At 60.1% G+C, this 57,671-nt stretch carries 43 protein-coding genes, 2 tRNA genes, 1 rRNA gene and 2 pseudogenes (1 of these 48 running past the window's edge); 35 read left to right on the forward strand and 13 right to left on the reverse strand.

The genetic code is table 11. From position 1 onward, the window contains the following. Positions 1-170: 170 nt before the first annotated feature. A 5S ribosomal RNA gene (gene rrf, locus FYJ28_RS14860) occupies positions 171-287 on the forward strand. Between the two features lie 98 nt (positions 288-385). Here the strand turns inward: rrf and rfbA are convergent. Beyond that, positions 386-1,258, reverse strand: coding sequence for a glucose-1-phosphate thymidylyltransferase RfbA (rfbA, locus tag FYJ28_RS14865; protein ID WP_154579854.1), 873 nt, complete (start codon positions 1,256-1,258; stop codon positions 386-388). A gap of 74 nt (positions 1,259-1,332) precedes the next feature. On the opposite strand from rfbA, the gene rfbB reads away from it, so the two are divergent. From rfbB to FYJ28_RS14925, 12 genes are all read left to right on the forward strand, one after another. Then, complete coding sequence (rfbB, locus tag FYJ28_RS14870; protein ID WP_154579855.1) at positions 1,333-2,331, forward strand: dTDP-glucose 4,6-dehydratase; 999 nt, start codon at positions 1,333-1,335, stop codon at positions 2,329-2,331. Positions 2,332-2,336: 5 nt separating this feature from the next. Beyond that, entirely contained in the window at positions 2,337-3,797 is a 1,461-nt protein-coding gene (locus FYJ28_RS14875) for a sugar nucleotide-binding protein (RefSeq protein WP_154579856.1), read from the forward strand. A 20-nt stretch (positions 3,798-3,817) separates the two neighbouring features. Beyond that, positions 3,818-4,591: a fumarylacetoacetate hydrolase family protein gene (locus FYJ28_RS14880; protein ID WP_154579857.1), complete on the forward strand. Its 774-nt coding sequence runs from the start codon at positions 3,818-3,820 to the stop codon at positions 4,589-4,591. Between the two features lie 13 nt (positions 4,592-4,604). Beyond that, positions 4,605-5,198 carry a hypothetical protein gene (locus FYJ28_RS14885; RefSeq protein WP_154579858.1) on the forward strand — a complete coding sequence of 198 codons (594 nt, stop codon included), beginning with the start codon at positions 4,605-4,607 and terminating at the stop codon, positions 5,196-5,198. Between the two features lie 34 nt (positions 5,199-5,232). After that, a complete protein-coding gene (gene gltX / locus FYJ28_RS14890) occupies positions 5,233-6,753 on the forward strand; it encodes a glutamate--tRNA ligase (RefSeq protein WP_154579859.1) in 1,521 nt (506 codons plus the stop codon). Between the two features lie 7 nt (positions 6,754-6,760). Further along, positions 6,761-7,507 (forward strand): HAD family hydrolase, encoded by a 747-nt coding sequence (locus FYJ28_RS14895; RefSeq protein ID WP_154579860.1) that lies wholly within the window; start codon positions 6,761-6,763, stop codon positions 7,505-7,507. A gap of 117 nt (positions 7,508-7,624) precedes the next feature. Next, positions 7,625-7,696, forward strand: a tRNA-Gln gene (locus tag FYJ28_RS14900). A 124-nt stretch (positions 7,697-7,820) separates the two neighbouring features. Beyond that, positions 7,821-7,893, forward strand: a tRNA-Glu gene (locus FYJ28_RS14905). A gap of 139 nt (positions 7,894-8,032) precedes the next feature. Beyond that, positions 8,033-9,886, forward strand: coding sequence for a hypothetical protein (locus FYJ28_RS14910; RefSeq protein WP_154579861.1), 1,854 nt, complete (start codon positions 8,033-8,035; stop codon positions 9,884-9,886). 100 nt (positions 9,887-9,986) lie between these two features. Beyond that, positions 9,987-11,423, forward strand: a complete 1,437-nt coding sequence (locus tag FYJ28_RS14915) for an FkbM family methyltransferase (protein WP_160317926.1) — start codon at positions 9,987-9,989, stop codon at positions 11,421-11,423. 22 nt (positions 11,424-11,445) lie between these two features. After that, the gene (locus tag FYJ28_RS14920) at positions 11,446-14,928 is read left to right on the forward strand and encodes a glycosyltransferase (RefSeq protein ID WP_154579862.1); all 3,483 of its coding nucleotides are present in this window, start codon (positions 11,446-11,448) and stop codon (positions 14,926-14,928) included. Positions 14,929-15,098: 170 nt separating this feature from the next. Further along, complete coding sequence (locus tag FYJ28_RS14925; RefSeq protein ID WP_154579863.1) at positions 15,099-16,892, forward strand: DUF6270 domain-containing protein; 1,794 nt, start codon at positions 15,099-15,101, stop codon at positions 16,890-16,892. Positions 16,893-17,302: 410 nt separating this feature from the next. Here FYJ28_RS14925 and FYJ28_RS14930 read toward each other — a convergent pair whose 3' ends face one another. Continuing rightward, positions 17,303-17,839 (reverse strand): DUF1697 domain-containing protein, encoded by a 537-nt coding sequence (locus FYJ28_RS14930; protein ID WP_154579864.1) that lies wholly within the window; start codon positions 17,837-17,839, stop codon positions 17,303-17,305. Between the two features lie 80 nt (positions 17,840-17,919). Here FYJ28_RS14930 and FYJ28_RS14935 point away from each other — a divergent pair, with 80 nt between their 5' ends. Next, complete coding sequence (locus FYJ28_RS14935; RefSeq protein WP_326831754.1) at positions 17,920-18,927, forward strand: thiamine-phosphate kinase; 1,008 nt, start codon at positions 17,920-17,922, stop codon at positions 18,925-18,927. Positions 18,928-18,930: 3 nt separating this feature from the next. On the opposite strand, the gene FYJ28_RS14940 is transcribed toward FYJ28_RS14935, so the two are convergent. Then, positions 18,931-19,353 (reverse strand): potassium channel family protein, encoded by a 423-nt coding sequence (locus tag FYJ28_RS14940; protein WP_154579865.1) that lies wholly within the window; start codon positions 19,351-19,353, stop codon positions 18,931-18,933. Between the two features lie 46 nt (positions 19,354-19,399). After that, on the reverse strand, positions 19,400-20,119 hold the full coding sequence (locus FYJ28_RS14945) for an IclR family transcriptional regulator (RefSeq protein ID WP_055240772.1): 720 nt from the start codon (positions 20,117-20,119) through the stop codon (positions 19,400-19,402). A gap of 145 nt (positions 20,120-20,264) precedes the next feature. Between FYJ28_RS14945 and leuC the strand changes: the two genes are divergently transcribed. The 6 genes from leuC to FYJ28_RS14975 all read left to right on the forward strand — a co-directional run bounded on the left by leuC (position 20,265) and on the right by FYJ28_RS14975 (position 26,826). Beyond that, positions 20,265-21,728 (forward strand): 3-isopropylmalate dehydratase large subunit, encoded by a 1,464-nt coding sequence (gene leuC / locus FYJ28_RS14950; protein ID WP_154579866.1) that lies wholly within the window; start codon positions 20,265-20,267, stop codon positions 21,726-21,728. A 9-nt stretch (positions 21,729-21,737) separates the two neighbouring features. Beyond that, a complete protein-coding gene (gene leuD, locus FYJ28_RS14955) occupies positions 21,738-22,337 on the forward strand; it encodes a 3-isopropylmalate dehydratase small subunit (protein ID WP_154579867.1) in 600 nt (199 codons plus the stop codon). 221 nt (positions 22,338-22,558) lie between these two features. Beyond that, positions 22,559-23,884, forward strand: coding sequence for a UDP-N-acetylglucosamine 1-carboxyvinyltransferase (gene murA / locus FYJ28_RS14960; protein WP_055242116.1), 1,326 nt, complete (start codon positions 22,559-22,561; stop codon positions 23,882-23,884). 10 nt (positions 23,885-23,894) lie between these two features. After that, positions 23,895-24,653, forward strand: coding sequence for a lysophospholipid acyltransferase family protein (locus tag FYJ28_RS14965; RefSeq protein WP_055240775.1), 759 nt, complete (start codon positions 23,895-23,897; stop codon positions 24,651-24,653). Next, the gene (locus FYJ28_RS14970; RefSeq protein WP_055240776.1) at positions 24,650-25,690 is read left to right on the forward strand and encodes an NAD(P)H-dependent glycerol-3-phosphate dehydrogenase; all 1,041 of its coding nucleotides are present in this window, start codon (positions 24,650-24,652) and stop codon (positions 25,688-25,690) included. Before FYJ28_RS14965 ends, FYJ28_RS14970 begins: the two co-directional genes overlap by 4 nt. Next, entirely contained in the window at positions 25,687-26,826 is a 1,140-nt protein-coding gene (locus FYJ28_RS14975) for a D-alanine--D-alanine ligase family protein (RefSeq protein WP_154579868.1), read from the forward strand. The genes FYJ28_RS14970 and FYJ28_RS14975 overlap by 4 nt, the downstream gene beginning before the upstream one ends. An 18-nt stretch (positions 26,827-26,844) precedes the next feature. On the opposite strand, the gene FYJ28_RS14980 is transcribed toward FYJ28_RS14975, so the two are convergent. Then, entirely contained in the window at positions 26,845-27,318 is a 474-nt protein-coding gene (locus FYJ28_RS14980) for a DUF3515 domain-containing protein (protein ID WP_154579869.1), read from the reverse strand. Between the two features lie 130 nt (positions 27,319-27,448). Here FYJ28_RS14980 and FYJ28_RS14985 point away from each other — a divergent pair, with 130 nt between their 5' ends. The 10 genes from FYJ28_RS14985 (at position 27,449) to FYJ28_RS15030 (ending at position 42,978) form a co-directional block, all read left to right on the forward strand. Further along, complete coding sequence (locus tag FYJ28_RS14985; protein WP_229780496.1) at positions 27,449-28,447, forward strand: LCP family protein; 999 nt, start codon at positions 27,449-27,451, stop codon at positions 28,445-28,447. Between the two features lie 320 nt (positions 28,448-28,767). Then, on the forward strand, positions 28,768-29,160 hold the full coding sequence (locus FYJ28_RS14990) for a hypothetical protein (protein ID WP_154579870.1): 393 nt from the start codon (positions 28,768-28,770) through the stop codon (positions 29,158-29,160). 78 nt (positions 29,161-29,238) lie between these two features. After that, positions 29,239-30,444: a glycosyltransferase family 4 protein gene (locus FYJ28_RS14995; protein WP_154579871.1), complete on the forward strand. Its 1,206-nt coding sequence runs from the start codon at positions 29,239-29,241 to the stop codon at positions 30,442-30,444. Positions 30,445-30,467: 23 nt separating this feature from the next. Next, on the forward strand, positions 30,468-32,186 hold the full coding sequence (locus tag FYJ28_RS15000; RefSeq protein ID WP_229780497.1) for a glycosyltransferase family 4 protein: 1,719 nt from the start codon (positions 30,468-30,470) through the stop codon (positions 32,184-32,186). Further along, the gene (locus tag FYJ28_RS15005) at positions 32,183-33,070 is read left to right on the forward strand and encodes an ABC transporter permease (protein WP_229780498.1); all 888 of its coding nucleotides are present in this window, start codon (positions 32,183-32,185) and stop codon (positions 33,068-33,070) included. Before FYJ28_RS15000 ends, FYJ28_RS15005 begins: the two co-directional genes overlap by 4 nt. After that, positions 33,054-33,944: an ABC transporter ATP-binding protein gene (locus tag FYJ28_RS15010; RefSeq protein WP_154579873.1), complete on the forward strand. Its 891-nt coding sequence runs from the start codon at positions 33,054-33,056 to the stop codon at positions 33,942-33,944. The genes FYJ28_RS15005 and FYJ28_RS15010 overlap by 17 nt, the downstream gene beginning before the upstream one ends. Beyond that, positions 33,941-35,839, forward strand: a complete 1,899-nt coding sequence (locus tag FYJ28_RS15015) for a glycosyltransferase family protein (protein WP_154579874.1) — start codon at positions 33,941-33,943, stop codon at positions 35,837-35,839. The genes FYJ28_RS15010 and FYJ28_RS15015 overlap by 4 nt, the downstream gene beginning before the upstream one ends. 7 nt (positions 35,840-35,846) lie before the next feature. Further along, positions 35,847-37,094, forward strand: a complete 1,248-nt coding sequence (gene wecC, locus FYJ28_RS15020) for a UDP-N-acetyl-D-mannosamine dehydrogenase (RefSeq protein ID WP_154579875.1) — start codon at positions 35,847-35,849, stop codon at positions 37,092-37,094. Between the two features lie 113 nt (positions 37,095-37,207). Beyond that, positions 37,208-41,545: a glycosyltransferase gene (locus FYJ28_RS15025; RefSeq protein ID WP_195840693.1), complete on the forward strand. Its 4,338-nt coding sequence runs from the start codon at positions 37,208-37,210 to the stop codon at positions 41,543-41,545. A gap of 353 nt (positions 41,546-41,898) precedes the next feature. Further along, positions 41,899-42,978, forward strand: coding sequence for a hypothetical protein (locus tag FYJ28_RS15030; RefSeq protein ID WP_195840694.1), 1,080 nt, complete (start codon positions 41,899-41,901; stop codon positions 42,976-42,978). 30 nt (positions 42,979-43,008) lie between these two features. Here the strand turns inward: FYJ28_RS15030 and FYJ28_RS15035 are convergent, their stop codons facing one another. From FYJ28_RS15035 to wecB (FYJ28_RS15045), 3 genes are all read right to left on the reverse strand, one after another. After that, the gene (locus FYJ28_RS15035; RefSeq protein ID WP_195840695.1) at positions 43,009-44,028 is read right to left on the reverse strand and encodes a hypothetical protein; all 1,020 of its coding nucleotides are present in this window, start codon (positions 44,026-44,028) and stop codon (positions 43,009-43,011) included. Positions 44,029-44,198: 170 nt separating this feature from the next. Continuing rightward, entirely contained in the window at positions 44,199-45,845 is a 1,647-nt protein-coding gene (locus FYJ28_RS15040) for a DUF6270 domain-containing protein (protein WP_268235035.1), read from the reverse strand. Further along, positions 45,838-46,971, reverse strand: coding sequence for a non-hydrolyzing UDP-N-acetylglucosamine 2-epimerase (wecB, locus tag FYJ28_RS15045; RefSeq protein ID WP_326831755.1), 1,134 nt, complete (start codon positions 46,969-46,971; stop codon positions 45,838-45,840). The genes FYJ28_RS15040 and wecB (FYJ28_RS15045) overlap by 8 nt, the downstream gene beginning before the upstream one ends. 439 nt (positions 46,972-47,410) lie before the next feature. On the opposite strand from wecB (FYJ28_RS15045), the pseudogene FYJ28_RS17725 reads away from it, so the two are divergent. After that, positions 47,411-47,851 (forward strand): annotated as a pseudogene (locus FYJ28_RS17725) (glycosyltransferase family 2 protein); the annotation flags it as partial. 241 nt (positions 47,852-48,092) lie between these two features. On the opposite strand, the gene FYJ28_RS17730 reads toward FYJ28_RS17725, so the two are convergent. The 3 genes and pseudogenes from FYJ28_RS17730 to FYJ28_RS15070 form a co-directional block, all read right to left on the reverse strand. Further along, positions 48,093-49,091 (reverse strand): tetratricopeptide repeat protein, encoded by a 999-nt coding sequence (locus FYJ28_RS17730; RefSeq protein WP_154579882.1) that lies wholly within the window; start codon positions 49,089-49,091, stop codon positions 48,093-48,095. A gap of 54 nt (positions 49,092-49,145) precedes the next feature. Beyond that, positions 49,146-50,281, reverse strand: a pseudogene (gene wecB / locus FYJ28_RS15065) (non-hydrolyzing UDP-N-acetylglucosamine 2-epimerase). Positions 50,282-50,372: 91 nt separating this feature from the next. Next, positions 50,373-50,609, reverse strand: a complete 237-nt coding sequence (locus FYJ28_RS15070) for a hypothetical protein (protein WP_154579883.1) — start codon at positions 50,607-50,609, stop codon at positions 50,373-50,375. 151 nt (positions 50,610-50,760) lie between these two features. Here FYJ28_RS15070 and FYJ28_RS15075 point away from each other — a divergent pair, with 151 nt between their 5' ends. Genes FYJ28_RS15075 through rsmD form a run of 3 tightly spaced genes read left to right on the forward strand, consistent with a single transcriptional unit; the run spans position 50,761 to position 54,661 of the window. Continuing rightward, positions 50,761-51,789, forward strand: a complete 1,029-nt coding sequence (locus tag FYJ28_RS15075; protein WP_442778593.1) for a DAK2 domain-containing protein — start codon at positions 50,761-50,763, stop codon at positions 51,787-51,789. A 6-nt stretch (positions 51,790-51,795) separates the two neighbouring features. Continuing rightward, complete coding sequence (locus tag FYJ28_RS15080; protein WP_154579884.1) at positions 51,796-54,021, forward strand: ATP-dependent DNA helicase RecG; 2,226 nt, start codon at positions 51,796-51,798, stop codon at positions 54,019-54,021. Positions 54,022-54,079: 58 nt separating this feature from the next. After that, the gene (gene rsmD / locus FYJ28_RS15085; protein ID WP_154579885.1) at positions 54,080-54,661 is read left to right on the forward strand and encodes a 16S rRNA (guanine(966)-N(2))-methyltransferase RsmD; all 582 of its coding nucleotides are present in this window, start codon (positions 54,080-54,082) and stop codon (positions 54,659-54,661) included. On the opposite strand, the gene FYJ28_RS15090 is transcribed toward rsmD, so the two are convergent. Together FYJ28_RS15090 and FYJ28_RS15095 are read right to left on the reverse strand one after the other, a co-directional pair. Then, positions 54,658-55,452 carry a spermidine synthase gene (locus FYJ28_RS15090; RefSeq protein ID WP_055240799.1) on the reverse strand — a complete coding sequence of 265 codons (795 nt, stop codon included), beginning with the start codon at positions 55,450-55,452 and terminating at the stop codon, positions 54,658-54,660. The two genes, rsmD and FYJ28_RS15090, sit on opposite strands and share 4 nt — an antisense overlap. A 1-nt stretch (position 55,453) precedes the next feature. After that, a complete protein-coding gene (locus FYJ28_RS15095; RefSeq protein ID WP_154579886.1) occupies positions 55,454-56,698 on the reverse strand; it encodes an aminotransferase class I/II-fold pyridoxal phosphate-dependent enzyme in 1,245 nt (414 codons plus the stop codon). 108 nt (positions 56,699-56,806) lie between these two features. Here FYJ28_RS15095 and FYJ28_RS15100 point away from each other — a divergent pair, with 108 nt between their 5' ends. Beyond that, positions 56,807-57,671 carry the 5' portion of a polysaccharide pyruvyl transferase family protein gene (locus tag FYJ28_RS15100; protein WP_195840697.1) on the forward strand. It continues 386 nt past the right edge of the window, so 865 of the gene's 1,251 nt are visible here — the first part of the coding sequence; its start codon is at positions 56,807-56,809; its stop codon lies beyond the right edge, outside the window.

Here is a 57,671-nt window from a genome sequence, read left to right on the forward strand (position 1 = left end):
TGGTTCCCAACCAACAACCCGCGTCGTTGTTGAGTCAGGGAACACCACAATTGAATACACGCCACCACCCTCATACCAGGGGACCGGTGGCGTCCGGTACCACGTACCCCACAATTTTACCCACCCCTACACGGTCACGGCCGGCAGACGGGGGTTCGGGTTGGAAGGGTTACGGCGGTCATTGCGCGGGGGAAACGCCCGGTCCCATTCCGAACCCGGAAGCTAAGACCCGCAGCGCCGATGGTACTGCACCCGGGAGGGTGTGGGAGAGTAGGTCACCGCCGGACAACCATTAATGTTTCAGGCCCCGCAACGCTGCGAGGGCCTGAAACACTTTAACAAGCCATAAGTAAATCTATCTGGAGACATCTGGCAGTTCTTCGGACTAGCCCTTCTCAGCTTCGAGGAGGCCGAGTAGGTAGCTGCCGTATCCGCCTTTCACGAGGGGAAGGGCAAGAGCTTCGAGCTCGCCGTCAGTGATGTTGCCCAGCCGCCAGGAGATCTCCTCCGGGCAACCAATCGAAAGCCCCTGGCGTTTCTGCACAGTTCGGATGAACTCCGAGGCCTCGTTGAGTGAGTCGAACGTTCCGGTATCCAGCCAAGCTGTGCCGCGCGGCAGAATCGATACCTGGAGTTTGCCCTTGTCCATATAGGCCTTATTGACGTCTGTGATCTCCAATTCGCCACGCGGCGAGGGGTGGAGGTTCCGGGCTATGTCGACGACGTCGTTGTCGTAAAAATAGAGACCCGGTACTGCATAGTGGCTCTTGGGCTGCTCCGGCTTTTCCTCAAGGGAGATGGCAGTGCCCTCGGCGTCAAACTCCACAACACCGTACGCACTGGGATCGGCCACCCAGTAGCCAAAGATGGCCCCGCCATCGATGTCCGTGAACCGGCGTAGCTGGCTGCCCATCCCCGCGCCGTAAAAGATATTGTCGCCAAGCACCAGTGCAACGGCTTCGTTTCCTATGTGGTCGGCCCCCAAAATAAACGCCTGAGCAAGGCCGTCCGGAGATGGTTGCTGTTTATAGCTAATGCTTACGCCAAATCGGGAACCGTCGCCCAGCAACCGTTGGAATTGTTCCGCATCGTGGGGCGTGGTAATGATCAGGATATCCCTGATCCCGGCCAGGATTAGTGTCGACAGCGGGTAATAGATCATAGGCTTGTCGTAAACAGGTACCAGCTGTTTACTAACTCCCAGCGTGATGGGGTGGAGCCGGGAGCCGGTTCCCCCGGCCAGAATAATTCCACGCATGTGCACATCCTTTCCGCCGAGAACTCGACACTAACCCGTGAACTTACGGGAGTATTCCGGTACTGTACACGCTCATGCGCAGATTCCTCGTTACCGGCGGTGCCGGCTTTATTGGCTCAAATTTCGTGCACTATGCTGCGGCTTATTCCGACGCCACGATCACGGTACTGGACAAGCTCACGTATGCAGGCAACAAAGCTTCCCTGAATGGCCTCCCCGCGGAACGGTTCCAGTTGGTCCAAGGAGATATCTGCGACGCTGAGCTGGTGGATACTTTGGTGGCGGACGCCGACGTCGTCGTCCACTACGCGGCAGAGTCCCACAACGACAACTCGCTCCATGATCCGCGCCCGTTCCTGGACACCAACATCATCGGCACGTACACGCTGATTGAAGCGGCCCGCCGGCACGGCACGCGCTTCCACCACATCTCCACGGACGAGGTCTACGGAGACCTGGAACTCGATGACCCGCAGCGGTTCACCGAGTCCACCCCGTACAACCCATCCAGCCCGTACTCCTCCACCAAGGCAGGCTCGGACCTGCTGGTGCGCGCCTGGGTCCGTTCCTTCGGGCTTCAGGCGACCATTAGCAACTGCTCGAACAACTACGGGCCGTACCAGCACGTGGAGAAGTTCATCCCGCGGCAGATCACCAACGTGATCGACGGCATTCGGCCCAAGCTCTACGGTGCCGGGGAAAACGTCCGTGACTGGATCCACGCCAACGACCATTCCTCGGCCGTCCTGACCATCATCGAGAAGGGCGAAATTGGGCAGACCTACCTGATCGGCGCCGACGGGGAAAAGAACAACAAGGAAGTCATCGAACTGATCCTGAAGCACATGGGTCAGTCAGCCGACGCCTATGACCAGGTCATTGACCGGCCGGGCCACGACCTGCGCTACGCCATCGATTCCACCCGGCTGCGTACCGAACTGGGCTGGGAACCGCAGTTCTCAAACTTCGAGCAGGGCCTCGAGGCCACGATCGCCTGGTACCGGGAGAACGAAGCCTGGTGGCGGCCGCAGAAGGCCGAGACCGAAGCCAAATACAAGGTCCAGGGCCAGTAACGACGATGGTTGAATTCTCCAAGGCGCTCACCGCCCGCGAAACCCCCATTCCCGGCGTCGTGCTTTACGACCTTCCCGTCCACGGCGACAACCGCGGCTGGTTCAAGGAAAACTGGCAGCGGGAAAAGATGCTGGCCCTGGGTCTCCCGGACTTCGGCCCGGCCCAGAACAACATCTCCTTCAACGAAAAAGCCGGAACAACCCGCGGCATCCACGCCGAGCCATGGGACAAATACATCTCGGTGGCCACCGGACGCATTTTCGGTGCATGGGTGGACCTGCGTGAAGGTCCCAGCTTCGGAGCAGTCTTTACCGCTGAGCTGGATCCGAGCCAGGCCATCTTCATTCCGCGTGGAGTGGGCAACGCCTTCCAGACGCTGGAAGACAACACCGCCTACACCTACCTGGTGAATGACCACTGGAGTGCCGGCGCGCAGGACCAGTACACGTTCCTGAACCTCGCCGACGAGACGGTTGCCATTCCCTGGCCCATCCCCCTGGAACAGGCCGAACTCTCGGCCAAGGACAAGGCCCACCCCCGCCTGGCGGACGTTGCACCAATGGCACCGAAGAAGACACTGGTCATCGGCGCAGACGGACAGTTGGGCAAAGCCCTGCGGGCAGAATACGACGGCGATCCGTCAGCCGAGTTCGCGGGCCGCAGCGGGTTCGACCTCGGCAACCCGGACTCCTGGAACCGGAGCTGGAAGAACTACCGGACCATTATCAACGCCGCTGCCTACACGGCCGTGGACACAGCTGAGACCGCGGAGGGACGGCGGGCCGCCTGGAACGTCAATGCCGCCGCAGTTGCCCGGCTGGCCCGCATCGCCGCACAGAACCGGATCACGCTGGTGCATATCTCCAGCGACTATGTGTTCGACGGAATCGAAACCGTCCACACGGAGGATGAGCCGTTCTCCCCGCTCGGCGTCTACGGACAGTCGAAGGCCGCCGGCGACACCGCTGTCTCCACCGTCCCGCAGCACTACATCCTGCGCACTTCCTGGGTGATCGGCGAGGGCAGCAACTTTGTCTGCACGATGGCATCCCTTGCCGGCCGCGGCGTGAAGCCCAGCGTGGTAAACGACCAGATCGGCCGTCTGACCTTCACCCAGGAAATCGCAGCAGCAATCCGCCACCTGACAGAGTCCGCAGCTCCCTACGGAACGTACAACATCACCAACGATGGTGATCCCGTCTCCTGGGCGGACATCGCCGCACAGGTCTTTGCCCTCACCGGCTCTGACCCGCTGGCCGTGACCGGGGTGAGCACTGAGGAATACTTCGCCTCGAATCCTGATGCCGCACCCCGCCCGCTAAACAGTGTGCTGGACCTGCAGAAAATCAAGGACACGGGCTTCACTCCGCGGCAGATGAAAGCGGCACTGGCCGCCTATCTCAATCCCGGATCCGTGGAGGACATCCGGGAAGGGTCCGCTGAAGGAGTGCATACGAACGGATAACCTCGACTAGGCTTGAGTCCATGCGTATTGCTCGGTTTATCCAGGACAGTGACCCTGCCTTCGGCGTCGTCGACGGTGAAGAAGGCCATGAAGAAATCGCCGTGATCAAGGGCGACCCGTTCTTTTCCGGCGTCCAGCTCACGGGGGAGCGGCACAAGCTGGAGGACGTGCGTGTCCTGGCTCCGATCATCCCGCGCAGCAAGGTCGTGGGCATCGGCAAGAACTACGCCGACCATGCCGCTGAAATGGGAGGGGAAGTTCCTCCTGCCCCGCTGATGTTCTTCAAGCCGAACACGTCTGTGATCGGTCCGAATGACCCAATTGTGCTGCCGTCCTTCTCCGAGGAAGTCTCCTATGAAGCCGAGCTCGCCGTGGTTATCGGACGGATCTGCAAGGACGTTCCGCTGGAGCGCGTGGACGAAGTTGTCTTCGGGTATACCTGCGCCAACGACCTCACGGCACGGGACGCGCAGCGCACGGATAACCAGTGGGCCCGCGCCAAGGGTTTCGACACGTCCTGCCCCGTCGGCCCCTGGATCGAAACCGATCTGGACACGGACAGCCTCGCGATCCGTGCGTATCTGGACGGCGACCTGGTCCAGGACGGCAACACCTCAGAGATGATCTGGGGAGTGAAGGAACTTGTCTCCTACGTTTCGCAGGCGTTTACCCTCCTTCCCGGTGACATCATCCTCACCGGGACCCCGGCCGGCGTCGGACAGATCACCGACGGGCAGCGGATCGAAGTCCAGGTTGAGGGCATCGGTACGCTGGCTAACATCGCCCGCGGCTAGGAAGCAGAAGGCATTGGCGGGGGGAACGCAAAAACTGCGCGTCGCGGATTTCCTGCCGGGTGTGCTGTGGGGCGGTACCTTTGTCCTGGCCGCCTTCAGCAGCGGAATTACGACGCCGGCGGCCTGGGCCTGGGGCGCCGGGACTGTTTTGCTGCTGCTCGTCTTTCCCTGGGTGCTCGTCCGTACCCTCGACAGCAGGGGAGACCTGCGTTCCTCCATTGCACGGGCGCCTGTGACACCGGTGATTCTGGGTGCAGGAGCTCTGTGCTTCATCCTGCTGCGGCTGATTCTTTGGCTGGACGGTCCGCGGGTCCTGGCGGCGGCGGTCTTCGCGATGCTTGCGTCGTATGCGGTCGTGCTGGTTCTGGCCCGGGCGGTGAAGCTGGACTGGCCGTCCGTGAGCACGGGAGCCGCCGTCGTCGTTATTCCGGTTTTACTGTCTGCCCTGACTGGTGGGTTCGCCCTGCCGGTGGCTGCCGCGCTCCTGCTGTGTCTTTTGCTGGTTCCGCAGCTGCGCACCGGCTGGCAGCTGGTACTGGGGTCAGCCGCGGCGGGCGCCGTGGTGGGCGGCGGACTGTTTACGCTGCTGCAGGGCCTGCCAGCGTAAGGGGTTTGGCGGCAGCGACTAAACTGGGTTAATCATGACTACTGAGCCCACTTCCTTCGCTGATCTGCCCACCGTCGACGACAACACTCCGGTGCGGGTCCGTTTCTGCCCGTCTCCCACCGGCACGCCCCATGTCGGCCTGATCCGTACGGCCCTTTTCAACTGGGCCTACGCCAAGCACACCGGCGGCAAGATGATCTTCCGCATCGAAGACACCGACTCGGCACGGGACAGCGAAGAGAGCTTCCTGCAGCTTCTTGACGCGCTCGACTGGCTTGGAATCACCTGGGATGAAGGTGTCAACGTGGGCGGCCCGCACGAGCCGTACCGCCAGTCCCAGCGCGGCGAGATCTACCAGGACGTCATTTCCAAGCTCAAGGACGCCGGGCACCTGTACGAGTCCTACTCCACGCCGGAGGAAATCGAAGCCCGTCACCGTGCTGCCGGCCGCGACATCAAGCTTGGCTACGACAATTACGACCGGAACCTGACCGAAGAGCAGATCGCGGCGTTCAAGGCAGAAGGCCGTGAGCCGGTGCTGCGCGTGCGCATGCCGGATGAAGACATCACGTTCAACGACCTGGTCCGCGGCGAAATCACGTTCAAGGCCGGTACTGTTCCGGACTTCGTTGTGGTGCGCGCAAACGGCGCCCCGCTTTACACCCTGGTAAACCCGGTGGACGACGCCCTCATGGGCATCACCCACGTGCTCCGCGGCGAAGACCTCCTCTCCTCCACACCGCGCCAGATCGCGCTCTACCGCGCGCTGATCGACGTCGGAGTGGCCCAGTACATGCCGCTCTTTGGCCACCTCCCGTACGTTATGGGCGCGGGGAACAAGAAGCTCTCCAAGCGCGATCCGGAATCGAGCCTGTTCCTGCACCGCGAACGCGGGTTCATCCCCGAGGGCCTGCTGAACTACCTGTCCCTGCTCGGCTGGTCGCTCTCCGCCGATGAGGACATTTTCACGGTGGACCAGCTCGTGGAGAACTTCGACATCCACGATGTGCTCTCCAACCCGGCACGATTCGATATCAAGAAGGCTGAGGCCATCAACGGCACCCACGTCCGGATGCTGGAGCCTGCCGACTTCCGTAACCGCCTGGTTCCGTACCTGCAGCATGCCGGCCTGGTAGGGGAGGAGCTGACTGAACGCGAAGAAGAGATTCTCACCGAGGCAGCGCCCCTGGTTCAGGAGCGCATCACCCTGCTGGGCGAAGCTCCGGATATGCTGGGCTTCCTGTTCAAGGCCGACGACGCCATTGACGTTGCCGACGACGCCCGCAAGGGTCTGCCCGCCAACCTCACCGAGGTGCTGGACGCCACTTTGACCGCCCTCGAGCCGGTTCAGGAGTGGACAGCTGAGAACATCCAGGACGCCCTGCGCCAGGCCCTGGTCGAGGACATGGGCATCAAGCCGCGCCATGCCTTCGGCCCGGTCCGTACCGCTGTCTCCGGGCGCCGGATCTCGCCGCCGCTCTTCGAATCCATGGTGATCCTGGGCCGCGAGTCCTCCCTGGCACGTATCCGCTCCTTCCGCGCCGCGGAGGCGTAAGCAATCCATGAGTGAACTGCGGAGCGGCAGGCCCACGGGGGTGCTCTTTGATATCGACGAGACCCTCGTGGACCTCCGCACCGCCATGGGCAACACGCTGCGCGAAATCAGCGCACGGGATCTGGCGCACTTCACCGAAGAGGACTGGGCTGCCTACCAGCGCCTCTACACAGCGGACCCGCAGGGCTACTACGACCGCTATCTTGCCGGTGAACTCAGCTTCACCCGCCAGCGGCTGCTCCGGGTAGCCCACGCCCAGCAGGCCCACGGTCTGCCGGCGTTCGACGGCGACGCCGAGGAAGCGTGGAACGCAGCCTACGACGACGTGCTCCCGTGGCACTTCAAACCGTTCGACGACGTTGTGCCCGTCCTGGACCAGCTGGACGCCCTCGGGATTCCCTACGGCGCTGTCAGCAACAACGTCCATGACTACCAGCGCGCCAAGCTCGACGCTGCCGGGCTGGAACGCATTCAGATCCTGGTGGGCATTGACGCAGTTGGCGCTGCCAAGCCGGATCCTGCGATCTTCCTGGAAGGCGTGCGGCTGCTCGGTACCGATCCGGCGCGGACGCTCTATGTGGGCGATAACCCCGTAGTGGACGGACGTGGGGCCTTGGCTGCCGGTCTGCAGGCGTTGTGGGTGGAGCGCAGCGGGTGTGCGGAGCTTCGCGCCGCGCACCCGGACCTACCGGTATCCGGGAGCCTTGCTGCTGTGCCGGCAATGGTGGGTCAGTCCTCGCCTGCGCCTGGCTAGGCGGAGAAGGGACCGCGGCCGTTTTGCACGCTGGCCGGAACCCGTGTATAGTAATAACTCGTGCTGGGGGGTTGAAGCCGGAAGTTGAACCTTCTGGAACGGCCCGGATGAGCACATTGGGATATGGTGTAATTGGCAACACAACGGTTTCTGGTACCGTCATTCTAGGTTCGAGTCCTGGTATCCCAGCGCTAATCAGCCTACGCGGAATGCGAAGTTGATATGAAGCAGAAGAGTATGAAATACTTTTCGAGTTGATTCATTGAATCGACAAGGAAGTACCGGAGGCAATACATATCCGAGTACTGTACACGGCCCCATCGTATAGCGGCCTAGTACGTCGCCCTCTCACGGCGATAACGCGGGTTCGAATCCCGCTGGGGTCACAGGGAAGGGTCCTAGACGGAAACGTTTAGGACCCTTTTGCATGTCTTAAATACAACGAATATGTTTACGACTCGGTACTCTGTATCATGACACTCTGTACGGTGAATGTATTACATGCTTTGAACCAGGAGTTGTCTCTTGACCGATTTTTTCAAATTGCCCGCTCCGTATGTTGATTTTGCGGTCATATCCTTAGGCAATGAAGAGCCAGATCCCCACCGGTCGCTTAGCAGTCTAGAGAGATACGGATTTCATTGTCAGGTTGTAGGTGACAAGACCACCGGCCGTACGGTCTTTGTGGCGGCGTCCGGTCAGGGTGTGAACCGTGACAACATCGGAATCTTTGGTATGTCTGGAATCGGCATGCAAGAGGGCCGAATCGTAGTTCCTTGGGACGGAATCTCAAGAGAGTCGCTGGAGGAACTTGATCCCGAAACTGGTTCCTATACGACATTCGATGTCAGGCCGGGCCTGTCCCTAGTCAAAACTGATCTGTTCGGTTATGGACACAGCTTCGCCTCACAACACCCGGGCCTAGCTATCGCGAGCAACAGGCTGCATCTACACAAAATCGTGATGGCGGCATTCTCCATAGATATCCGGCCAAACGCCGCCGCTGTGGTGGGAAGTTTCTTCAGCGAGCATGGCTTCTTTACGCAACAATCTGCACTTAGTTGTACGCTGATAGACGGTGTCCGACTGGTGCCCGTATCCGTCGACGTGGAAATAAGAGATGCCACAATCTCTTACCCCGAGAAACCGCTTTTTTCATGGGCTATGAACCCAATGGGAAAGTCCTATAAGGATCTTATAGAGGCAGGCGTTAGGAAAATAGTTTACAATGCCAAGGGCATTGCAGAGACTACATTGTTTCAGACAGCCGTTGTTGACTTATCGGGTGGCAAGGATAGCCGACTTGCCTTTGGCGCTATAACCCGCGTTCCTGGATGGGACCAAAAAGCCCGCGTGAACACTGCTCGTGTTCCCAATTCCGAAGACGTTGAAATTGCAGCCGGGATAGTGAGCGCTTATGGGGCGTCATACTTTGATGGCGATACAGTGGAACAGTATCCACTAACCCTGGAGGATAATCTACGATTCTGGCGAAGTTATTTTTTTGGCGAGTACCATCGCATGGCGGCAGGGGCCTGGAGCAACCAGGGGAAGAATCGGAGCAGCATTCAGGTTGGCGGGGCGAATGGGGAAATTTATCGCTCGTTCTGGACCACTGTAGTGGACAGGTACCTTGAGAAGGGACAAAGCTCTGAGGAATTCGTCAAGACTTTCATATCGTCCATAGCGGTCAGTGGAAGATACACCGTCGAACAGTTAAATAGATTGGTGACTGCACTTACAGACGAGCTTGAGTCATATCCTTCGAAGTCTATACATGAAAAAATAGAAGACCACTATATGTTCAACCGGAATCGGTCCCATTGTGGGCTTCGTGGATTTACCTTCTATCACGACAGGCTGACGTGGTATCCGTTACTATCCGCTGATCTATTAGCGGCTTCTCGGTCTTTGGACTACACAGAACGTGCGAGCAATCGGGTGATTTATGACGTTCTTAAGGGTCTCGACCCGAAACTTTTATCTTTTCGTTTCGACGGTGTTGACGATCCCTTCCATGCGCACCGAACGGAGTATCGCAGAGCGGTAACGGATGAATCAACCGGAGAGTGGGAGGCGGCCCAGCAGGCGGCTGCTTCAAAGATTCAAAGCAGACGTGCCGGCCGCAACCAGCGTATGGCCTGGCCAGCGCTGACGGAATACGTAGCGAGAGAGGCCAAAACGGCGCTTGGGCAGCTTAGGCGAATGGATCAGAGTACACGAGACCTGATTCCGTCGGGATTGGAGCAACGCTTAGACGAGAGCATGCGGACTCCAAGTATTGGCTACCAACTAGCTTCCCGTATATTGGCGGTCTGGGACGCTGTACGTCCAGTAGAATTTGAGAAAAACGAATCACAGTCCGGCGAAGCCCTATGACGCACAGTTGTGTCATGGCGCCGAGCTTGACTTTCTCTAAGCGTACTTGGGGGCCAAATTGGACGCGCCAATAACGTCAGCCGTGCCTGACTATTTACCAGTGGCAATCGTGACGGAAGAATCGATTTCATATTGTCTGAGCGTACCCTCGGCAGGGGACCATATCGGTAAGCACCTTTTATCGACTGGTAGCTTCTACGAGAGCGAGTTGCTCAAGGCGCTGCGGAGATTGGTTGGTGCTGAGGATGTCGTAGTCGATGTAGGAGCGAACATTGGAAACCACACAGTCTACTTCGCTGGTGTGCTTCGCTGCAAAGTAATTGCCGTCGAGCCCATTCCAATTATAGCAGATATTCTTAGGCGCAATGTCGCCAATAACGGCTTGTTAAATAGTGTTGCTGTTCACCAGTTAGCCCTGGGTGCCTCTGAAGGTCGAGCGGAAATAGAGATGTTCGATGCGGCAAATTATGGAGGAACGACACTCCGAGTAGGCGAGAACGGCGATATCCAGGTTACACAACTGGACACTCTAATTTCAGAAACCGTAGATTTGATAAAGATCGACGCAGAGGGCATGGATTATCAGGTCTTGCTGGGCGCACGTGAAATTATCGAAAATGATATGCCGGCCATAGTTATCGAAGCCATGACGGACCAAGCACTCAATGAGATTGATGATTTTCTAGCGCCTCTCGGGTACTCAATTGTCGGACAGTACAATGCCACCCCCACCTACGTTTTTCTACCCATGCGAACAACCGAACAGGTGCGGCGGGCCATTCGCTTTCTTGGACTTTCAGCGGCTAATCAACAAGTGTTACAGCGTTCGCAGGAGGCAACGCTTCGCCAGGTCGGTCGTTACGCAGAAAGGCTCTCAACTGAGACTTATGCGCGAATCATGAAGCAGATTGACGAAGGAGAGACGCCTGCAGGCTCAGAGACCACGAATGCTCGTGCCTCGGAGGGAAACGCAGCAGCACTGGAACGGCGTCTGCATAACTTGGAGGCAACTCTTGGGTCTGAGCGCACTGCGTTCAAGAAACTCACTGAAAGATTCAATGAGGTTGCATGCCGTGCACAGCGATTTGAACAAGATCTTTCGACAAGAAGTCAAAGAATGACGGATTGGCGGAATCTGGAGATGTCCGCTACAAGCGGCGACCTAGATAACTTGATGAAAAGTTTTCTAAATGAAATCGGACAGCCAATACAGAATGCTGCTGAAATCGTAAAAAACCTTCAATCGGAAAACCGTCTCATGAAATCAGCTGTCGAAGCCGCGGCCCAGAATGAAAAGCAGTTCACCGAGCAGATGCGGACGTTGACGGTGTCGAGGGGCGAATTTGGGCGTCAAAACAGACGCCTCAATAAGCAACTGTTGGACATGTCGAGGGCTCTTGAGCATCAGCGGGCAGAGAATGTGAAGTTGCGTGCTGATGCCAACAAGAAGGCGCAAGCGCCGCTCTATAGATGGTTGCTTGTCCCTCGTAATGTCTTACGGAATATAAAGAAACGGCTAGCGCTCGGGGGAGAATGACTTGGATAACAAAAGTAAAGACATGACTATTGAGCAGGTTGGAGCGGAGCTGGCGGCCTCGGAACGGAACGCAGTTCTCCTTGCTGAGTTGCATGATCTTCAGGGGAAGCTCGACACAGCGGCTCAAATTATCGGGTCACAAGAAGCAGTGCACGATGCTGACCTGGCGCTACTTCGAGTAGAAAACCAGATGTTGCGTGAAGAATCCAGGGCATTCATGGGGACCCTAGCCGCCTTGCGCAAGTCGGCTGGAAACGCGGATCACAAGCCCATTCTTTCGTTGTCAAAGTTCGGCAAGTCTCCTAACAAGAATGTAAGCAGCCTGCGGGTGGCAGGAATCATGGACGAGTTCAGCGGGACCGCTTTTGGTAAAGCCTGTGAACTGTTGCGGTTCTCCCTCGCTGACTGGGAAAGCGAGCTTGAGCGGTTCAAACCTGACGTTCTCTTGGTCGAATCTGCGTGGAAGGGCAACCTGGGGCAATGGACCGACAAGGTTCACCGCGTGTCACCAGATCTTCTCTCTCTGATCGAATGGTTCAAGAATGCTGGGTTGCCAACAGTTTTCTGGAACAAGGAAGACCCCGTTCATTACGGTTCGTTCATATCAACCGCTTCGCTCTTTGATTACGTTTTCACCACTGACCTGGACTCAGTAGAAAGATACAAATCCATGCTCAATCATGAGCATGTCTACCTCATGCCCTTTTTCTGCGAACCTTTGCTTCACTCTCCGGTACAGGTAGAGAAGAGACTTCCGGCAGCCAGCTTCGCGGGAGCATACTATGCTCGTTATCCTGAACGTCAGCGAGATTTCGACTCGATCATGAGCGGAGTCGCCTCTCTGGGCGACGTTGCAATATTTGACCGGAACTTCGGAAGCGATGACCCTGCGTTTAGCTATCCAGAAAAGTACCGTGCAATGATCAAGGGCGGTTTGCCATACGCAGATATTGACAGGTCTTATAAGGGCTACGATTTCGGTATCAACTTAAACTCTGTCAAAGAGTCACAGACCATGTTCGCTCGTCGTGTGTTCGATCTTATGCTTTGTAATACTCACGTTGTTAGCAACTATTCGCGAGGACTGCGACTGATGTTCGGCGACCTCGTTATCTCCTCTGATAATTCAGGGACTATTGAAAAAGGTGTTCAGCGTCTAGTCGGAGAGACCGGAAGCGTTCGTGAAAACCCCTTTGCGGCATACGTGCGTCATCTCGCCCTTCGTAAAGTATTGACCGAGCACACGACCACTTCGCGTCTAGAATACATGGCGCGCAAGGTCTGGCCAGATGGCCCACAAAGGGATCTGGGGGACGTCACCGTAATCGGTTTGGCCAGCAGCGTAACCGAAGTGAAACGCCTCATTAGTCAGTTTGACGATCAAGTCTGGGAAAGAAAAGAATTGGTGGTATTGACTCCCGCCGATACCGATCTCAGGTCGTGCCGCAAATCCAAGCATATCCGTTATATAAGCGTGGGGGCGGCGGAGCTTTCCATCGATGAGATAAGCAAAACAGACTTTACCGCATTCTGGACGCCTGATGGGAGCTACGGACCGAATTATCTTGCGGACGCTCTATACCTAATGCAGCTTGGTGTTTCTTGTGTATCGCGGGATGGTAGTGATCGAGCTGACCCATTAGGTCTCAAAAAGGCATTCACAGACATTTCGTCTTCACACCTTATTTCGAGCGTACTACGCACCGACGAATTCGGACACGTAATAGTCGATATCGAGGAGTTGAGCCGCCAGCGGATCGTGGCGGGATCGATCTTGGCGGTGCCGTCCTTCGACTATGCCGAGCCAGGGCAGCAACTCTTTGATACCTCGTCATGGGACAAAAACATTAGTGTCGGAATCAGCATCGATTCACTGCTGCAGGCCGCAGAGAATGTTCCCGTTCATGGGCGTGTTCTGGATGTTTCGGTTGGTATCGTCGCTGAAGAACTCCTTGCTGAATTCCCATGTCGTGAAGTTACGGAGTCTGTTTCGTTGAAGCACTCCGCAAACGGGGTTATGATCCAGTCTTCGATGGACTCCGACAAGCATGCATACCTATACGCAAAACGGCCGCTTGAGATCGAACGATTTAGCGCAGCTGATGCACGTCTGACTATTAACGCCCTTGTTGGCGTAGGTGCAATGAGTTCCGTTGTCGTTTTGTTTTTGGACGAGAACGGTACTCGCATTGGTAGTAAAATTCTTCCGGTCAATATCAACAACGAAATAGAGGTTCCTCCTACTGCTCGTAAGGTGCACCTAGGCCTCAGGGTTCAAGGAAGTGGATCTATGGAGATCCATGGCTTCTCCTTTGAACGAATGGACCCCGCCCAACGAGCAACGCCCGTTAAAGTCTTGGGCCGTCATCTTGTTCTGACAAACGTCTATCCGTCCCATGACGACCTTTACCGAAACGGGTTCGTCCATAGCAGGGTCCGCAGCTACCAAGCCGCCGGCATTGAGCCCGTTATCTTTTGTCTCAATTCTCGAGGGACTCGCACGAGTTACGAGTTCGAAGGCGTAGACGTTATTGTTGGTGACGATAGCGACCTAGCTGCCGCGATAGCATGCAACGAATTTGCTGTGATTCTTGTGCATTTTCTGGATGAGTCGATGTGGAAAGTGCTGCAGGCTAAGATTCCGCAAGTACCCGTTATAGTGTGGGTCCACGGAGCGGAGATCCAGCCCTGGCATCGGAGAGACTTCAACTACGAGAATGATGAGCAACGGGCTGAGGCCCAGGTCATAAGTGCGCGTCGTATGCTATTTTGGCGTACCGTTTTCTCCTCCTTGCATCCGCATCTCCACTTTGTTTTTGTCTCGGAGTACTTCGCCGCCGAGGTCATGGAAGACATAGGTATAGTTCTGCCTGAGAGAGCGTACTCGGTCATCCATAATGTTATTGATACGGATATATTCGACTATCATCCAAAAGATAAGGACTTGCGGTTTAGGCTTCTCAGCATTCGGCCGTTCGCTTCGAGGAAATATGCGAACGATCTTACCGTGGAGGCAATTAGAATACTTCGCGAACATCCATTGTTTGAGATGGCCGAGTTCACGATTATTGGTGACGGACCTCTGTTCGAATCCGTGCTTGCACCTCTGAAGGAACTAGGTAACGTGAGTATCGAGCGAGGCTTTCTCAGCCAAGATTCAATTGCGTCGGTACACAAGGAACACGGCATATTCCTGACTCCTACTCGCATGGACTCACAGGGAGTCTCCCGAGACGAAGCTATGTCGTCAGGTCTGGTGCCTGTAACCAACGCTGTCACTGCAATCCCGGAGTTCGTGGATGAGTCGTCAGGTATATTGGCACCCGGAGAAGATGCTGAAGCTATGGCCATTGGAATTATGGGCCTCTGGGACGACCCTGAGAAGTTTATGAGGATGTCTAGACAAGCGGCAGAGCGGGTTCGACGACAGTCCGGATTCGACCGGACGATTGGTGCTGAGATCAGGCTCATTAACGATTTCAATCCAGAAGGGCCAGTAAGGTGACTTCCGGAGTCCGCCGGCAAATGGTGGCACGGAACTACGATCGGTGGGGTTCACTCACGCATAAGTGGTCTTCGCTGCAGAGCTTTGCGGAAAGCACAGAGTGGTCGGCTGGGATCCATTCGATAATTCTCAGTGACGCCAATGTCCTGGACATATATCTGAGTACCAACATGGGTGCGAATGTGTTAGCTGGACACACATTGCCTGTGTTCTTTTCCGGGGCTTTAACACACCGGGAGGGAACATTTCCGCCCTATTTTTCCGGGGCCAACCTTGGAAGCCAACTGGGTGTCCCTTACATGGCGGTTTCGGACCCAACCCTCAATCTCTCTGATGAGCTCGGGCTCGCCTGGTACGCGGGCTATGAAGGAGGTGATGTCCAAGATTCCATTTACCAACTCCTGAGCACGTTCACTAGGAATGTCGGGACTCACCTTCTTCTTGCAGGGGGGTCCGGTGGAGGATTCGCTGCTATGTATTATGGGGACAGGCTTGGGAAGGCGGCCTCTACCTTTGTATGGAACCCTCAGACATCCATCAGCCATTATGCTCCGGAATCTGTTCGCAGTTATTTTGCGGTAGCCGTGCCGGGTTTTGAGTTCCACTCTGACGCATTCGTCAATGAAGCGAAGTTGACAGAGATTGGTATTTCTTCGAAGAATGACAGGTTTCGCGGCCATAGGCTGCTCTATCTTCAGAATTATAATGACTGGCATGTCAGATCGCATCTTGGCCCGTTTCTTGAAAACTCTGGTCTGATCTATAGAGGTAACGGCCTATATTCCAATGCCCAGAATCAAGCAGTAGTAGTGTCTGCCTTTGGTGAAGGTCATGCCGTGCCTAACAAAGAAATTATTCTGACTGTTCTCAAAGAAATGCTCAACCCTCACCGCAGTGTTCGCGTCATTTATAATGAGCTGATCGCCACCGGCACCCTTCCTTCCGAGTTCAGTCGGCTTCCCCTGGACCTTCGCGAATCTTGGGGCAAATGCTTGCCAGCGTCAGTTACGGCTGAAACAGATGCGGCTAAACAAACCGTGAAAATTTCTTTGACAAATATGGTCGAGGGTTTTGGTGGCGTCACCCTAACGGTTTCACTTCTTAAGGGCGGAGCACGAGTAGCGGTCAGTGGCAGATCAGGGGAGATAGTTCGTGTTTTCGATTGGGTCGAATTCGATGCGGTCAAAGTGGACTTTCATGACGGGTTCGGGCATCCGTTGGGTAGTCTTACCGTGAGGACCGATGATATTACGGTAGGTCACGAAAGTAGCCGTAAATCTCGGGTCTTCGTTTATGGAAGCTGCGTTTCTCGTGATGCCTTCGGTGATTTTGATGGACTGGAACTGGCGGATTACGTTTCGCGCTCCGCAATGGGGAGCGCATTTTCTCGCCCACCTGGTAGTATTCCGAGTATCGACATTATGCGAAATCCGAGTTCTTTCCAGCGCCGGATGGTGAAGTACGATCTCGAGAAGTCGCTTACCAACCGGTTAAAAGAAGAGGCCTTCGATCTACTCCTGCTAGACTTTATTGATGAGAGATTACCCCTTGTTCGGGTAAATGGGACTTATATTACCTACTCTCCAGAAGTGCAGAGATGTGGCTTTGCTCCTCAGCAGGATAGCGTTGTGACTGCGGGGTCGGAAGATTATTTCGCTTTATTCGAAAGAGGATTCGAGGCGCTGCTCGAAATCGTGGATCCGACGAAAATCTGCGTGAGTCGAGCTTACTGGGCGGAAGCCGATGATCGTGGCAATCCTTTGGAAGAGGCGCGACTAGTCGACTTAAATAATAGAATTCTCGATCGGCTTTACGATATAGCTGGTACATTTGATGGGATTAGATTCATTTCTTATGAGAAAGAGCATATCGTTGGAGATTCGGGCCATAAATGGGGTACGTCCCCGTTTCATTATGTAGCGGACTTTTATAAGCAGACTCGCAGTGCGCTGAGAGTATTGTAGCTCTTTGTTTTCCGGTGATGCCGAGCATGAGCTTCGTGATTCATCAGTTCCAGTCGCGATTTGAGTTCCTGTTGTTCGAGGGCCAATATCGCGGTGACCGCGTAGAATAAGGTCTGAACCCTGCTTTTGAAGTCTCGCATTGGTGGTTTGTGGGTGATTGTGTGACGTTGCGTCAAAATCGTGTGTGCCAAGACCCGCTGTCTCTAGGCGTGGTGTCTCGAAATCGGGCTGGAGAGTGTCAAATGGACGGGATCTCCCTTCCCGCCCCTTCGCGGCGATGTCGGTGCGTGGCCGTTCGGTAGGCGAATGCAGTGAGTATTCTTGTCTTGGTTATTTGTTGACTGATAGATTCTGCGTCTTAGGTAAGGTCCCGGACAGAAATGTCCGGGTCCTTTTCCTTTGCGCGGGCATTATCCCGCAGCAACTATTTTGTCCAGGGTCCTTAAATTGCGTGTAGTTGTGGTGGATTTGTAGCGTGGCTTTGCGGTGGCACGGGATAGTTCAGATTCCAGCGTGGCACCTTTGAGAGCGGTCCATGCGACTGCCTCGGAGCCTAGGCGGACTTGCTGCTGCCCGGCGGCAGCCCCTAGGGCAAACAGCTCTTCCAAGATGTCCGGATCGGTGCAGAACGTCACGTAAGCGTGCACGCGGGGGTCGTCTGCGGGATAAGGCACAGCGGCCGAGAGCTCGGCGAGGCGGTCCATGGTCAGCACAATGACCCAGGCGTCGTAGCCGAATTCACGCCGCAGCACCGTTTCCACCATGCCTTTGACCTCTGTCGGCTCCTTGGCTGCAGTTACGACGGCATTCCCGCTCGCTAGCAAAGTCCTTACGTCGCGCAGTCCTGTCTGCTCCAAGGTGGCCCGAAGGTCTGCCATTTTCATCGTTACTCCGCCCACGTTGACACCCCGCAGCAGCACTGCATACCTGGTTGGTAAAACGTTCATGCGCCGAGGGTACTCCGGCCCGCAGCCGCCGTGCAGCATAATTGAATTCCGGGCACTAACAGGGCAAAGGAAACAGGTTCGTGGCAAAGCACCCTCAACAAGTAGCGGAACTCGGCGAAGGGGAATTGCTTTCACGAATCTTTCCCCGCTTGGGCGGCGCCCGGATGCCGCTTGGCCCCGGGGACGACGCAGCGGTGCTGGCAGCTCCTGACGGACGGACTGTGATTTCCATAGACACCCTGGTTCAGGATCAGGACTTCCGGCTGCAGTGGCCGGGCGGCTACAGCACCACGGGCTACGACGTCGGCTGGAAGTGCGCCGCGCAGAATCTTTCCGACATCAACGCAATGGGCGCCGTGCCCACGTCATTGGTGGTCAGCCTGACCCTGCCGGCAGATACACCGGTGAGCTGGGTCGAGGACCTGGCCGACGGCCTTTCCGCTGCCCTGCGGGCGCTCGGCGCCGAGCAATGTTCCGTGGCAGGCGGCGACCTTGGCCGGGGCAACCAGCTGGTGGTTACAGCTGCGGTTACCGGTGACCTGCAGGGCCGGGATCCTGTGCTCCGGTGGGGTGCCCAGCCAGGGGATGTCCTGGCTGTGTGCGGTGTTCTGGGGGAAGCCGCAGCGGGCTTGGCGCTGTTGGAAAGCTCCTTGGTGTACGCAGAGCTGAGCGGATGGGAGCGGGCTCTCACCGCAGCGCAGTCCCGTCCCTGCCCGCCGTTGGCTGCAGGGCCGGCCGCAGCCAAAGCGGGTGCCCACGCCATGATGGACATTTCCGACGGGCTGGTCCGCGACGCCGGGCGCTTGTGCGACGCCTCCGGGGTTCGCGTTGACCTGGATCCGGATGTGCTGAAGCAGGAAGGTGCTCCGCTCGCGGACATAGCGGCGAAACTGGGTACTGACCCTCTGCAATGGGTACTGGGCGGGGGAGAGGACCACGGGCTCCTGGCAGCATTCGCTCCGGAACGGGCGTTTCCCCGGGGATTCCGGCGTGTGGGTACGGTGCTGCCAAGGCTGGAAGAGCAGGGGATGGTCACAATTGGCGGAGAGCCGCCCTCCGCCGCAGGCTGGGATCACTTCGCCGGCTGAGACTTACTCCAGCAGATGCCGTTCCCGCACTTTGCGGGCAAGCGCTACCAGCTGCTCACGGCTCAGGTCCGGCAGGCGCTCCAGCTCGCTGACGAACTCCCGAAGGCTCTCTTTCGCCCGAGTACACAGCAGGGCGTTGTAGAACCCGACGATCACGCCGGTGGCCAAGGCCACGACCAGGATGCCGTAGAGGGAGACCACCACGGTGATCAGCCGTCCCACAACGCTCACAGCCACAAAATCCCCGAAGCCGATGGTGGTGAACGAAACGAACAGGTACCAGAACGCGTCGCCAACACGGGGGATTGCGGGTTCGAACAGCGGCAGCAGCAGGGCTGCGCAAGCGTAGACAGCGAGGAAGCCGTAGAAAATGACGTCAGCGCCAGTGACGCGGATGATGTTCCAGAGGACGCGCAACCGTTTCATGCCCGCTCCTTTGAGCCCGGGCTTCCCACGATAGGCCGACGGCGGCTCAGTCGGTATTGGTTCGCAGTGCTTCGGTGAGCTGCTGGGCAGCTTTGGAAACCACCTCAGCGTGGATGCGTCCGGGCTGGCGCGTCAGCCGTTCGATTGGTCCGGAGATGGACACGGCTGCAATCACACGGCCCGAGGGGCCGCGGACCGGTGCCGAGACTGACGCTACGCCCGGTTCACGCTCACCCAGGCTCTGGGCCCAGCCACGCCGCCGGACACCGGCAAGCACAGTGGGTGTAAACCGGGCATTCTGCAGGCCTTCGAGCAACCGGTCGTGGTCTTCCCAGGCCAGAAGTACCTGGGCTGCGGAACCGGCCTTCATGGACAGCTGGGTTCCAACCGGAATGGTGTCCCGCAGGCCTATCGGCCGCTCAGCGGAGGCAACGCACACCCGCCACTCTCCCTGGCGCCGGAAAACCTGCGAACTTTCGCCGGTAGCATCCCGCAGGGCCAGCAGCACCGGGCCGGCGGAGGCGATGAGGCGGTCCTCTCCGGCAGCAGACGCCAGCTCCACCAGCCGGCTGCCCAGGACGAACCGCCCCTGAATATCCCGTCCCACCAGCCTGTGGTGCATCAGGGCCAGGGCCAGCCGGTGCACCGTGGGCCGGGCCAGCCCGGTGGCAGCCACCAGCTGGGCCAGGGTAGTGGGGCCGGCTTCCAGTGCATCCAGCACCATTGCCGCTTTGTCGATGACTCCCACGCCGCTTGAATTGTCCATAGAATGATATTGCCGTCTCATTATCTGAGATGCAAGCCGAAAAACTGGCGGGGCTGCGGCCAATGCTGGTTGTCTTAAAAACATCAGAATTCCGCAGGAGCCGGCACCAGCGCCGGAAACTGCGCCGGGCGAGGAGCAGATGGCAATGGCAGAACACACAGCGGGCAGGACGCTCGCGGAGAAGGTGTGGGACGAGCACGTAGTTTCCAAGGGCACCGACGGTGCGCCCGATCTGCTCTACATAGACCTCCACCTGGTTCACGAGGTCACCTCTCCGCAGGCGTTCGAGGGGCTGCGGCTTGCCGGACGCAAGCTGCGCAGGCCGGACCTGACCATTGCCACGGAGGATCACAACACTCCCACCCTGGCGATCGACAAGCCCATCGCGGACCCGGTCAGCCGTACACAGATCGAGACGCTGCGCGCCAACTGCGCCGAGTTTGGGGTCCGGCTGCACCCGCTGGGCGACGCTGAACAGGGCATCGTTCACGTGGTTGGTCCCCAGCTCGGGCTCACCCAGCCGGGGCTGACCGTTGTCTGCGGCGACTCCCACACCTCCACCCATGGCGCCTTCGGCGCACTGGCCATGGGCATCGGCACCTCCGAGGTGGAGCATGTGATGGCGACCCAGACGTTGTCACTGAAGCCGTTCAAGACCATGGCAATCAACGTTGAGGGCACGCTGAAACCGGGCGTAACGTCCAAGGACATCATTCTGGCCGTCATCGCCAAGATCGGCACCGGCGGCGGCCAGGGGTACGTCCTTGAGTACCGCGGATCGGCGATCCGCTCGCTGTCCATGGAAGCACGCATGACCATCTGCAACATGTCCATTGAAGCCGGTGCGCGCGCGGGCATGGTTGCTCCTGACGAGACGACGTTCGCGTACCTCAAGGACAAGCCGCACGCGCCGCAGGGCGCGGACTGGGATGCCGCCGTCGAGCACTGGAAGTCCCTGGTGACCGACGAGGACGCCGTGTTCGACGAAGAGGTATTCCTCGACGCCAACGAACTTGAGCCCTTTGTCACCTGGGGCACCAACCCCGGCCAGGGTGTTTCCCTCTCTGAATCCGTTCCCTCGCCGGAGGACTTCGGTGATGAGAACGCCAAGGCAGCCGCTGAACGCGCACTGGAGTACATGGACCTCGTCGCCGGCACGCCCATGAAGGACATCCGGGTGGACACCGTGTTCCTGGGCTCCTGCACCAACAGCCGCATCGAGGACCTGCGGATCGCGGCGGACATCATCCGCGGCCGGCAGAAGGACCCCAACGTGCGGATGATGGTGGTGCCGGGCTCCGCCAGGGTCCGCCTGGAAGCCGAAGCCGAGGGCCTGGACCGGGTCTTCAAGGAGTTCGGAGCGGAATGGCGCTTTGCGGGCTGCTCGATGTGCCTGGGCATGAACCCGGACCAGCTGGAACCGGGGGAGCGCTGCGCCTCGACCTCCAACCGCAACTTTGAAGGCCGGCAGGGAAAGGGCGGACGCACGCACCTGGTGTCCCCGGTAGTGGCAGCAGCCACCGCTGTGCGCGGCACCCTGAGCTCGCCGTCGGACCTTGACCCACTGCCCGGTGCAGCCGCCGGATCCACCGCTACCGCTGCCGTCTAGGAGATAATCATGGAAAAGATCACCACCCATACCGGAATCGGCGTTCCACTGCGGCAGAGCAACGTGGACACGGACCAGATCATCCCCGCCGTGTACCTCAAGCGCATCACCCGCACCGGTTTCGAAGATGCCCTGTTCGCCGGCTGGCGCAAGAACCCCGAGTTCATCCTGAACCAGGAGCCGTTCAACGCCGGTTCCGTGCTGGTGGCAGGACCGGACTTCGGTACCGGGTCTTCCCGCGAGCATGCTGTCTGGGCGCTGAAGGACTACGGCTTCCGAGCTGTGCTCTCTTCCCGGTTCGCAGACATCTTCCGCGGCAACTCCGGCAAGCAGGGCCTGGTGGCAGCCCAGGTTGCCCAGGACGACATCGAGCTCATCTGGAAAGTGCTCGAAGAATCCCCGGGCACTGAAGTCACCGTCGATCTGCAAGCCCGTACCGTGATTTGCGGCACGGTGACGGCCCCGTTCCAGATTGACGACTACACCCGCTGGCGCCTGCTTGAAGGCCTGGACGACATTGGGCTGACCCTGCGGCATGAGGAAGACATCACAGCTTTCGAAGCGCGCCGGCCTGACTTCAAGCCCACTACGCTTCCGGCGCGGACCTAGGCTCAGCCCGGTTTCGCCCGGACCCGTCCGGGGCAGTAGGATTGATGGGCCTTCCCGTAAGGGAGGGCCCATTAGTTTTCTCCGATGCACGGGAGAGACACGTCCTCTGCAGGGTGCAGGCGGCGGCCGCGTTATTTCCGGATAGGCAGCCTTGCTCCTATGCTTGGGATGCAGTCTCTTATGGCCTCGGGGGCAATATAAAACGAAAGAAACAGGTGTTCATGGGCAGCGTTCTAACCATCCGTGGTGGTGTACCCCTTACAGGCAAAGTACCGGTCCGCGGGGCGAAGAACCTGGTTCCCAAAGCCATGGTTGCCGCACTGCTGGGGAACACTCCTTCCCTGCTGCGCAATGTCCCGGAAATCAAGGACGTAGATGTTGTCACGTCACTCCTGAGGCTCCACGGCGTGGAGGTCACGAAGGATCCGGTTACCGGTGATCTGCTGATGGATCCGCAGAACGCGAAAACGGCTGCGTCGCGGGACATTGATGCCCACGCCGGTGACTCCCGCATCCCGATCCTGCTGTGCGGACCGCTGATGCACAGTATTGGCGAGGCTTTTATCCCGGATCTGGGCGGCTGCAAGATCGGCGACCGTCCGATTGACTACCACCTGCAGATGCTCCGGAACTTTGGTGCCCTGGTAGAGAAGCGTCCCGGCGGTATTTCCATCTCCGCGCCCAAGGGCCTCAAGGGTGCCAAGCTCGAGCTGCCGTACCCCTCCGTCGGCGCCACCGAGCAGGTCCTGCTCACCGCCGTCCGCGCCGAAGGCATCACAGAGCTAAGCGGTGCTGCAGTCGAACCCGAAATCCTGGACCTCATCGCTGTCCTGCAGAAGATGGGCGCGATCATTACCGTCCAGACGGACCGTGTGATCCGTATTGAAGGCGTTCCAGAGCTCACCGGCTATAACCACCGGGCGCTGCCGGACCGCAATGAAGCCGCCTCGTGGGCTTCCGCTGCCCTGGTAACCAAGGGCGACATCTATGTGGAGGGCGCCAACCAGCAGGACCTGACGGCGTTCCTGAATATCTACCGCAAGATCGGCGGCGCATTCGACGTCGACGACGACGGCATCCGCTTCTACCACCCCGGCGGCAAGCTGAATCCGCTGGTCCTGGAAACTGATGTACATCCGGGCTTCATGACCGACTGGCAGCAGCCCCTCGTCGTCGCCCTGACCCAGGCCGAGGGCGTTTCGATCGTGCACGAGACGGTCTACGAGAACCGTTTCGGCTTTACTGATGCCCTGATCCGGATGGGAGCTAACATCCAGGTGCACCGTGAGTGCCTGGGCAGCATTCCCTGCCGCTTTGGCCAGCGCAACTTCCTGCATTCCGCCGTGATCTCCGGGCCGGTACAGCTCAAGGGAGCGGACGTGGACATTCCGGACCTGCGTGGAGGGTTCAGCCACCTTATTGCTGCCCTCGCAGCCGAGGGTACGTCCCGGGTCACCGGCGTCGAACTGATCAACCGCGGCTACGAACATTTCCTGGACAAACTCGCGGGCCTGGGTGCGGACTTCGACGTCACGGACGGGAAGTAAGCTTCCGCCCATGAGCGAATCGAGAAAGTCACGGACCACGTTCACCATCCTGGCGGCCGTGGTCCGTCCGGCCATGAACCTCATGCTGGGGCGTCGCTGGGAAGGGATGGAGAACCTGCCCAAGGACACCGGGTTCATCGCCTGCCCCAACCACGTGACTGAGATCGATCCGCTGGTAGTCGGCCACTTCTTCTACAACCAGGGCATGCTGCCCCGGTACCTGGCAAAGGCCTCCCTCTTTAAGGTGCCTGTTCTGGGCCCGGCGCTCCGCGCCACTAACCAGGTGCCCGTTCAGCGCGGCGGGGCAGGAGCGGCTGCCTCGCTGGACGGAGCGCAGGCAGTAATCGACGCGGGCGGCGCGCTGATTGTGTATCCCGAGGGAACGCTTACCCGCGATCCTGATCTGTGGCCCATGAAGGGACGAACCGGTGCTGCACGGCTGGCCCTCCAGACGGGAGCGCCGGTGATACCGGTGGCCCACTGGGGTGCCCAGGACCTGCTTCCGAGATACGGCAAGATGCTGCACCTGTTTCCCCGCAAGCGCGTTCGCGTCCTGGTGGGCAAACCGGTGGACCTATCTGACCTGCGCGGAGTTCCGCTCACCAAAACAGTGCTGGAAGAGGCCACGGAACGGATCATGGCCGAGCTGACGTCCCTGGTAGCGTCGCTGCGCGGGGAAACTGCCCCTGCCGAGCGCTGGGATCCGGCCCGTAAGGGGCAGAAGTCAGTTGGACGGGGTTACGACCCGGAAACGGAGAAGAAAAAGTGACAGCCGCAGCGCTTCCGGCAAAGGTAGCCGTTCTTGGAGCCGGCAGCTGGGGTACAACGTTTGCCAAGATCGCTGCGGACTCCGGGGCAGCCCGAAAGACGGACGTGCTCATCTGGGCCCGCCGGCCCGAGGCAGCCGAGGAAATCAACGAGTCCCGCCGTAACACCAGGTACCTCAAGGAAACCGTCCTGCCCGCGAACCTGCGGGCCTCCGCAGACGCCGCAGAAGTTCTCGACGGAGCGCAGCTTGTTGTCCTGGCCGTTCCGGCGCAGACCCTGCGGCAGAGGCTGCGCGAATTCAAGGACCTCTTTCCAAAAGACGCAGTCATCCTGTCCCTGATGAAGGGGCTGGAAGTAGGCACTGACGCCCGGATGAGCACGGTTATCGCCGAGGAACTGGACTGGCCGCAGGAACGGATTGCCGTGCTCTCCGGTCCGAACCTTGCCATGGAAATCGCGAGGGAAGAACCAACTGCCTCAGTAGTGGCGTGCTCGGACATCGGGGTTGCCGGATGGATCGCTGCAGCCTGCACAGCCCCGTACTTCCGTCCGTACACGAACACGGATGTGATCGGTACGGAGATCGGTGGAATCGTCAAGAACGTGATCGCCCTGGCCGTGGGCATCTGCGAAGGCAAGCAGATGGGGGACAACACCAAGGCCTCAGTGATGACCCGCGGGCTGGCCGAGACTACCCGCCTGGCGGTGGCACTGGGCGGAAAGACCGAGACTCTCTTTGGGCTTTCCGGTATGGGCGACTTGATCGCCACGTGCTCCTCTTCTCTCTCGCGGAACCACACCGCGGGCCGGCTCCTGGCCCAGGGGCTGACCCTGGATGAAGTAACCGAGACCATGGCCCAGACAGCGGAAGGCATCAAGTCCGCCCAGGCGGTACTGGACCGTGCCACCCAGCTGGGCGTCTACATGCCCATTACCGAGAACGTCGTTGCAGTGCTGCAGGGCGCCATTTCGGTAGACGAACTGGGCCCGCGCCTGCTGGCCCGCGAACTCAAACCCGAAGGTGTACACGCATCATGAGCGTCCAGCCCGTTTCCCCCGACGGCGGCTCCAAGCCGCGCGTAGCCGTTCTTTTCGGCGGACGGTCCAGCGAACATTCGGTCAGCTGCGTGACCGCAGCCGGAGTGCTGGAGGCGATCGACCACAGCAAGTACGACGTTGTTCCCATCGGCATTGCCCGCAACGGCCAGTGGTCCCTTGCCTCCGTGGACCCGGAGCAGTGGTCCCTGCGCTCTGAAGCCCTGCCTGAAATTACCGCCGGACCGGAGTCGGTCGTTATCTCCAGCGATGGTGCCTCCCAGGAGCTCGTCTCCCATGCACCCGATGCGATGCCGCGCTCCCTGGGGCGAATCGACGTCGTGCTGCCGCTGCTGCACGGCCCGTTCGGCGAGGACGGCACTCTTCAGGGGCTGCTGGAGATGGCAGACATCCGCTACGTCGGAGCCGGTGTGCTGGCATCAGCAGTAGGGATGGACAAGCACTACATGAAGGTGGTCTTCGAGTCCGCCGGCCTGGCTGTGGGGCCCTACGAGGTTATTACCGACCGGCAGTGGAACCAGGATCCCGACACCTGCCTGGAACGTGGTTCCCGGCTGGCGTTCCCGCTGTTCGTCAAGCCGGCGCGTGCCGGCTCTTCCATAGGCATTACCCGGGTGGCCGACCCCACGGGCCTGCGCGCCGCCGTCGAAACTGCACGGCAGCACGATCCCAAGGTGATCATTGAAGCAGGCATTACCGGCCGCGAAATCGAGGTGGCCGTGCTGCAGGGCCGCGGGCACGACGATCCGCGCACCAGCCAGCCCGGCGAGATCGCCGTAACCCACAATGGCCACGAATGGTACGACTTCGAGGCGAAGTATGTTGACGGTGCTGCTGCGGAACTGAGCTGCCCGGCAGACCTGCCCGACGACATCACCACCCGGGTGCGCGAACTGGCCGCCGTGGCCTTTGAAGCAGTGGGTGCCGAAGGTCTGTCCCGAGTGGACTTCTTCTACACACCGGACGGCAGCCTGATCATCAACGAGATCAACACCATGCCCGGGTTCACTCCGATCAGCATGTACCCGCAGATGTGGGCCAAGTCCGGGCTGCCGTACACCGAGCTGATAGACGAACTCATTTCCCTGGCGCTCGAACGTCCCACGGGTCTGCGCTAAGGCAACGCGGCTGCTTGGTTAGCCCGGCAGGTCGACGTCGTTGGTGCTTACACACTCGCGGGTCTGGTCTATCCGCGACACGGCGTTTTCGAGTTCCACGAGCACAGTGGAGGACGCCACCTTTTCGGTGTCGATCAGGACTTCTACGGCAGGGTCACGGCCATAGGTCGTGGCCGTCCAGAGGTTGCCCTCTTCACGCAGTACCCAATCCACACCGTTTACCGTTGCGCAGGCATCCGTGGTTGGTCCGGGAACCGGGACACCGCAGCGCACAATGATTTCCGCAGGACTGCCCCAGGCGGAAGTAGCCTGGCTGGTGGTCTCGCGCTGGTCTGCACCTGCGAGGTTTTCCGGCAGCGCCACCATCACGGGGGCACAATCCGGGTTAGCGGCATCAGGTGCGGCTTCCACATCAGCTGCAGGAATGCAGCCGGTCAAGACTGCGGCGAGGACCAGGGTGCCGGCGGAAACGGCTGCCGGGAAGAATTTCATGTTTCAAGGGTATCCGGAGGGGTAGGTGCCCACGGAATCAGCGGCCGTGGATAGCGGGGGAGAGGTTGTACGGGAACGGAAGGATGTCCTAGTAAACTTCTCAGCACGGGGCCGGAATGAGAGGAAAGCCTTGACAGATCTCTTTTCGGAGAACCAAGAGAACGCCGAGCGGAAGCGCCGTCCAGTGCTCAAGACGGTCTTGGTTATGGCCACAGTCGTCCTGATCGCAGGCTTGGCCGCCGGCGGCTATCTGTACAGCCTGGCGCGCACTTTCGACTCAGGCGCGTCAACTATCCCGCTCTCGAGCGGCAATGCTCCGCCCAAAACCGCGAAAGCCGAAGACACTGTGAACATCCTGGTCCTCGGCAGTGACAGCAGGGAACCCGGGGCAGCAGCCAGATCGGATGCCCTGATGCTGCTGCACATTCCGGGCGACCGGCGGGGTATCTACGCCGTTTCCATCATGCGGGATACCTGGACCACCATTCCGGGCCACGGCGAGCACAAAATCAACGCCGCCATGGCCCTCGGCGGGGTCCCATTGGTTGTAGATACCGTCCAGCACATGTTTGGAGTTCCGATCGACCATGCCGCCGTCATCGACTTTGAGGGGTTCAAGGACCTCACCACCGCGCTGGGCGGGGTGAGCATTCAGAACCCTGTCGCTTTCCAAGCGACAGGAGAAGGCGCAGCGTACTTTCCGGCGGGGGCGGTAACGGTGGAGGGGGAGCCGGCGCTCGAGTACGTCCGTGAACGCTATGCTTTTGCGGACGGGGATTACCAACGGGTGCGGAACCAGCAGGCTTTCCTGCACGGGCTTCTGTCGAAGCTCATCTCCACTGAGACCCTGGCAGACCCCGTCAAGCTGCACGGAGCGATTGCGTCCATCTCGCCGTATCTGAGCGTCGACGAGGAGCTGACCGGCCTCCGGGTAGGAACGCTGGCGTTGGAACTGCGCAGCGTGCGCTCCGGCGACATCGAGATGTTCACCCTCCCCAACGCTGGAGTGGGTACCTCTGCGGATGGGCAGTCAATCGTATTGCCCGATGAAACCGCGGCCGCGGGACTTGCCGAGGCGCTGAAAACCGATACTGTGGCTCAGTACGCCGCCGGTCTGAATGGAGAATAACTAGGATGAGCAGCTCCAGGAGCCGACGCCTGCGCAGAGCCGCGTTAGCGGCCGTACTCATCGCTGGGTTGGGTGCGGTTCCGGCGTACGCGGAGGAACCAGACCTTCCAGTGGTTGAATCGCCGGCACCGGACACCGGGCAGACTCCTCCCCCGCAAACAGAAACACCGCCTCCGAATGAGGACACAGAGCCTAGCCCTGATCCGGTGTTACCGCCGCCCGAGCAGCCGGCGGTAACTGAGCCTGCTCCTGGGCCGACGCAGACAACCGTCCAGCGAAATCCCTTCAGCGGGTACGCCGTCCATCCCGGAACCGGGTATTTGATCGAACCCGGAACCAACAACCTGATCGATGCCAGCACCGGTCTCTACACCGACCTGCGGTGGGATCCGGTATCAAATACTGTCCGCAATATCTTCGATCCCATGCCGGACGAGGACGCACCGAGCCCATCGCCCACCGAGTCCGCGGAAGTGGCCGCCGCACCGTCGGCGAAGGCTTCCCCTTCGTCCACGAAGTCCGCTTCGCCGTCCCCGTCCGCAAGTCCCTCGGAATCCGTCGCCGCTGCTGACCGGGCCAGTTCCGCCTCCGAAACGAACTGGAGCACCCACTGGCTGACCCGGACGCTGGTGTTCCTGCTGCTGGCTGGCGCAGGTGTTCTTTATTACATAAAGCTGCAAAAGGGCACTCCTGGTCTGGGCAAAACCGAATAGGGTCAAAACGTTAGGTAGACTTACCTCTGTTTTGAGGGGGCTGCGTTCGGCGCCTCCAGATTCTGGGGGGACCACCACATGCGCGCACAGCTGCTGACGCATTCATACTTACCGGAGAACAGCCCGCCGCAACGCCGCTGGACCCAGCTCATCCGCACGTTCCGGGAACTTGGATGGGACGTAGAAGTCGTCGCCCCTGTTGCGCATTCATCCGGGCGGCGGACCCTTCCGAGGAAGGAAGCGGGCCGTGCGTTTCGCACGGACAAGGGACGCCACGGCGAGACCATTCGCCGGGCCCCGTACCTTTACCACCGGACCACCCGCTTGGGGAGGTTCGCCGACCAGTGCTTTTCGGCCACCTGCAGCGTGCTCGCAGCGCTCGTGGGACCTAAACCCGATGTCGTGATTGCCACCGTACCTTCACTGCCCATCCTCGGCGCTGGCTTTGCTGTGGCACGGCTGCGGGGCGTTCCCTTTGTTGCCGATATGCGGGATGCCTGGCCGGACATTGCCCGGGACGCCCGGCTGGTGCAGGGCGGCGCCAAAAGCCTTGCTGAAAGAGCGATCGTTGCCATCCAGCAGCGAGCCGAACTCATTGTCACCGTGACCTATGGTTTTGCCCAGACACTGCGGGACCGCGGACTGAAGAACGTGGCAACCATCAGCAACGGCATCGACACCGCGAGCAGGGAACTGCTGCCGCCGCCTCCCGCGGAAGCGGACCGCCTGGAAGTGCTTTATCTGGGCAATCACGGCGAAAGCCAGCGGCTGGAGACAGTCATCACGGCGGCTGCGCAGGCAGGCGACGCCGTCCGGCTGACAATGGTCGGACAGGGTGTGCACCGTCGAAAGCTAAAGGCACTCGCTGAAGCGCTGGGGGCGCCAGTCGAATTCCACGAACCGGCCCGAGGCATAGAAGCAGTTATGAGCTATTACCGCAGGGCGGATACCTGTGTCATCTCACTGCGGGATGACTGGAAGTCCTTTGAGACCACGATCCCTTCCAAGACCTACGAGGTGCTGGCTGTCGGACGGCACGTCACAGGAATCGTGCTGGGAGAAGCCCGGGAGATCATTGAAGAGTCGAAGGCTGGAGACATCGTGCGGTCCGACCCAGCTGAGATCGCTGCACTCTGGAAAGAACTTGCTCAGGACCGCAGTCGGCTGCTCACAGGGTCGTCCGGCCGGGACTGGGTGGAGGCCAACGCCAATGTCGAGAGCTTGGGCCGGGCTTATGTTGAGCTCCTCACCTCCGTTGTCTCGGGGAACCGCAGCACCAAATGAACCCCACCAGAATTTTGAAGAACTTGTCGCTCGCCGCATCCACGGTTGTCGAACACCTTGGAGATGACCCGACCGTGCTTGCGCTGCAGCTCTCGCGGCGTCTGCCGGCTCGCTCGGTGCGGCCGATAGCGGCGGCTGCCGCGGCAGCGCCGGGTGTCTTCCTGCCGGCAATGGCAGATCTGATCCGTGGACGGAAGGACGATGTCGAAGCGCGGCTGGCTGAGGTAGCAGCAACGGGGCCTTCGCCTCGTTCAGCCGTGCGTCTCGCAGACGTTGCGTTAGCCGCCGGTCTGCCCGAACTCGCAGAGAAGATCCTGGCTGAGACCCCTGCACGGACTCACGGCTGGGCGGCAGCCCAAGCGAGGCTCTGCTGGTACCAAGGCGACATGTCGGTCGCACTTTCGGTCCTGGACCAGGGAACCGGAACGCGCTCCGAGCGCCGTCTCCGATCCCGTCTCGCGAGCGAACTGAGTGTTTTTGATGGTTGGGCCCCGGTACTTCCCAGAGTCCAGGGGTTCAGTTCAGAGCCGAAAACAGTCCTGCATCTGCTCACGAACTCGCTGCCGGCAACCGGCAGCGGATATGCCCAGCGGTCGCAGTCACTGCTTCACGCGCAGCATCAGCGCGGCTGGAAGGTTCATGCAGTCACCCGGCTCGGATACCCGGTTCAGGTGGGCCATCTCTGGGCGCCTGACGTTGAGGAACTCGACGGAGTAACTTACCACCGGCTGCTGCCAGGCAGGCTGCCCAACGGCATGGCGGCCCGGTTGCAGCTCCAGGCGGAGGCGGTGCTGCGGCTGGCACTGGATGTGAAGCCCGCAGTGCTGCACACCACCACCCACTTCGTGAATGGACTCGTGACGCAGGCGGTTGCCGAAGCGCTGGACATTCCGTGGGTCTACGAGGTGCGTGGGCAGTTGGCTGATACATGGGCGTCAGCACGGGGCGAGGAAGCCCGGCGGAGTGAACGTTACCGAAAGTTCATTGCCCGCGAAGCGGAGACTATGCGTGCTGCCGGAGCGGTGGCAACGCTCGGGCAGGCTATGCAGAGCGGTGTTGTCGCCGCAGGGGTACCGCAGGAAAACATCTTTCTCCTGCCGAACGCCGTCGGTGAAGACTATCTTGCTGAACCACTCGATCCGGCCGCTGCCCGCGAACGCCTCGGGCTGCCCGTAAGAAGGCAGTTCATCGGGACGGTCAGCAGCCTGGTCGAGTACGAAGGTCTGGATGATCTACTGCGTGCCTTCGCTGTCCTGGCACCTCAGGTCCCTCAAGCCACATGCTTGATTGTGGGTGATGGAGCCGCTGCACCCGGCCTGAAACGGCTGGCCTCCGGACTTGGAATCGCGGAACAGGTCATCTTTACTGGCCGCGTGCCGAGGGAGAAAGCCCATCTGTACCATCAGGCGATGGATGTTTTCGTGGTCCCGCGAAAAGATCTGCCAGTGACGCGGGCTGTTACTCCTCTGAAACCTATCGAAGCGCTGGCATCGGCACGTCCCGTGGTCTTCAGCGATCTTCCGGCGCTTCACGAAGTCGTGAGGGCCGGAGTTGACGGACGTCCAGCGCCTCCGGAGGACCCCGCGAGCCTTGCCAGTATTCTGCGTGAAGTCCTCCAAGACGATGCAGTCAGGACATTGATGGGAAATGCAGGACGTCAGCACGCGGTCGCCACACGAACCTGGTCATCGCTGGCCGAGACAACGGTAAAGAGGTACATGGAATTGGAATCCCGCTCATGAGCCAGGAAACCAAGGTCGAAATGGGCGCCAAGACTGTGCCCGTGAGGGTGGATTTGAGGACACTCACCAGAGTCGGTGCAAAACCGGGCTTGATCGACTATTTGATTTCACTGTGGAACTACCGCCACTTTATGGTCTACGACGCACGGGCGCGGGTCCAGAGCGGTAACAAAAGGGATCGGTTGGGGAGCGCCTGGTTGCTGCTGGATCCGCTACTCAACGGCATTGGTTACCTTCTCATTTTTGGGTTTCTTTTGGGTGCCAACCGCGGCATCGAGAATTTCATTGGTTACTTGATCATCGGCGTCTTTCTCTTTCAAATGAGCTCTAGGGCCATTGTCGGCGGTGCGCGCGTCATCCCTTCCAACCGCAATGTTATTCAGGCGTTCAACTTCCCGCGGGCAACGCTGGCGGTCGCAGTCAATATTCGTGAACTACTTGCCAACATCCCGGTAGTCATCACGATGCTGTTGATGGTGCTGGTCATCGGGCCTGCGGAGGAAATCACCTGGCGGTGGCTGCTTCTCGTGCCGGCAGTTGGACTCCAGCTCCTCTTCAACCTGGGCGCGGGGCTCCTGCTGGCACCTCTCGTGGCGAGAATAAACGACGTTGTCCACGTAATTTCCTTCGCCATGCGGTTCTGGATGTTCGCCTCCTGCGTCATGTTCTCGATTGACCGGTACAACAGCGTGCCGATCATCAAGGCGATCGTGGAAGCCAATCCGTTGTATCTCGTCCTAGACATTGTCCGCAGCAGCGTGCTGTACGCCCAAACGCCTGGATGGCAGAGCTGGGCAGGACTGGGAGCTTGGGCCCTAGGCACCGTCGTTGTAGGCATGCTCGCTTTCTGGAAGGGAGAGGAAAGCTATGGCCGAGACGACTGATTTGTTCCCGCCACAAACACCTGCGGTGGTGATAGACAGGGCTTCAATGACCTATACGGTCAATTCGGACGAGAAACGCCCGTCCCCGGGAAATGTCCTTGGGCGGGTTATGCGCAAAATCGCCGGCAAGGAGTCCACGGTTCAAATTGAGGCGCTCAAAGAGCTGTCCTTGGTCGCCTACCACGGTGAAGCGATCGGCGTTATAGGGCTAAACGGCTCAGGCAAAAGTACGCTCATGAACCTAATCTGCGGCAAGATTCAGCCCACCGGCGGCGCCGTCTATGCCTCGTCGACTCCCATCATGCTTGGAGTTTCAGCAGCGCTTGTTCCTGACCTCTCGGGGGCGCATAACGTGATCCTGGGTTGTCTGGCAATGGGACTGACCAGGGCGCAGATCGAGGATCGGCACGAGGCCATCATGGAACTCGCGGGTCTGGGCAGCTCCATCAACCTGCCAATGAGATCCTATTCGTCAGGGATGTCGTCACGCCTGCGTTTCGCCATCGCAGCTGCCATCGATCCCGAGATTCTCATTATCGATGAGGCCCTTAACACGGGTGATGACGAGTTCCGGGGACGGACCAAGCAGAGGATGGACCAGCTCCGGGAGCAGGCAGGATGCGTTTTCCTTGTGAGCCACAGTTTGAAAACCATCCAGGACTTGTGTACGCGGGTCATCTGGATCGACAAAGGAGATCTGCTCTTCGACGGCGACACAGAAACTGCGCTTGGCTGGTACCGAAAATACACGAAGGAGCTCGCGGGAGGGGATCGCTTTGCCGCCGCGAAGATCCGGCGTCGAATGCAGAACACACTCGAAACAGTCTCCGTTGAGCCGCTGCAGCCCGGACGCCGGAAGTCTGTGGGCGCATGAGCACGAATATTGCTGAGCTTCGCCGTTCACTTTGGCATCTTCGGAAGTCCGGCTTGAGCGGATTGCAAACTAAGATCCGGCGCGACAGGGCTGAACGCGGGATTTACCGGGGGTCGGCTGATGGTGCCCTCGCGTTCCAGACCGGCCGCCGTCGCCGCATTTCATTCAACCCGATGGTCGTGGACACCCCTGAACCCAGGACCGGGGTTTCGGCTGCCGTGATCCTGGACGATTTTTCCCTCATGGCCTTCGGCTACGAGTGGCACCAGACGGTACTGTCCAGAGACGGGTGGGCGGATCAGATTGCTGTCAAGCAGCCTGATCTGCTCTTTGTAGAGTCGGCCTGGTCCGGAAACAAGGGTGAGTGGAAGCACCAGCTGACGGGCTCCAAAGGGCCATCTGCAAACCTCCGCGCCTTGGTTGAGGACTGCCGCAGCCGCGATATCCCTACCGTGTTTTGGAATAAAGAGGACCCTCCGCACTACGACGATTTCCTGGAAACAGCAAAGCTGTTCGATCACGTCTTCACCAGTGATTCGAACCGGCTGGCTTTATACCGGAGGGACCTCGGCCACGACCGGGTAGCTGTTCTCCAGTTCGCCGCCCAGCCCGTCATCCACAATCCAGTTCGGCCGCGTTATGGGTGGCACCTGCGTGATATCGCTTTTGCCGGTATGTACTTTGCCCACAAATATCCTCAGCGGCGCGAACAGATGGACGTCCTCCTCGGAGCAGCGGATCAGATCAGCGCGCAGTTGCCAATTGGCCTGGAGTTATTCTCCCGGCATGCTGAGGCAGACGACAACTATAAGTTTCCAGCTCCGTACGATGGGCGGGTGGTCGGGAGCCTGCCCTATGACCGCATGCTTACGGCCTACAAGGCCTATAAGGCGTTCCTCAATGTCAACTCCGTGGTGGACTCTCCGAGCATGTGTGCTCGGAGGATCTTTGAAATCACTGCGTCGGGTACCAGTGTGGTCAGTACTCCAAGTGCGGCACTGACCCAGCTGTGGGAAAACGATGAACAATTCATCGTGTCCGACCGCGTGGAAGCTGCCCAAACCCTAAGCGCCCTGATGCGTAATCCCGAGTTGTCCGCCAGACAACTGCATCTGGCGCAGCGGCGGATTTGGGCAGAGCACACGTATGCCCATCGGGCGGAGACAGTTCTTCGCCTCGCCGTGCCGGAAAAAGCCCAGGCAGTCCGGTTACCCAGTGTGTCCCTGCTTGTGTCCTCCAACCGGCCCCACCAGCTGGAACACGTTTTCAGGACCGTTGGCGGATTAGTGGGACCAGCCGCTGAGCTGGTGTTGCTTACGCACGGTTTTGATGTTCGGCAAGAGAAGATCGCGCAGTGGCAGGAGGAATACTCCGTCCCCAACCTCGTCCTCCTTCACCAAAGTGAGGATCTGTCGTTGGGCGAGTGCCTGAACCACTGTGTCAAAGCGGCAAGCGGCGATGTCCTGTCGAAGATGGATGACGACGATTACTACGGGCCGAACTATTTGCTCGACCTGATTAACGCACTCGGGTACTCACGGGCTGACGTAGTGGGGAAACAGGCCCACTATATGTATCTCGCGGAACGAAACGCAGCGCTGCTTCGATTTGCGGAGCGCGAGCACAGGTTTACTAACATGGTGATGGGCCCCACAATCACTGCACGGAAGGACGTGTTTGGCGACATTCCATTCCAGAGTCTCCGCACCGGTGAGGATAGTACGTTCCTTAACGACGTCATTGCACGCGGAGGGACCATATACTCCGCCGACAAATACAATTATTTCCAGTTTCGTGGAAGCGTAAACCACGCGTGGAAGGTTTCCGATGCAGAACTCCTGACATCGGGAGATATACAGTTCTTCGGCTCGCCCGAAGAACACGTAACACTTTAGGGGAATCATGAAAGAATTCAAGAGCGTAGCCGTTATTGGCCTGGGTTATATCGGCTTGCCTACGGCGGCCGTACTGGCGGGCAAAGGACTTAACGTCATCGGCGTTGACGTCAAGGAATCCTCAGTCGAAGCCATCAACCGGGGAGAGGTTCCGTTTGTCGAGCCCGACTTGGGCGAAGCAGTGTCCAAGGCTGTGTCAGCCGGTACTCTCAAAGCCACAACGGACACACCAGTGGCCGACGCCTACATCGTCGCTGTTCCGACTCCGTTCAACGCTGACCGGACCGCCGACCTCTCATATATAGAGGCAGCAGCGCGGAGCATCGCTCCCCAGCTGACGGGGGATGAGCTGGTCATTCTGGAGTCGACCTCTCCTCCCGGCGCTACGCAGCACCTTGGCGACTACCTCGTTGAGCTCCGCCCTGACCTGTCGCTGGACACCCAATCAGGACAGCCTGTGCTCCACGTTGCACATTGTCCCGAGCGTGTGCTGCCCGGCCGGGTCATGATCGAGCTTGTCTCCAACGACCGGATTGTTGGTGGACTCACCCGCGAGGCTGCAGAAATGGCACGCGACCTCTACAGCGTTTTTTGCGAAGGGGAAATGCACGTCACGGATGCCAAGACCGCTGAAATGGCGAAATTGGTGGAAAACTCCTACCGCGACGTGAATATTGCCTTCGCCAACGAACTGTCGGTCATCAGCTCCCGCTTGGGGATCGACGTCTGGGAGCTCATCGAACTCGCCAACCACCATCCGCGGGTGAACATTCTGCAGCCCGGCCCCGGCGTCGGCGGCCACTGCATTGCAGTTGATCCCTGGTTTATCGTCGCGGCGGCTCCCGAGGACGCCAAACTCATTCGCCAGGCCCGCGAAACGAACGATGCCAAGCCGGAGTGGGTAATCAATAAGGTCAAGGAATTGGTCGCCGGCCGCACAAACGCAACGGTGGCTGCCTTGGGTTTGGCGTTCAAAGCAGACATTGATGACTTGCGTGAGTCTCCTGCTATTTCAATTGTTGCATCGCTGAGTGAGCAGCTCCCCGAGGTCCGCTTCTCCGTAGTGGAGCCTCATGTGGAAGATTTGCCCCGAGCCCTCACGGGTCGCAGCAACGTCTCTCTAACCGCCACGAAGGATGCCATCGAGCAGGCAGATGTGGTCCTTCTTCTTGTCGACCACACGGCATTCAAGGAACTGGACAGGGATCTTCTGGCCGGCAAGAAGGTCATTGATACGCGTGGAGTATGGCGCTAGCCAACCAGCGGTAACGGATCGAGCTCCAGCATTAGGACAGAATGAAGTACGCAGATGAACAGCAGTCCTTCTCAGCTGCCGCGTTGGCCCGGCGCCAGAAGTACCCCTCGGATATGGATGGCCTCTTGGCTCTGTACGAAGAGACGGTTGCACGCGGCCAGGAGGACGCTTTGGCGCTCCGCGCGCTACAACGGGAGTTCCTCGAGCTACGTGCCGAATCGGATCAGCTGCGTTCCGAACTGCAAACTGCCAGAAGCGAGGTCCAGCGGCTGAAGACCGAGCTGACCAAGCTGCGCCGATCTGCGAGTCTGCGTCTCGGAAAGGCGATGCTTGCGCCGATCCGGAAGGTCCGCCCGGCTGCACCGGTTCGGTCTCTCACGCACTCCGCCCCACAAACTGAGGAACGGCGAACACTGGCACAAGCGCCGGGATCTTCCGATCCGGAAGGCTTGGGTGAGCAGCGCATGGGGCGGGAAATCCGGCTGGAGGAGTTGCTGTCCGATGTGCGGAAGGAACCATCCGCGGCCAATATCCTCCGTGCTGTCGCACATTACTACTATGTTCTCGGAGAGATTCAGGCACCAGCTGCGCTTATTCGCGAGCATGCGGATGCTCTCGAATCACTGGATGCTCGTGGGCGGAGGACAACCGAAGCGGTTCTCGGCCAGGAGTGGTTGTGGCACAGCGGGCCGAACATCGCTCCCAGGCAGCCCAACGCCGGATACCTGGTTGAACGTGGGCGGGTCATGTACTGTGCCCACAGCACCGGGCACTTCAACAGCAACGGTTATTCGACGAGAACTGCTGAGCTCGTCCAGGGTTTCCTGAAGCAGGGTGTCGATGTTCGGGTGGTTGCCCGTCCCGGCTACCCCTGGGACGTACCGGTGGACCAACCAAAACCGCCTGTGAAGCGTTTTACGAGGGAAGTCCTTGGGGTGGAGCACGTTTTCACCCCTGGACCTTCCTGGAGCAACCAGCCGCTGGACCGTTATTGGCTGGAAGCTGCTGACGTATACGTGCGGGAAGCCCAGCGGGCAAGAGTCGCCGCTATTCACTCGGCTTCGAACCATGTAACAGCGCTGCCGGCGTTGCTGGCAGCCCGTCGCCTTGGTCTGCCGTTCTCCTATGAGGTACGCGGGCTGTGGGAAATCACTGAGGCCTCCGAGAAACCGGGCTGGGAAAAGTCCGAACGTTTCCAGTTGGCAAAGAGGCTAGAGACCCTCGTAGCGTCCAACGCTGACATTGTCTTTGCGATCACGGAGCAGGTCCGGGAAGAGCTGGTTCGCCGTGGGGTCGAACGGGAAAAAATCCAGCTGTTGCCAAATGGCGTGGACACTGACCGGTTTACTCCGATGCCGGCGTCGGACAAACTCCGCCTCGACCTTGGTCTGCCAACCGGTGTTCCGGTCATTGGATATGCAGGGAGTTTGGTCCATTACGAAGGACTCTCTGATCTATTGGGCGCGGTTGCCCTGCTTCGGGACCGGGGCATTGATTTCCATGCAGTCATCGTGGGAGACGGGCCAGAATTGCCGCACCTCGTGGCCCGCACTGACAGTCTGGGACTGGGTGACAGAGTTACCTTCACGGGCAGGGTTGAGGCCACCAAAGTACCTGATTACGTAAGCGTTTTCGACGTCATGCCGTGTCCCCGTCTTCGTCTTCCGGTTACCGAACTGGTTTCACCCTTGAAACCATTGGAAGCCATGGCCGCAGGGAAAGCCATGGTGCTGACCGACCTTGCACCCCTCCGTGAGTTCGCGGGCGCGGACCAGGGGCGGGCGTTGCTGGCTGAGCCGGCTAACCCGGTATCGCTGGCCGATCAGCTTGCCAAGCTTCTGACTAACAAGGCTCTTCGCGAGGAACTGGGGAAACGAGCGAGGCTTTGGGTCGTCCGGTCACGCCAGTGGGGCGACATAGCCCGGACCATGAGTGATTCGCTCTTACCGCTTCTTCATGGCGAACAGCCTGCGCTGCCCGATCAAAGAGACCTGAAGCAGATCTCCGTCGGGGTCATAGCCGACTCCTTTACCACTGAGGGACTCCGCCCCGAAGTGCAGCTGACCGAACTGCTGCCCGGTGCCTGGCGGGACCAGCTCACGCAAAGCCCAATTGACGTGCTGCTTGTTGAATCTGCCTGGGAAGGGGTAGACGGGAAGTGGAAGCAGAAGGTCGGCTACTACGATGAGGAGCGCTTCAGCGACCTCCGCGGGATAATCGCCTTCTGTAACGAGCAGTCCATCCCAACGATCTTCTGGAACAAGGAAGATCCCGTCCACTTCAACCGGTTCAAGCGGACGGCCGAAATCTTCGACCATGTGTTCACCACAGACTCTGGATGCATCGCACGGTACGCCGAGTCCAGCAGCCGCAACCGAACGGTTGCTTCGCTTCCGTTCTACGCCCAGCCAAAACTCCACAGCCCTCTCCCCACCGACTACCCGTACGAACACACTGTCGCCTATGCCGGTTCGTATTATGGCGATCGGTACCCAGCTCGCTCCGCGGAGCTGGCAGCAATCCTGTCAGCAGCCAAGCCGTTTGGGCTGGCCATCTATGATCGACAGCATCTCAACGAAGACAGCCCCTATCGCTTTCCGTCCAGTCTGGGACCGTTTGTTCGAGGAGGGCTGCCTTATCTGGAAATGGTAAAGGCATACAAGGCACACCCGGTCCACGTGAACGTCAATTCCGTGGACGCCTCTCCGACAATGTTCTCCCGTCGGGTCGCGGAGATTGCCGCTTCGGGTTCCGTTGTCCTCAGTGGAAAAGGCGAAGGCGTCACGAACGTCATGGCCGGTCTGGTCCAAACCGTCGCCAATTCGGAGGAAGCACACGCTGTCCTCAGCCGCTGGATGAAGAACGAAACAGTGAGACTGCGTGACGCCTGGCTTGGTTACCGGCTAATCCATCGAGGGCACACCGCTGCCCATCGCCTGGCCTATATGCTTCGCTGCGCCGGTATGGTGGTCCGCGCACCGGAACCGCCGCGGTATGCGGTACGGCTCAATGAGCCGAGTATGGAAGCGCTGCGGCTTTTGGCTGATCAGACAGTTAGGCCGACAGCGGTAATCACCCCTGACCACTACACGCTGCAAGTAAGCGGCCTGGACTTCCTTGCGGAGTCGGAAGCGACCCCCGCAATGCTCGAACGCCAGGGTATCCGATGGATAGGCGAGATGCCGGGGGAGGGAACGGACAGAACAGTTTTCGAAGATCTTCTGACGGCGACAACTTTCGGCGAATGGTCTGAGATCGGGATTTCCGCCGAAAACGGCAGCGGTGTCGGCGAAGGCCTGTTGCGCTATGGAACCGCTCCTGAGGGTTCCCCCAAGCTGTCATCAACGGTTCATGGAGTGGACCGGATAAACGGGAAGGTAGTATTTCGCCGGTATCCGGCGATAGATACACTCCCTGCTGCGCAACCGCGGGTTTCCGTCAGGCAGCGACCACACACGACCATTCTCATAGCCGGTCATGACCTGAAGTTCACCAGCGGTATCGTCCGGTCCCTTGAGTCCGAGGGACATACGGTAATCCTGGATTCGTGGCAGGGGCACAATCAGCATGATGAGGAGCTCAGCAAACAAAAGCTGTCCAAGGCTGATGTTGTATTCACAGAGTGGACGCTGGGAAACGCGGTTTGGTATTCCAAGAACCTGCACGAGCATCAGCGCCTGGTGTCGCGGTTCCATTCCCAAGAACTTTTCACTGATTATCCAAAGATGATAAACACGGACCGGGTCGAGAAGTTCATCTTTGTTGGGGAGCACGTGAAGAACATCGCCGTAAGGGATTTGGGTATACCCCTGGCGAAGTCGATTGTTCTGCCTAACCCGGTGGAGGCACTGGAATTGGCCGTGCCCAAGGATGATGACGCGCGGTTCACTGTGGGCCTAGTGGGGATAGTGCCGGCCCAGAAAGGTTTGGACAGGGCTCTGGATCTGCTGGCAGCGCTTCGTGCCGTCGATCCGCGTTACCGGCTCCGCATCAAGGGCAAACGGCCCGAAGACTACACCTGGATGAGTGCAAGGCCCGACGAAATGGCGTATTACGAGTCCCAGTACCAGCGCATCGAAGCCGATGCCTTGCTCCGCGGAGCCGTCACCTTTGACGGGCATGGCCCTGACATGAGCCGATGGTACCGCGATATCGGTGTGGTCCTCTCAGTCAGCGAATTCGAGTCCTTCCATATGACCCTTGCTGACGGGGGAGCCAGCGGCGCCGCACCTGTGAGCTTGGCTTGGCCTGGCTCGGACCAGATCTACCCCGACTCGTGGCTGTTCCCATCCGTGCCCGAAATGGCGGCGTACATACTTAGGGCGACCAGAACCACCGAGGAATGGAAGCGCCACGGTGCTGAGGCGAGTTCGTGGGTCAGCGAGCACTTGTCTTCAAAGAAGGTGCTGCCTGCGCTAACCAGCGTCATCTTGGGTGACCACCAGGCATGAGGGTCCGGGGCATCGCGCAGGCAACACTTGGGGCACTCGGGGAAATGGCCGCCCGGCGCATCTTGACCCGTCCTTTAACCGGGAGGTCTAATCCCGATGATGGTTGGAGTGCGAATCAAACCGACGCCGGCTACACGGTCAGGGCAACCACCGAAGGCAGATCCTTCAGTCTCTCCTGGACTATTCCCAAGCCCTATGATGTCGAAGTGCACGGCCATTCGTTCGTCCTCCTGGACAGGAAAAGGGCACACCTTGGCGAAATACGAATAGAGGCGGACGGGCCCGCAACGCTCGCAGGGGACCGGCCAGGCAACCGGTCATCTCGTGTTCTGAGGCAGCAGCAAAGGGTCACGTTGACTGCGTGCACCGATCTAAGACTGCATGTTCAAAACAAGGAAGGTCTTCTCGTACCCCGCGGTGTCTCGAGCCCGGCTTCAGGTTGGGCGGTATGGCAGGGGGAGCGTCACCTCACGTATCTGCTGGAAGAGCCTGTCTCGGGAGCGGGACGCTCCAAATTATGTGTAGCATTTTCGGCGATAGGCGCTCCGTACGACTTCACCTATAACTACCGATCATCCCTAAAGAACGTGGACGCCTATCGGCTGTATATTCTCGACAACTTCGGGTCCCAGGGCTCGTACTATTTTGCGGATCACCGGGACCGGACGATATTCAACGCTGTGCAGGAGTTTATTGCGGAAACAGCCCGGCAGCTCGGCGTGGATCGCATGGATATCACCATGTTGGGGACCTCCAAAGGAGGGACGGCCGCAATCGCCCATGGGCTCAGGCTCGGCGCCGGCCGCGTTGTTGCTGGAGCGCCGCAGTACCTGCCCGGTTCCTACCTCAAGGGTGCGGCGCCCAATATCCTCTCGTTCGTCGCAGGAGCTGATGACGAAGAGTCGGTAGCTTGGCTTGACCGGCTGATCCCTGAATCGCTGGGAGAATCCAGCCGCGACACATCAGTCTCCATCCTGGTTGGTGAAAATGACAGCCATCTTAAGATCCATGTCCGCCCCTTCATGGAATTTGCCGAGCGGGAGAACCTGGATGCCACCGTGCTGGTCGTTAAAGATCTCACTCATCAGGACATTGGCCGGGCATTCTCGCCCTATGTGGGCGACGTGCTTCGCTCCGGCGACGATCCCGCCAGGCGAAGGTCTCTCATTCCTTACCAGTTTGAATGGAGGAATGGGGCAGCGGGCAATGAAGTCCAGCTTAAGGTCTGGGTACCGCCGGGTGAGGTTGTCTCCGCAGTTTTCAAGACCGAACAAGGTGCCTTGCCCCTGATGTCCTCGCACAGTCCGACGTACTTCCGGACTGAGGTTCCGGACGGACAGAGCGTTTGGGCGACGGTTACACGCAGGGCCTCAGATGGTTCCGGCGGCCTTCGTACCTTCGATACGAGGATTCTCACACCCCGGGACAACTGAAACGATCATCTTCGGGGTGCTGGGAACTGCTTATCCCCAGATTCGAACGGCTTTCCTATGGATGATCTCGTCCCCCAAACGGACGAACGCCCGGACGGAGCAGCCAGGGGGAACATCTTTGAAGACAACCACCTCTTCGCGGGAGTACCAAAGGGTCTCAAGCCGTTCAGCCCCCTTCACCAGATAGTAGGCGATCATCGCATCTTGGCCGAACATTTTCTCGAGGTTGGCGGCCACTACGGCCCTGCCACCTGGGGAGCGGCTGACTGTCAGGCGGAATTCACGCGCCAGTGGGGCGAGATCCGGCGAGTACGTCAGGTCATTCGACTGGTTGGCTACGAAATCATGTAATTCATCTTCGTCCTGAAACTGCAGTCTCCCCTCGAGGTTGTCTATATAGGCTGACTTATTGTCCTGCGACAGGTTGGACCCACGTCTCATATATACGAAGGTTGGCTCATTATTGCGGACTAAAGTTAAGACTATGCCTCGCTGGCTGAACAGATCTTCCGCTTCTTGGTCAATGAACTCCGGAATTCCCCAAGGACTGTAGGCTTCGAGCGTCTCATAGTGAGCGCGGGGAATCACAAAGAACTTGTTCCCGGGTATGCACCGTCTGAATGATACGTTTTCGAGTGTTACACCTTCTGGTCGGACATAGGCCAGAAACTGTCGGTACATGCCGACGGCGCTGACTGACTGCGGGGTATTGCAGAGAACCCTACGAGCGATTAGATTAATTTGCTCAAAGTGATCTGGGTGCAGCAGGTCGTCGTCGTCCATAGATACTCGGATCAAGGCATCGTATTGATCGAGACGCAGATACCTAGAAGCCGACGCGAAAAGGGACTCCCTTCTTCCTGGCTGTTTATTGGGGTTCTTTAGTTTGTCAACGTGGGAAGTAGGGGGAGCGTCGTATCCGCCGCTCGGGTGGTCATAAAGATGGATGCGGGTGATTGCCCGTGTCTTGGAGTCCATGCGGCTGATTGACAGTTCGAGGGCCGGAAGATAAGCACTCTTGTCCCTAGAGACGTGGATGACTATCTGCATGTCAGTGCCGTCGGATAGCGGCGATTGTTCGCCTATAGAGGCAAGCGTTCTGCTAAAGCGGCTCAAATATGATTTTGTGATCTCCTGATCCGTCTCCGCATCACAAAAAAATCATGTCTGCCCAGAGTAATAGCCGGGGCTGCTTGGAGCTCATACCGGAAGTTTTCCCGTCATTGTGCAGAAAGAACTAAGCGCTCGTATTGCTGCTTGTTCCAAGGGTTGAGTTTTTCTCCCCAATCTTGCAAAGCGTAGTCAATGAGTGGGTTGAGAACACTTCGGTACGGCATGTTGTGGCCGACGGCAAATGGCTCAACAATGATTTGCACGTTCCCATTCGCTGAGACAGACGTTGTGGGAGTCATCCCCAGTTGTTTGGCAAAAGGCTCGAGATGCCTTTCGACGTGAAATGCATCATCGTCGTTCTGGACGTAGATTACCTGATAGGTCCCTGGCGCACTGGTGGAGACTCTGTGAACCAAACTAACGCGCTCTTGGAGATGGCTTAGCTCCTCGGGGGAGTTCATCTCCGGAAAAAGAGTGCGCTGGTACGTGAGAACGGAGTTAGCCCAGTATTTACGGACATCTGTTTGTGGGTTAAAAGCCAGGGCGCGGGATCCTTCGACGGAGGCCGCGAGGTTGACAGAGGCGAAACCCCCGCCTGACCCGCCAACAAACAGAATCTTCTTGGCGTCCAACTGCTCTGCCACCGTTCTGACGGTTGAGCTGTAGCGCGCTGTGAGATCATCTTCCGCATCTCCTGTGAACCAGGCCAGCTCGAGCTCCGGGTTGGCCTCCAGCGCCCCGTCTGACAGAAAAAGAAGATTCTCGCTTCTCGACTGCAATGTAGACAGGAACTCGAATCGAGGAACCTCATATTTCGCGCGTGCAAGTGCGCCGTGACTAACGACCAGCAGGGTATCGGCGCCTGTATTCTGCACCAGGAACCGTATTGGATACTTCTCGCCAGCCCCGTGCCGTGGAACGATAACGTGTTCTGTACGTCCCTCAATACGGACATCCAACTGATCAGGATCACTCCAGCAGAGCACTGGTGCCTGATGCTGGGCATCCCAGTTCCAGTGCCCGGCGTTTTCAGAGCCGCGGCTTTTCAAAGCGGCTGCGAGCTGCGCGGCAAGGTCGTGATAATGCTGGTCCCCGATGCTGGGAGCGGGCTCGCCACGGGCTCCTTTGGTCATCGCCATCTTCGGTTTGGCGTCGAGAACCGCAATTCCGTGCCGCCGCAGGTGTCGATAGTAGGGTGCATAAGCGATGGCGCGGGCACGCCCGTGCAGGCGCTGACGGGTTCCAGGGGCTTTCTGAGAGTGTGTTGCCGGAGGCAGCTTCAAGGTGAACGTCCTAGATTCCAACCCAAGCGTCCCCAGCAGGGCTATCAACTCGTCAGCGGCGGTTTTCCACAGCGCTAAGTGCTCCCGCGTACCAAACCTGACATGACGGGTGACCTCGGCCCCCCGCACGGAGGTCATGGCTAGGTGCGGCGACGCGGTCAGATAGGTTCCGTCAGTGAGCCGGTAGACACCGAATCGTTCATCTGCCAAGTCCCACAGCACACAGTCCAATTGCCCTGACTTCTCTACGAGTTCGTCGGTCAAGGAGGATCGCGCGTCATCCATCAAGACACGTGAAGCTGCAGAGGTCAGGCTTGGCAGGGCAGTGAGGTCAACGCTGCTGGCACCGTTCATGGCACTAATCAACGACTGGCGAGCTACGTATCCCGCACGGACCGCGTTGTCACTATAAGTAGTGAGGAGGTTTACGGCAGCCTCGCTGCCGTAAACCAGAACCCGGATTTTAGGCATCCCCGAATTCAGCGATCCGCGACCCAACTCCCAGCATCTGCTCGATGGCGGCCACAGTCCGGGCTGCCGCCTTGCCGTCGCCGTAGGGGTTAACAGCGTTGGCCATCGAATCGAAGTGCGCCTGGTCGTTGAGCAGCTGGTCGACTTCGCTCACGATGCGATCCTCGTCGGTTCCGATCAGCTTCACGGTGCCGGCGACAACAGCCTCGGGCCGCTCGGTGTTTTCGCGCATCACCAGGACGGGCTTGCCGAGGCTGGGAGCTTCTTCCTGGACTCCGCCGGAATCGGTGAGGACCAGATGGGACATGGACAGCATGCGGGTGAATTCGCCGTAAGGCAGCGGCTCAACCACAAGGATGTTCTTTTTGCCTTCAATCGCAGGCATGACTGCTGCACGGACCACCGGATTCTTGTGGAGCGGTACCACGATCATCAGGTCGGGTTCCGCGTCGGCAATACGGGCCAAAGCACGTCCGACGCCGCGCATCGCCTCGCCCTGGTTCTCCCGGCGGTGGGTGGTGACCAGGAGAATTTTTTCACCCTTGGCAGCGAGCTCCTCGAGCGCCGGATCCGTGAAAGGTACCTTCTTGTCAACGGTCATAAAGAGGGCGTCGATGACCGTGTTTCCTGTGACGACGATGTCCGCTGAAGGGATGTTTTCCTTCAGGAGATTTGCGCGGCTGGTGCTGGTGGGCGCCAAATGAAGGCTGGCGATTTGGGACGTGATTTTGCGGTTTGCTTCTTCCGGGAACGGAGAGAAAAGGTCGCCGCTGCGCAGGCCCGCTTCTGCATGGACCACGGGGATGCTGTGGTAGAACGCAGCGATGGCACCGGCTGTTGAGGTGGTGGTGTCGCCCTGCACAACTACGGCGTCGGGCCGGTTCACGCTGAAGAGCTTGTCGAGCCCCTCGATGGTCCTGGTCAGGATGCCGTTGAGCGTCTGACCGGGCGAGAAAATGTTCAGATCGTGGTCGGGCACGATCCCGAACAGGCTGTTCACCTGATCCAGCATGGAGCGGTGCTGGCCAGTAACCGCGGTGAAGTGGTCCAGCGATGCTGAGTCCTGAAGCGCAGCGACGATAGGCGCCATTTTGATGGCTTCGGGACGTGTTCCGTAGATAGGCATAACGAGTGGCAAAGCGGTACCCCATAAAGTGTGACTGGTTGAGTGTCCGCCAATTCTAGCTGATCCGACATTTCTCTTGTGCTTCGTCGATTTCTGTGAGTGATACCCTCGCCGCGACACCGCTTTGGTGCGGGAGGCCTCCAGGGGTAAAAGACGGGCGAACCCGAAGCAAACTACTTATTTACGGGACTCCATTTCTCCCCTATTTTCGGCCCTCAACGAGGATCGGGTTCGGTGGAAGCGCACGGGCGTCTCTGGAACTGAATTCGTCGGTTACCGGGGGAGCGGCGTGGGGGAGCTGTCGAGCAGGATGCGGTCAGTGGGCCGCACCGGTCAGCTATGGGAGTGGCTCGCTTCCTCGCTCCACCCCGCCCTGCGCGCCCGCCTAAAACGGGCAAGACATCTCAGCATCCGCTTCCGGGAACCCGACTATGGGCTGGTGAGCGTCATCGTCCCGTTCCACAACGTGGCGCCGTATCTGGACCGCTGTCTCCGCAGCCTGGTGGGCCAATCCTATTCCCGGCTGGAAATCATTCTGGTGGATGACGGCTCAACTGACCCGAGTGCCCGCATCGCGGCCGGCTACGCACGCTAGGACCGGCGCATCAAACTCATTCGCGGCCACAATGCCGGACCCGGCGGGGCGAGAAACATCGGCATCAGGGCTTCCCGCGGAAGACTGCTCGCCTTTGCTGACGCGGACGACGTCGTTCCGTTCCATGCGTACGAGAGCATGGCCGCCAGCCTGGCACAGACTAAATCTGACTTCTGCGTCGGCTCCTACGGACGTATCCGGGGCAACCACCGCACGTCGGTGCAGCTCGCGGACCGGCTGCATCAGGAGCGGCGCACACGGGTCACCCTCCGGGACGTCCCGGAGATCATTGATGACGTGTTTCTTTGGAACAAGATGTTCCAGCGGCCGTTCTGGGACCGCGAGGTGGGCAGCATCCCCGAACAGACCCGCTATGAGGACCAGGAGACCACGGCACGGGCCTATCTGCAGGCAGCTTCCTTCGACGTCCTGGCGGACTCGGTTTACTCGTGGCGAATACGGGAAGACGGTTCCTCCCTGACCCAGGAGAAGCACCTGATCGAGGATCTGCGCGACCGTCTGCTCGTCACCGAACGTGTCCGGGAACTCCTGTCCGAAGGAGCGCCGGAGGCTGCCGTGGCGGCCTGGCAGCGGCGGGTGGCAGGTGCGGACCTAATTCCGTATCTGGAACAGGCAGCAGATGCCTCTGATGAGTATCCCTCAACCCGGAACAAACCGCCCGGTAGTGGAGTTCGGCGTCCAGCGGCCGGGATCGCTTGCGAAGGTCGTAGGCCTTGGAGGCCATGTCCCAGTTGCCTTTGAGCTGATAGTAGGCGCCGGGGCCGAACCGGGATTCCTCGCCGTCTGGTTTCAAGGCAACTCCAGCTGAAAAGGCCGCCGAGGCTTCACTGGTCCGGCCTGCGCGTTCCCACTGGTCAGCTTCCTTGAACAGGTTCTCGGCGACCGCCGGTTTCAGTGCGTTGGCCCGGCGGTAGCTCTCAGCGGACTGCCGGTGCCGGCTCAGGGACGCGTAGCTTTCCGCCATCCGCAGATGCCAGGAAGGATCGGCCTCGTGGTACGGAAGGCCGCGCTCAAGTGCCTGTGCCTCCTGCCAGCGCGGGCCCCGGCTCCGAAGCTCAGCCGCCACCAAATCGTGGTACTTCGGGTTTTCCTGGTCGCCGTTTAGGGCTTTAGCCAGATGGTCATAGGCATCCTGCCTGTTTCCCACCGCGGTGTGGCACCTGTAGAGGCGGTAGTGCCATGAGGGATTCTCGGGCTGGACTTCCAGTGCCGACTGGTAGTGCCTAATGGCCAGTTCCGGCCGGCCCTGCCGTTCGAGGACAAAACCCAGCCGATAATGCCAGGCGGCCGTGCCCGGTTTCAGCTCCACGGCTCGGGACAGGAAGCGTTCGGCTTCACCCAAATCGTTGGCCCTGAAAAGTGCATTGCCGAGCTGGAAATTGACCCGCGGGTTTTCCCCTTCACCGTTTCTCAGAATGGCCCGGTATATCCGGGCGGCGGCCGGCCAGTTTTGCCGCTGCTCTAGTTTCCGGGCTGCCCGGAACGGAACCTGCCAGCCGATCAATTTTCCCCCTTGCCCATTCCCCCAGGGAATGGAGTGTGTTCCGAACTGAGTTCGCTAGTTGTCTTGTCTCTGATGCGTTCTTCCCAGCAGGCGGCGGATTGCCGCAACGCTCTGCCGGGCAGCGGTACCGTCGCCGTACGGGTTGGGCAATTCGGCCATGGAACGGTAGGCCGCGCCGTCGTGCAGCAAGTGCTGCACCTCAGAGACGATCCGGTCCTCGTCCGTCCCAATCAGCTTGACTGCGCCGGAAAGAACAGCTTCCGGGCGTTCCGTGTTCCCACGCATCAGCAGCACCGGAATGCCGAGGGTGGGCGCTTCTTCCTGAATGCCGCCGGAATCCGTGAGAATGAGGTGGGATATGGCCATCAGCCGGCAGAATTCTCCGTAGTCCAGCGGTTCAGACACAAAGACGTTCCTCTTGCCTTCCAATGCAGGGAGGAGCGCTTCACGTACCGCTGGATTCTTATGCAGCGGGACAACCACGGCCAGCCCCGGCTCCGCATCCGCAATCCGTGCAAGGGCCCTGCCGATTCCCCTCATGGCTCCGCCCTGGTTTTCCCTGCGGTGGGTCGTGGCCAGCAGAATAGGCATCCCCGAAACAGCCACTTTCTCCAGTGCGGGGTCAGTGAACGGCGCCTGCTTCCCGACGGTGGCCAGGAGAGCGTCAATTACCGTGTTGCCTGTCACCACAATGTTCTCGGCGGGGACACTCTCCCTGACCAGGTTGTCCCTGCTGGTAGCTGTGGGAGCCAGATGCAGACTTGCGATTTGCGAGGTCATCCTGCGGTTGGCCTCTTCCGGAAACGGCGAAAGAAGGTTCCCGCTGCGGAGTCCGCCTTCCAGATGCACCACCGGTATGCGGCGGTTGAAGGCAGCAATTGCAGCTGCGGTGGAGGTGGTGGTGTCGCCCTGGACAACGACGGCATCTGGCTGGTTGACGCTGAAGAGCTTGTCCAGACCGTCGATGGTGCGGGTGAGAATTCCGCTTAGGGTCTGGCCGGGGAAAAAATGTTCAGGTCATGGTCGGGGACGATGCCGAAGAGGCGGTTGACCTGGTCCAGCATGGAACGGTGCTGGCCGGTCACGGTCACAAAACAATCCAGGCCGGGAGACCGGCGCAGTTCCGCGACAAGGGGAGCCATCTTGATGGCTTCGGGCCGTGTCCCGTAGATGGGCATAACAAGCGGCAAGGCGGTACCCCACATGGCTGCGATGGCGAGCGTAGTGGACGGGAGAGTAACGGAACAGCGTTGCGGGTGTTACAGGTGTTTCTACCCGGTTTTAGCCGAACAGCACCAAGAGGGTGATGAGCGTTGGAACGGCAGCCACCACCAAAACCGTCAGCGTCCAGGCAATGGCGCGCTTGCGCCGGTAGGACCGGTCAGCGCGGGGATCGGAACGGGAAGCAGGCTGAGCCGTGAACGGAGCAGCAGCCGCAGCCTCGTCGAGTACTGCGGCCCCGGCCCCCGATCTCATGTGGCGAGCGGCGGCAGCTTCCATGTGTAGCCGTTTTCCCATGAGACCAGCTTTGCATAAAATCCAGCAGGCTTATCGGCCCGTGTCGGAGCCCTGCGGTAGGCTTCGTACTGACCGAACCGGTTCCGGACAACGACGTTACGGAAGACAATCCGGAGGAGAAGCATGAGCAGCAGCACGGAACGGGATTACTTTGCAGACTAAGATCACCGCCAACGCGCAGGCGCTGAAGCGATGGTTGAGCAAGGCTGAAGTGTCCCTGGGAAACCACAGCGACCGGCTGAACGCAATCAACATCTTCCCCGTCGCCGACGGCGATACCGGGACCAACCTTTATCTGACCATGCGGGCCGCTTCAGCGGCCGCAGCAGACCTGGACACCCAGGACATCGGTGAACTGCTCTCCGCAGCAGGCCGTGCAGCCATGGAACAGGCCAAGGGCAACTCCGGTACCCTCCTGTCTGTCTTCCTCACCTCAATGGCCGAACCGCTCCAGGGAAATACCCGTTTGTCCGCACCGCTGCTTGCCCGCTCGCTGGAACGGGCGCAGCTGCGCTCCTGGTCGGTCCTCAGTGATCCGGTGCCGGGAACCATGCTTTCCGTCCTGGAAGAGGCAGCGCGCGGCGCATCCCAGGTTGAAGCGGCACAGACCGGCGACGACAGCAACGCCGGACTGGCGGAGACCCTCCGTGCGATGATGACGTCTGCCCTCGCTGCGGTGGTACGCACCGAGGAACAGCTGGAAACCCTCTCCGACGCCGGCGTCGTGGACGCCGGGGGAGTCGGCTTCCTGCTGGTACTGGATGCCATGCGGGCCGCAGCCCTGGGAGAAGAACTGCAGGGCGAACTGCTGGACGGCCTGCACGGGTACGATGTGCAGGATCCGCACATTCACGGCACCCAGCCGCAGCTCGAAGGCGTGGAAGTCATGTGCACCATCACGCTCAGTCCGCTCGATGCTGCCACCCTGCGGCTGCAGCTGGACGAACTTGGCGACTCGGTGATCATGAGCGCAGTCAGCCCGGTGGGGGAGGGCTACCGCTGGCGCGTCCATGTACACACTCCCGACGCCGGAGCCGCCATGGATGCCCTCCATGCGGTGGGGGAACCCACCAACGTGTCCATCACTGAACTTGCGGCCAACGGACACCAGACCACCGAAATCCCGCAGGTCCCGCCGCGCGGCCAGTCCGCCGTCGGCGATTTTGCCCGCGAAGCTTAGAGGCCCATGCAGGACAGGATTCCCGGCGAACTCGACTTTGAGCTAAACCGCCGGATCGGGAAGAAGTCTGCGGACAAGATCGAGAAGCAGCTGGGGATCACCACCGTGGGGCAGCTGCTGCTCCATGTTCCGCGGCGCTACATGGAGCGTGGAGAACTCACCCGGATATCGGAGCTCCCCTTCGATGAGGACGTCACTCTGGTGGCCCGGGTGCAGAGCATAAACTCCCGCCGGATGCAGACCCGGAAGGGCATGATCGTGGAAGTCACGGTCACCGATGACGACGACGCCGGCGCCCTGGGCATGCTGCACCTGACCTTTTTCAACGGCTACAACGCCCTGAAGGACCTGCAGGCGGGAACCCGCGCCATGTTCTCCGGGAAAGTAGGCGTTTACAAGGGCCAGCTGACGCTGACCAACCCGAACTACGTACTGCTCAGCGACGAGGCCGACGACGAGGAAGAGGCCAGGCGTCCCATCCCGGTCTACCCGGCCACTGCGAAGCTCACCAGCTGGGAAATCAAGACCACGATCGATGTGCTGCTTGACTCCCTGCAGACCGAACGGCTGCAGGATCCAATTCCGCCTGCCATCCGGGCCCGCGAACACCTGATGGGCATCGCTGCTGCATTCGAAGCCATCCACCGCCCCTCCGTGATCGAAGACGCGTACAAGGCCCGGCACCGCTTCCGGTATGAGGAAGCACTGGTGCTCCAGACGGCGCTTGCCCGCAGGCATGCCTACACCGCCCAGCAGCACGCCACTGCGCGCCCGCCGGTCCAGGGCGGGCTGCTGGATGCCTTTGATGCCTCCCTGCCCTTTACCCTGACGGCCGGACAGGCAAGCATCGGCGGGGAACTGGCCGCAGACCTCGCGAAGCCACACCCCATGAACCGGCTGCTGCAGGGCGAGGTGGGTTCCGGCAAGACGCTGGTGGCACTGCGTGCCATGCTCCAGGTGGTCGACGCCGGGGGACAGGCTGCCCTGCTGGCGCCCACCGAGGTCCTGGCGGCCCAGCACTATGCCTCGATCACCCGCACACTGGGCCCGCTTGGCCAGGGCGGAATGCTCGGCGGCAGCGAGAACGCCACCCGCATCACCCTGCTCACCGGATCCATGTCCGCAGCGCAGCGCAAGGCAGCGCTGCTGGAGGCAGCATCAGGCTCTGCCGGGATCGTGATCGGCACACACGCCCTGCTCTCCGAACACGTCCAGTTCGCGGACCTGGGCCTGGTGGTAGTGGATGAACAGCACCGGTTTGGGGTGGAGCAGCGGGACGTGCTGCGGACGAAGGGACGCGACAGCACTCCGCACCTGCTGGTCATGACGGCAACCCCGATTCCGCGCACCGTAGCCATGACCGTGTTTGGTGACCTGGACGTTTCGTCTTTGACGGAACTGCCCGCCGGCCGGGCACCGATCTCCACCTATCTGGCGCCGCTGGCCGACAAGCCGGCCTGGGGGCCGCGGATCTGGGCGCGGGCCCGGGAAGAGATCGACGCCGGACGCCAGGTTTACGTGGTCTGCCCCAAGATCGGGGACAAGGAAGAGGAACCGGGAACAGAGCCGGCGCTGCTGGAGGACCTGCCGCAGAGTACGGCCCAGCGCAACCAGCGGCCGCTGGCATCCGTACTGGAAACAGTCGAGAGGCTGCAGGAGCTCCCGGCGCTGGCCGGCATCCGGCTGGGTATGCTGCACGGCAGGATGGAGCCGTCGGAAAAGTCAGCCACCATGGAAGCCTTCAACCGCGGCGAGATCGACCTGCTGGTCTCCACCACCGTGATCGAAGTGGGCGTTGACGTGCACAACGCCACCATGATGGTGATTCTCGACGCCGAGCGGTTCGGCATCTCCCAGCTCCACCAGCTGCGCGGCCGGGTAGGGCGCGGAGGCCTGCCCGGGACCTGCCTGCTTGTCACGAACCTTGAAAACGGGCACCCAAGCCGGGAACGCCTGGACGCTGTTGCAGCGACTACTGACGGCTTTGAGCTCTCCCGCCGGGACCTTGAACTGCGCCGCGAAGGGGACATCCTGGGAGCATCCCAGTCCGGTGGCCGGTCCACGCTCAAACTGCTGCGCGCCATCCAGGACGAAAAGGTCATTGAACGCGCGCGCGCCGATGCCCAGGCCCTGATCCAGGAAGACCCGGATCTGCTGGAGCACCCGGCCCTGGACGAGGCCATTGAGGCTTACCTCAATCCCGAGAAGGAAGCATTCCTGGACCGCGGCTGAGTCCGCGCGGGCTTTCTGCGATGCCGGGAGGACGGCGCGTGCTGGCTAGAGTGGAACCATGAGCCGCATCATTGCCGGGGTTGCCGGCGGATCCACCCTGTCCAGCGTCCCCGGATCGGGCACCCGTCCTACTACGGACCGGGTCAAGGAAGCGCTGTTCTCCCGTTTGGAGTCCTACGGCATCCTCGACGGGGCCTACGTGCTGGACCTTTTCGCCGGTTCCGGCTCGCTCGGCGTTGAAAGCGCCAGCCGCGGAGCCGCCCGGGTGGACCTGGTGGAGCTGGCGGAAAAACCAGCCGGCGTCTGCCGGGCCAACGCAGCCATGGTCAACCGGATCCTGGGCTCGGAACGGCTGCGCGTCCATCGGACAAAGGCGGAGTCCTACCTCCAGCGTGTGCCGCCCGGACTGGTATGGGACCTGGTCTTCCTTGACCCGCCCTACCCCCTGGATGAAGACGGCCTTGCCGCCGTCCTGCAGTCCCTGAGCCCCCGGCTCGCTCCCGGCGCCGTCGTCGTGGTGGAACGGTCCACCCGCTCACCGGAACCGGTCTGGCCGGCCGGAATGGAACGCTTCAGTGAAAAGGCATACGGGGAAACCACACTCTGGTTCGCGGAACCGGCCGGGGCGAAAGAAGGCTAGCGCCCGCCTGCGAAGGCATCCAGGTCTGCACCGGTAAGGACTGCAGCCGGATGGGGACCTGCCTGGAGAAGGGACTGCGTCCACTCCGCAGGCCAGCGGAAAGGCACTGCGGCCAGGACAATGTTCCCGGGGTGCCGCCCGGTAAACATGCTGGAATCGCCCAGGGCTGCCACTTCTCCGCCCGCCGCTCCGAAGACGCGCTGCAGTGCCGCGGTCTGAGCGCGCGCGAAGGCCAGCGGCGGATCGTCGCCAACGTTGACCAGCAGCACGCCGCGCTCTGACAGCAGGGCCAGCAGTTCCGCGTAATACTCTTCCGACGCCAGATGCTCCGGGGCGTCGGCCCCGGCAAAGACATCCAGCACGACGGCGTCGAACGAGCCCGCATCGAAACGCTCGAGTTCCGCACGGGCATCCCCAATGACCGTCTGCAGGACGGTGCCTTCCGGGAGCGGGAGGTAGGCGAGGACGTAGTCGAGGAGCTCGCGTTCCAGCTCCACTGCCACCTGGTCCGATCCCGGCCGGGTGGCCTGTACATAGCGGGCCAGTGTCAGGGCACCGGCGCCCAGATGCAGGACCCGCAGCGGAGCTCCGGGCGGCGCGGCCAGATCCAGGACATTGCCTATGCGGCGAAGATACTCATAGAAGATCTCATCAGGACGGGCCAGGTTCACGTGGGACTGCTGAGCGCCGCCAATGCTGAGGATCCAGGCACCGTCAGTGAACGCGTCCTCATCGAGTTCGGCGTGGGCACCGATTCCGCGCAGGAGCCGGGACGGCGGACGGCGTGCCATCTCAGAGCACCTCGCCGAGGCGGGAGATCCGCTCAGCGGCTTCCTGGAGCACATCGAACCTCTTGCAGAACGCGAACCGCAGCAGGGTCCGCGTGCGTTCGGCACCCTCCGGATGGCAGAACATGGCCACTGGAATTGCCGCAACGCCCACCAGCCCGGGCAGGCGGCGGGCCAGATCGGTGGCATCAGTGATGCCCAGGGGAGCGACGTCGGCGTTCACGAAATACGTTCCCTGCGGCTGGAACACGTCCAGGCCCGCCGCCCGCAGGCCGGCTGAGAGAACGTTGCGCTTAGCGCGAAGGGTTCCGGCGATGTCCGTGAAGAAGGAATCATCCATGCGCAGGCCACCGGCAATCGCGGCCTGGAACGGTGTGCCGGAGGAATAGGTCAGGAACGTCTTGATGGTCCGGATCGCTGCGACCAGGTCTGCCGGCCCGCTCAGCCAGCCGATCTTCCAGCCGGTGAGGGAGAACGTTTTCCCTGCTGAGGAAATGGTGATGGTCCGGTCAGCAGCTCCGGGCAGGGTAGCCACTGGAATATGGCGCGGACCGAAGGTGAGGTGTTCGTAAACCTCGTCCGTGACAATCACGGTGTTGTGCCTGACTGCCAGATCCACGATCCGCTGCAGTACCTCCGCGGGGAAAACGGCTCCAGTGGGGTTGTGCGGATTGTTTACCAGCACCACCCGGGTCCGGTCCGTGAATGCCGCTTCCAAAGCGTCCAGGTCCGGCAGGAAGTCCGGTGCCAGCAGGGGAGCGGTGGTGTGCGCGGCACCGCTGAGTCCAATGATTGCGCCGTAGGAGTCATAGAAGGGTTCGAAGGTCAGGACCTCGTCGCCCGGACCCGTAAGGGCGAGCAGGGTCGACGCGATGGCTTCCGTTGCACCGGTGCTGACCAGTACCTGCGTTGCCGGGTCCAGCTGCAGGCCGTAAAAGCGATCCTGGTGCTCGGCGATGGCTTCACGGAGCACCGGCAGGCCCTGGCCTGGTGCGTACTGGTTCATTCCGGCAAGGATCGCCTTGCGTGCGGCGTTCCGGATCTCTGCGGGGCCGTCCTCGTCCGGGAAGCCCTGCCCCAGGTTGATGGCACCGTGTGTCCCGGCCAGGGCAGTGATTTCCTCGAAGATGGTGATGCCCAGGTTGCCGTCGGCTCCGAGGAGGTTCGCGCCGGCTGCCGTCCGCTGCCAGGGGGCGGGGGACCCGTCCAAAGAGTCTCGAAGCGCGGGCATGCGGGGTGTTGAAGTCATGCCTTCAAGTATTACCCCAGGCCGGGCGGAAACGGGCGGCAGGTATAGTGTCTGGCGTTTACGAAGGCACGCCGGCCCGGCATGGGCCCGGACCGGGAGGCAGAAAAGATGACGTCAGCCGTCCTGGCGGCCCTCACGGCAAAGCAGGCCGCTGCCCACCCGGAACCGGTGTGGACCCGAACGCGCCGTCATGGGCCGGACAGCCTGGCCTTTGACTTCAAAGCCGGGGGAAGCAGCTTTACGCTGGAGCTGGTGGAGACGGGCAGCGGTGTGGCCTTGTCTGTTACGGCTCCCACCGACGAAGCGCGGCGCATCCTCCGGAACGCGCTGGTGGGCCGGTTCGCCCTGGTGTGCAGCGGGGGTGAACGCCACGTACTGGAGAGGCCGGTCAAGGACTCCTCCCCGTCTGCCCTGCTCGCTTCGGCGGCCGGATGGATTGGACACGTTTCCGGGCTGGTCAATGACATGCTTGGTGCCGTCCGGCCGGGCGGGGACGTTCCGCCGGAGTTCCTGAACCTGCTTTGGTGGGATGAGCAGCCCAACTTCGGAGACGCAGCGGGTCCCTGGCTGGCAGCCCGGCTGAGCGGGCTCACCCCGGTGAACGGCAGGGGCAGGCAGCTGGGTTCACCTCCACTGGCCTCCGTTGGCTCAATAGCCGGTTGGCTGGAGCAGGATGGTTCCCGGATCTGGGGCTCAGGGCTGATGGGACCTCTGGGAGCGGAGTCTCTGGAACGCCTCAGGGGCCTGCGGGACATACGCGTCCACGCCGTCCGTGGCCGGCACACCCGGGAAGAGCTCATGGGCAAAGCCGGGTGGGAGGTTCCCGAAGTCTTCGGCGATCCGGCCCTGCTGCTGCCCCAGTTTCTTCCGGCAGGCCAGTTCCTTCCTGCGGACCGCTTCATCGCAGCGGACCGGCACAGCAGCCCGCCCATCGCCGTCGTTCCCCACCTTGACCATCGGAGCGCCCTGGCGC

The organism is Arthrobacter sp. BL-252-APC-1A (genome assembly GCF_009696625.1).
Classification (GTDB): Bacteria; Actinomycetota; Actinomycetes; order Actinomycetales; family Micrococcaceae; genus Arthrobacter_B.

Bases quoted from the DNA above. Each gene is read 5' to 3' on its own strand.
- FYJ28_RS15015 (WP_154579874.1), top strand. From the start codon at position 33,941: ATGAGCACGAATATTGCTGAGCTTCGCCGTTCACTTTGGCATCTTCGG.
- FYJ28_RS14965 (WP_055240775.1), top strand. From the start codon at position 23,895: ATGAGCGAATCGAGAAAGTCACGGACCACGTTCACCATCCTGGCGGCC.
- FYJ28_RS14925 (WP_154579863.1), top strand. From the start codon at position 15,099: ATGGGTGCGAATGTGTTAGCTGGACACACATTGCCTGTGTTCTTTTCC.
- FYJ28_RS15080 (WP_154579884.1), top strand. From the start codon at position 51,796: ATGCAGGACAGGATTCCCGGCGAACTCGACTTTGAGCTAAACCGCCGG.
- FYJ28_RS14930 (WP_154579864.1), bottom strand. From the start codon at position 17,839: ATGAACGTTTTACCAACCAGGTATGCAGTGCTGCTGCGGGGTGTCAAC.
- murA (WP_055242116.1), top strand. From the start codon at position 22,559: ATGGGCAGCGTTCTAACCATCCGTGGTGGTGTACCCCTTACAGGCAAA.
- rsmD (WP_154579885.1), top strand. From the start codon at position 54,080: ATGAGCCGCATCATTGCCGGGGTTGCCGGCGGATCCACCCTGTCCAGC.
- FYJ28_RS14880 (WP_154579857.1), top strand. From the start codon at position 3,818: ATGCGTATTGCTCGGTTTATCCAGGACAGTGACCCTGCCTTCGGCGTC.
- FYJ28_RS15070 (WP_154579883.1), bottom strand. From the start codon at position 50,609: ATGGGAAAACGGCTACACATGGAAGCTGCCGCCGCTCGCCACATGAGA.
- FYJ28_RS14875 (WP_154579856.1), top strand. From the start codon at position 2,337: ATGGTTGAATTCTCCAAGGCGCTCACCGCCCGCGAAACCCCCATTCCC.
- leuC (WP_154579866.1), top strand. From the start codon at position 20,265: ATGGCAGAACACACAGCGGGCAGGACGCTCGCGGAGAAGGTGTGGGAC.
- gltX (WP_154579859.1), top strand. From the start codon at position 5,233: ATGACTACTGAGCCCACTTCCTTCGCTGATCTGCCCACCGTCGACGAC.
- wecC (WP_154579875.1), top strand. From the start codon at position 35,847: ATGAAAGAATTCAAGAGCGTAGCCGTTATTGGCCTGGGTTATATCGGC.
- rfbA (WP_154579854.1), bottom strand. From the start codon at position 1,258: ATGCGTGGAATTATTCTGGCCGGGGGAACCGGCTCCCGGCTCCACCCC.
- FYJ28_RS15010 (WP_154579873.1), top strand. From the start codon at position 33,054: ATGGCCGAGACGACTGATTTGTTCCCGCCACAAACACCTGCGGTGGTG.
- rfbB (WP_154579855.1), top strand. From the start codon at position 1,333: ATGCGCAGATTCCTCGTTACCGGCGGTGCCGGCTTTATTGGCTCAAAT.
- FYJ28_RS15005 (WP_229780498.1), top strand. From the start codon at position 32,183: ATGAGCCAGGAAACCAAGGTCGAAATGGGCGCCAAGACTGTGCCCGTG.
- FYJ28_RS14940 (WP_154579865.1), bottom strand. From the start codon at position 19,353: ATGAAACGGTTGCGCGTCCTCTGGAACATCATCCGCGTCACTGGCGCT.
- FYJ28_RS15095 (WP_154579886.1), bottom strand. From the start codon at position 56,698: ATGACTTCAACACCCCGCATGCCCGCGCTTCGAGACTCTTTGGACGGG.
- FYJ28_RS15025 (WP_195840693.1), top strand. From the start codon at position 37,208: ATGGATGGCCTCTTGGCTCTGTACGAAGAGACGGTTGCACGCGGCCAG.
- FYJ28_RS15090 (WP_055240799.1), bottom strand. From the start codon at position 55,452: ATGGCACGCCGTCCGCCGTCCCGGCTCCTGCGCGGAATCGGTGCCCAC.
- FYJ28_RS14920 (WP_154579862.1), top strand. From the start codon at position 11,446: ATGACTATTGAGCAGGTTGGAGCGGAGCTGGCGGCCTCGGAACGGAAC.
- FYJ28_RS14975 (WP_154579868.1), top strand. From the start codon at position 25,687: ATGAGCGTCCAGCCCGTTTCCCCCGACGGCGGCTCCAAGCCGCGCGTA.
- FYJ28_RS15040 (WP_268235035.1), bottom strand. From the start codon at position 45,845: ATGCCTAAAATCCGGGTTCTGGTTTACGGCAGCGAGGCTGCCGTAAAC.
- FYJ28_RS14895 (WP_154579860.1), top strand. From the start codon at position 6,761: ATGAGTGAACTGCGGAGCGGCAGGCCCACGGGGGTGCTCTTTGATATC.
- FYJ28_RS14980 (WP_154579869.1), bottom strand. From the start codon at position 27,318: ATGAAATTCTTCCCGGCAGCCGTTTCCGCCGGCACCCTGGTCCTCGCC.
- FYJ28_RS15035 (WP_195840695.1), bottom strand. From the start codon at position 44,028: ATGCAGATAGTCATCCACGTCTCTAGGGACAAGAGTGCTTATCTTCCG.
- leuD (WP_154579867.1), top strand. From the start codon at position 21,738: ATGGAAAAGATCACCACCCATACCGGAATCGGCGTTCCACTGCGGCAG.
- wecB (WP_326831755.1), bottom strand. From the start codon at position 46,971: ATGCCTATCTACGGAACACGTCCCGAAGCCATCAAAATGGCGCCTATC.
- FYJ28_RS14995 (WP_154579871.1), top strand. From the start codon at position 29,239: ATGCGCGCACAGCTGCTGACGCATTCATACTTACCGGAGAACAGCCCG.
- FYJ28_RS14945 (WP_055240772.1), bottom strand. From the start codon at position 20,119: ATGGACAATTCAAGCGGCGTGGGAGTCATCGACAAAGCGGCAATGGTG.